Source organism: Zoogloea sp. (assembly GCF_041911615.1).
GTDB lineage: Bacteria > Pseudomonadota > Gammaproteobacteria > Burkholderiales > Rhodocyclaceae > Zoogloea.
This window is the reverse complement of the sequence record NZ_JAYROR010000024.1, coordinates 1-43,474: the sequence shown is the minus strand read 5'-3', so window position 1 is coordinate 43,474 and position 43,474 is coordinate 1. Positions and strand designations below refer to the sequence as shown.

42 protein-coding genes are annotated in these 43,474 nt (G+C 67.9%); 22 read left to right on the top strand and 20 right to left on the bottom strand.

Going from position 1 to position 43,474, the window contains the following annotated elements; genetic code table 11:
• The 5 genes from flhF to motD form a co-directional block, all read left to right on the top strand.
• A partial coding sequence (flhF, locus tag ACE3P2_RS03085) for a flagellar biosynthesis protein FlhF (RefSeq protein ID WP_374260879.1) occupies positions 1–1,074 on the top strand: 1,074 nt, incomplete at its 5' end.
• A gap of 1 nt (position 1,075) precedes the next feature.
• The gene (locus ACE3P2_RS03080) at positions 1,076–1,861 is read left to right on the top strand and encodes a MinD/ParA family protein (protein ID WP_374260877.1); all 786 of its coding nucleotides are present in this window, start codon (positions 1,076–1,078) and stop codon (positions 1,859–1,861) included.
• A 119-nt stretch (positions 1,862–1,980) separates the two neighbouring features.
• Positions 1,981–2,754 (top strand): RNA polymerase sigma factor FliA, encoded by a 774-nt coding sequence (locus tag ACE3P2_RS03075; RefSeq protein ID WP_374260875.1) that lies wholly within the window; start codon positions 1,981–1,983, stop codon positions 2,752–2,754.
• Between the two features lie 19 nt (positions 2,755–2,773).
• Positions 2,774–3,514 (top strand): flagellar motor protein, encoded by a 741-nt coding sequence (locus ACE3P2_RS03070; RefSeq protein WP_374260872.1) that lies wholly within the window; start codon positions 2,774–2,776, stop codon positions 3,512–3,514.
• A gap of 3 nt (positions 3,515–3,517) precedes the next feature.
• A complete protein-coding gene (gene motD / locus ACE3P2_RS03065) occupies positions 3,518–4,372 on the top strand; it encodes a flagellar motor protein MotD (RefSeq protein WP_374260870.1) in 855 nt (284 codons plus the stop codon).
• A 105-nt stretch (positions 4,373–4,477) separates the two neighbouring features.
• Here motD and ACE3P2_RS03060 read toward each other — a convergent pair whose 3' ends face one another.
• From ACE3P2_RS03060 to flgA, 3 genes are all read right to left on the bottom strand, one after another.
• Positions 4,478–4,957 carry a flagella synthesis protein FlgN gene (locus ACE3P2_RS03060; RefSeq protein WP_374260867.1) on the bottom strand — a complete coding sequence of 160 codons (480 nt, stop codon included), beginning with the start codon at positions 4,955–4,957 and terminating at the stop codon, positions 4,478–4,480.
• A 7-nt stretch (positions 4,958–4,964) separates the two neighbouring features.
• Positions 4,965–5,288 carry a flagellar biosynthesis anti-sigma factor FlgM gene (flgM, locus tag ACE3P2_RS03055; RefSeq protein ID WP_374260863.1) on the bottom strand — a complete coding sequence of 108 codons (324 nt, stop codon included), beginning with the start codon at positions 5,286–5,288 and terminating at the stop codon, positions 4,965–4,967.
• A 247-nt stretch (positions 5,289–5,535) separates the two neighbouring features.
• Positions 5,536–6,258 carry a flagellar basal body P-ring formation chaperone FlgA gene (gene flgA, locus ACE3P2_RS03050; protein ID WP_374260861.1) on the bottom strand — a complete coding sequence of 241 codons (723 nt, stop codon included), beginning with the start codon at positions 6,256–6,258 and terminating at the stop codon, positions 5,536–5,538.
• A gap of 323 nt (positions 6,259–6,581) precedes the next feature.
• On the opposite strand from flgA, the gene flgB reads away from it, so the two are divergent.
• From flgB to ACE3P2_RS02985, 13 genes are all read left to right on the top strand, one after another.
• Positions 6,582–6,989: a flagellar basal body rod protein FlgB gene (gene flgB, locus ACE3P2_RS03045; protein WP_374260859.1), complete on the top strand. Its 408-nt coding sequence runs from the start codon at positions 6,582–6,584 to the stop codon at positions 6,987–6,989.
• Between the two features lie 10 nt (positions 6,990–6,999).
• Positions 7,000–7,410, top strand: coding sequence for a flagellar basal body rod protein FlgC (gene flgC / locus ACE3P2_RS03040; protein ID WP_374260857.1), 411 nt, complete (start codon positions 7,000–7,002; stop codon positions 7,408–7,410).
• 24 nt (positions 7,411–7,434) lie between these two features.
• Positions 7,435–8,118 (top strand): flagellar hook assembly protein FlgD, encoded by a 684-nt coding sequence (locus tag ACE3P2_RS03035; RefSeq protein WP_374260854.1) that lies wholly within the window; start codon positions 7,435–7,437, stop codon positions 8,116–8,118.
• Between the two features lie 13 nt (positions 8,119–8,131).
• Complete coding sequence (locus ACE3P2_RS03030; RefSeq protein WP_374260852.1) at positions 8,132–10,087, top strand: flagellar hook protein FlgE; 1,956 nt, start codon at positions 8,132–8,134, stop codon at positions 10,085–10,087.
• Positions 10,088–10,220: 133 nt separating this feature from the next.
• The gene (gene flgF / locus ACE3P2_RS03025; protein ID WP_374260849.1) at positions 10,221–10,961 is read left to right on the top strand and encodes a flagellar basal-body rod protein FlgF; all 741 of its coding nucleotides are present in this window, start codon (positions 10,221–10,223) and stop codon (positions 10,959–10,961) included.
• A 299-nt stretch (positions 10,962–11,260) separates the two neighbouring features.
• A complete protein-coding gene (flgG, locus tag ACE3P2_RS03020; RefSeq protein ID WP_374260847.1) occupies positions 11,261–12,043 on the top strand; it encodes a flagellar basal-body rod protein FlgG in 783 nt (260 codons plus the stop codon).
• Positions 12,044–12,065: 22 nt separating this feature from the next.
• The gene (locus ACE3P2_RS03015) at positions 12,066–12,743 is read left to right on the top strand and encodes a flagellar basal body L-ring protein FlgH (RefSeq protein ID WP_374260845.1); all 678 of its coding nucleotides are present in this window, start codon (positions 12,066–12,068) and stop codon (positions 12,741–12,743) included.
• A gap of 10 nt (positions 12,744–12,753) precedes the next feature.
• Entirely contained in the window at positions 12,754–13,899 is a 1,146-nt protein-coding gene (locus tag ACE3P2_RS03010; protein WP_374260842.1) for a flagellar basal body P-ring protein FlgI, read from the top strand.
• Positions 13,899–14,876 carry a flagellar assembly peptidoglycan hydrolase FlgJ gene (gene flgJ / locus ACE3P2_RS03005; RefSeq protein ID WP_374260840.1) on the top strand — a complete coding sequence of 326 codons (978 nt, stop codon included), beginning with the start codon at positions 13,899–13,901 and terminating at the stop codon, positions 14,874–14,876. Before ACE3P2_RS03010 ends, flgJ begins: the two co-directional genes overlap by 1 nt.
• A 91-nt stretch (positions 14,877–14,967) precedes the next feature.
• Complete coding sequence (flgK, locus tag ACE3P2_RS03000; protein WP_374260838.1) at positions 14,968–17,310, top strand: flagellar hook-associated protein FlgK; 2,343 nt, start codon at positions 14,968–14,970, stop codon at positions 17,308–17,310.
• A gap of 17 nt (positions 17,311–17,327) precedes the next feature.
• Positions 17,328–18,509: a flagellar hook-associated protein FlgL gene (gene flgL, locus ACE3P2_RS02995; protein ID WP_374260836.1), complete on the top strand. Its 1,182-nt coding sequence runs from the start codon at positions 17,328–17,330 to the stop codon at positions 18,507–18,509.
• A gap of 5 nt (positions 18,510–18,514) precedes the next feature.
• On the top strand, positions 18,515–18,973 hold the full coding sequence (locus ACE3P2_RS02990) for a hypothetical protein (protein ID WP_374260833.1): 459 nt from the start codon (positions 18,515–18,517) through the stop codon (positions 18,971–18,973).
• 153 nt (positions 18,974–19,126) lie between these two features.
• Positions 19,127–19,432 carry a PilZ domain-containing protein gene (locus tag ACE3P2_RS02985; RefSeq protein WP_374260830.1) on the top strand — a complete coding sequence of 102 codons (306 nt, stop codon included), beginning with the start codon at positions 19,127–19,129 and terminating at the stop codon, positions 19,430–19,432.
• Between the two features lie 12 nt (positions 19,433–19,444).
• Here the strand turns inward: ACE3P2_RS02985 and ACE3P2_RS02980 are convergent, their stop codons facing one another.
• From ACE3P2_RS02980 to ACE3P2_RS02950, 7 genes are all read right to left on the bottom strand, one after another.
• Positions 19,445–21,436 carry an acyl CoA:acetate/3-ketoacid CoA transferase gene (locus ACE3P2_RS02980; protein WP_374260827.1) on the bottom strand — a complete coding sequence of 664 codons (1,992 nt, stop codon included), beginning with the start codon at positions 21,434–21,436 and terminating at the stop codon, positions 19,445–19,447.
• Between the two features lie 32 nt (positions 21,437–21,468).
• On the bottom strand, positions 21,469–22,869 hold the full coding sequence (locus tag ACE3P2_RS02975; protein WP_374260824.1) for a GntP family permease: 1,401 nt from the start codon (positions 22,867–22,869) through the stop codon (positions 21,469–21,471).
• A gap of 161 nt (positions 22,870–23,030) precedes the next feature.
• A complete protein-coding gene (locus tag ACE3P2_RS02970; RefSeq protein WP_374260822.1) occupies positions 23,031–24,446 on the bottom strand; it encodes a sigma-54 interaction domain-containing protein in 1,416 nt (471 codons plus the stop codon).
• A 74-nt stretch (positions 24,447–24,520) separates the two neighbouring features.
• Entirely contained in the window at positions 24,521–25,297 is a 777-nt protein-coding gene (locus tag ACE3P2_RS02965) for a hypothetical protein (protein ID WP_374260819.1), read from the bottom strand.
• A gap of 14 nt (positions 25,298–25,311) precedes the next feature.
• The gene (locus ACE3P2_RS02960; RefSeq protein WP_374260817.1) at positions 25,312–27,855 is read right to left on the bottom strand and encodes an EAL domain-containing protein; all 2,544 of its coding nucleotides are present in this window, start codon (positions 27,853–27,855) and stop codon (positions 25,312–25,314) included.
• Between the two features lie 209 nt (positions 27,856–28,064).
• Positions 28,065–29,600, bottom strand: coding sequence for a fumarate hydratase (locus ACE3P2_RS02955; RefSeq protein ID WP_374260814.1), 1,536 nt, complete (start codon positions 29,598–29,600; stop codon positions 28,065–28,067).
• Between the two features lie 17 nt (positions 29,601–29,617).
• Positions 29,618–30,148 carry a TIGR00645 family protein gene (locus ACE3P2_RS02950; protein ID WP_374260811.1) on the bottom strand — a complete coding sequence of 177 codons (531 nt, stop codon included), beginning with the start codon at positions 30,146–30,148 and terminating at the stop codon, positions 29,618–29,620.
• A 103-nt stretch (positions 30,149–30,251) separates the two neighbouring features.
• Here ACE3P2_RS02950 and purB point away from each other — a divergent pair, with 103 nt between their 5' ends.
• From purB to ACE3P2_RS02930, 4 genes are all read left to right on the top strand, one after another.
• Positions 30,252–31,619, top strand: coding sequence for an adenylosuccinate lyase (gene purB, locus ACE3P2_RS02945; RefSeq protein WP_374260808.1), 1,368 nt, complete (start codon positions 30,252–30,254; stop codon positions 31,617–31,619).
• Positions 31,620–31,634: 15 nt separating this feature from the next.
• Positions 31,635–31,952: a DUF2322 family protein gene (locus tag ACE3P2_RS02940; RefSeq protein WP_374260805.1), complete on the top strand. Its 318-nt coding sequence runs from the start codon at positions 31,635–31,637 to the stop codon at positions 31,950–31,952.
• Positions 31,953–32,055: 103 nt separating this feature from the next.
• Positions 32,056–32,658, top strand: coding sequence for a TetR family transcriptional regulator C-terminal domain-containing protein (locus ACE3P2_RS02935; RefSeq protein WP_374260802.1), 603 nt, complete (start codon positions 32,056–32,058; stop codon positions 32,656–32,658).
• A gap of 59 nt (positions 32,659–32,717) precedes the next feature.
• A complete protein-coding gene (locus tag ACE3P2_RS02930) occupies positions 32,718–33,329 on the top strand; it encodes a nitroreductase family protein (protein ID WP_374260799.1) in 612 nt (203 codons plus the stop codon).
• Positions 33,330–33,369: 40 nt separating this feature from the next.
• On the opposite strand, the gene ACE3P2_RS02925 is transcribed toward ACE3P2_RS02930, so the two are convergent.
• The 10 genes from ACE3P2_RS02925 to ACE3P2_RS02880 all read right to left on the bottom strand — a co-directional run.
• The gene (locus tag ACE3P2_RS02925) at positions 33,370–33,738 is read right to left on the bottom strand and encodes a hypothetical protein (protein ID WP_374260796.1); all 369 of its coding nucleotides are present in this window, start codon (positions 33,736–33,738) and stop codon (positions 33,370–33,372) included.
• Between the two features lie 54 nt (positions 33,739–33,792).
• On the bottom strand, positions 33,793–35,502 hold the full coding sequence (locus ACE3P2_RS02920; RefSeq protein ID WP_374260793.1) for a TrkA family potassium uptake protein: 1,710 nt from the start codon (positions 35,500–35,502) through the stop codon (positions 33,793–33,795).
• Positions 35,503–35,506: 4 nt separating this feature from the next.
• Positions 35,507–35,890 carry a DUF6394 family protein gene (locus ACE3P2_RS02915; RefSeq protein ID WP_374260791.1) on the bottom strand — a complete coding sequence of 128 codons (384 nt, stop codon included), beginning with the start codon at positions 35,888–35,890 and terminating at the stop codon, positions 35,507–35,509.
• Between the two features lie 117 nt (positions 35,891–36,007).
• Positions 36,008–36,442, bottom strand: coding sequence for a type IV pilin protein (locus ACE3P2_RS02910; RefSeq protein ID WP_374260790.1), 435 nt, complete (start codon positions 36,440–36,442; stop codon positions 36,008–36,010).
• 80 nt (positions 36,443–36,522) lie between these two features.
• Positions 36,523–39,957 carry a pilus assembly protein gene (locus ACE3P2_RS02905; protein WP_374260787.1) on the bottom strand — a complete coding sequence of 1,145 codons (3,435 nt, stop codon included), beginning with the start codon at positions 39,955–39,957 and terminating at the stop codon, positions 36,523–36,525.
• A 15-nt stretch (positions 39,958–39,972) separates the two neighbouring features.
• Positions 39,973–40,476 carry a PilX N-terminal domain-containing pilus assembly protein gene (locus tag ACE3P2_RS02900; RefSeq protein WP_374260784.1) on the bottom strand — a complete coding sequence of 168 codons (504 nt, stop codon included), beginning with the start codon at positions 40,474–40,476 and terminating at the stop codon, positions 39,973–39,975.
• The gene (locus ACE3P2_RS02895) at positions 40,473–41,507 is read right to left on the bottom strand and encodes a PilW family protein (protein WP_374260781.1); all 1,035 of its coding nucleotides are present in this window, start codon (positions 41,505–41,507) and stop codon (positions 40,473–40,475) included. The genes ACE3P2_RS02900 and ACE3P2_RS02895 overlap by 4 nt, the downstream gene beginning before the upstream one ends.
• Positions 41,504–41,941 carry a type IV pilus modification protein PilV gene (pilV, locus tag ACE3P2_RS02890; protein WP_374260779.1) on the bottom strand — a complete coding sequence of 146 codons (438 nt, stop codon included), beginning with the start codon at positions 41,939–41,941 and terminating at the stop codon, positions 41,504–41,506. Before pilV ends, ACE3P2_RS02895 begins: the two co-directional genes overlap by 4 nt.
• 25 nt (positions 41,942–41,966) lie before the next feature.
• Positions 41,967–42,554 (bottom strand): GspH/FimT family pseudopilin, encoded by a 588-nt coding sequence (locus ACE3P2_RS02885; RefSeq protein WP_374260776.1) that lies wholly within the window; start codon positions 42,552–42,554, stop codon positions 41,967–41,969.
• A 310-nt stretch (positions 42,555–42,864) separates the two neighbouring features.
• Positions 42,865–43,474 (bottom strand): phosphomethylpyrimidine synthase ThiC (locus ACE3P2_RS02880; protein WP_374260773.1); only part of this gene is annotated, 610 nt, incomplete at its 5' end.

The following is a 43,474-nucleotide window of genomic DNA, read 5'->3' as shown; positions in this document are numbered from 1 at the left end:
GCCGCCGCGCAGCCGCGCTCCCCGCTGCGCAGCGACGCGCCGCGCGCCGCCGAGGCGCCCGCCCGCCCGCGTCCGGCCGGCATCGAGGAAGAGGCCCGCATCCGCGCCCTCGAATCCGCCAACTCGCAGATGGCCAACGAACTCGCCGCCATCCGCGGCATGATCGAGCGCCAGCTCGCCGGCTTTGCCTGGGGCGAGATGAGTCGCAGCGCACCCGGCCGTACGCGCCTGATCGGCGACCTGCTCGAAGCCGGCTTTTCCGCCACCCTGGCCCGCGAACTGGCCGAGGCGGTCCCCGAGGACGAAGCGCCCGAAGACGCTCACCGCCTGCTCCACGCCGCCCTCGCGCAGCGCTTCCGGGCGATGGACTGCGACGCCGACATCATCGACCGCGGCGGCGTGTTCGCGCTGGTCGGCCCCACCGGCGTCGGCAAGACCACCACCACCGCCAAGCTCGCCGCCCGCTGCGTGGTGCGCCACGGCGCCGACAAGCTCGCGCTGATCACCACCGACAGCTACCGGATCGGCGCCCACGAGCAGTTGCGCATCTACGGTCGCATCCTCGGCGTGCCGGTGTATGTGGTGCGCGACGCCACCGACCTGCGCGAAACCCTCGCCAGCCTGCGCGACAAGCACATGGTGCTGATCGACACCATGGGCATGAGCCAGCGCGACAAGATGGTGGCCGAGCAGGCCGCCATGCTCACCGGCGCCGGCAAGGTGTCGCGCCTCTTGCTGCTCAACGCCACCAGCCGCGGCGATACCCTCGACGACGTGATCCACGCCTACGGCGGCGACGGTCTCGCCGGGGTCATCCTCACCAAGATGGACGAGGCCATGTCGCTGGCCCCGGTGCTCGACGTGGCGGTGCGCCACCAGGTGGACGTGTACTACGTCGCCAACGGCCAGCGGGTGCCCGAAGACCTCCATCTGCCCGACCGGGACGCGCTGCTCGACCAGGCGCTGCGCGAGCTGCCGGCCAATTCGCCCTTTCGACTCGAGCCTCTCGAAGCCGGCCTGATGATGGCCGCCGCCGGCCAGGCCGATGTCGCCCAACTGCGCAGGGGGCTCTGAGATGCTCCACGCCTCCGACCAAGCCGCTGGCCTGCGCCGCCTGTTCCGCCGCACCCCGTCCGCCGTCGTGGCCCTGTTCACCTCTGGTCGCACGCCGCGGGATCTGGCCGTCCAGACGCTCACCGCCCTCACCGACGGCGCCCGCCGGGTGGTGGCCATCGACGAACACGCGCCCGATCGCGGATCGTTGCTGGCGGCCTTCGGCTACCCCGAGGGGGGGGACCTGCTCGGCGCCCTGCAGGGCCAGTTCGACGTGACCGAAACCATGCGCGAGGTGGCCGACGGCCTGTGGGTCGTTCCGGCCGCCGCGACCGTGCTGGCGGTGCCGCTCCTCGATGAGGCCCAGCACGCGCGGCTCGAGGCCGGCATCGGCGAACTCCAGCGCCGTGCCGACCTGCTCGCCATCCACACCGCGGGCGACGTGCGCAACCTCACGCCCTTCGCCCGCGCCGCCGGCCGCCGTCTGCTGGTGGTCGAGGCCAGCGGCGTCGGCGCCCGTGGCGCCTGCCAGTGGATCAAGGGCCTGGCCGCCGCCGGCGCCGGATCGCTGGAGATCGCCGTCAGCGGCGCCCGCGACCGGGCCGACGCCACCGCGCTGTTCGCCAGCCTCAACGACTTCACCTCGCGTCACGTCGGGCTGCCGCTGGTGTGGCGCGGCGAGGTCGAGCGCGATCCGCTGGCCGACGCGATGACCACGCCGCTGGGCGCGCGCCATCCGGCGGAAGGCGCCCAGGCCTTCATCCGCCGCCTGCGCGCCTGGTCGTCCCAGGCTGGCGTGGCGAGCTGAAAAGTGCAGAAAGCAAAAATGTGAAAAGTTGTGTCGCGGGCTGCATGAAAGCCTATCGTTGCCGATGAAGAGTCTGAGCGCCGCGCGACCCCGAAACCAGACGAGAAAGCAGACAAAAGATGTACACCGCTTCCGGCACCCTCGATAAAGAGCAGCTCGTCGTCCAGTACGCGCCCCTGGTCAAGCGCATCGCTTACCACCTGATGGCCAAGTTGCCGGCCAGCGTGCAGGTGGAGGACATCATCCAGAACGGCATGCTCGGCCTGCTTGACGCCATCAACCGCTACGAGGAAGGGCTCGGCGCCCAGTTCGAGACCTACGCGGTGCAGCGCATCCGTGGTTCGATGCTCGACGGTCTGCGCGAGAACGACTGGCTGCCGCGCAGCCTGCGCCGTGACATGCGACGCATCGAGGCGGCGGTGCATCAGCTCGAACAGCAGAACGGCCGCCATCCCACCGAGGCCGAGCTGGCTGACTCCCTCGGCGTGCCGCTGGCCGAGTACCAGCACATGCTGCAGGAAGCGCGCGGCTACCAGCTCGTGTATTTCGAGGACTTCACCGGCGAGGGCGAGGACGACTACCTCGAGCGCCACATCACCCTCGAAGGCAACGACCCGCTCACCCTGCTGCTCGACAGCAACATGCGCGACGTGCTGATCAAGGCCATCGACGATCTACCCGAGCGCGAGAAGACCGTGATGGGTCTGTACTACGAGCAGGACATGAACCTGCGCGAGATCGGCGAGGTGCTCGGGGTGTCCGAGTCCCGCGTCTGCCAGCTCCACAGCCAGGCCATCGCGCGGCTGCGCTCGCGCATCTCGGGTGCGATCCAGGCGCCGCCCAAGGTCAAGGGCGAGGGCAAGGGCCGCGGCCGCCGTCCGGCGGCGGGCTGAGCGGGAGCGCCGCGTTTCCATGGACAGCATCAGCCTCGTCGGCCTCACCCTCGCGCTGGCCGCCATCCTCGTCGGGCAGGTGCTCGAGGGGGGGCACGTCAGTTCGCTGATCCAGCCCACCGCTTTCCTGATCGTCATCGGCGGCACCCTCGGTGCGGTGATGCTGCAAAGCTCGGTCAAGGTGTTCCGCATCGGCATGCAGATGGTGCGCTGGGTGTTCGTGCCGCCCCGGCTGGATCACGATGCGCTCATCGCCGAGGTGGTGCGCTGGAGCAACGTCGCCCGCAAGGAGGGCCTGCTGGCGCTGGAAAGCCAGATTCCCGCGATCGAGGACCCGTTCATCCAGAAGGGGCTCCAGCTGCTCGTCGATGGGGTCGAGCCGGAACGCCTGCGCGAAGTGCTCGAGGTGGAGATCGACACCTGGGAAGGCCACATGAAGCAGGGCGCCAGGATCTGGGAGGCCGCCGGCGGCTACGCGCCGACCATCGGCATCCTCGGCGCGGTGATGGGGCTGATCCACGTGATGGAAAACCTCTCCGATCCGTCCAAGCTCGGCTCCGGCATCGCGGTGGCCTTCGTCGCGACGATCTATGGCGTCGGCTCCGCCAACCTGATCTTCCTGCCGATGGCCAAGAAGCTGCTCGGCGTCATCGGCACCCTCACGTCGATGCGCGAGATGCTGGTCGATGGCCTCGTCGGCATCGCCAACGGCGACAACCCGCGCATCATCGAAAGCCGTCTCAAGGGCTACGCGGGGTAGGCGATGACGCGGCGCCGCAAGCACGAGGAAGAGCACGAGAACCACGAACGCTGGCTCGTCTCGTACGCCGACTTCATCACCCTGTTGTTCGCCTTCTTCGTGGTGATGTATTCCCTGTCGTCCCTCAACGAGGGCAAGTACCGGATCATGTCCGATTCGGTGGTGAGCGCGTTTCGCAGCATCGGCAACCAGGCCAGCAACCCGCGCATGATGGCCAGCCCGATCGCCTCGATCCGCCCCAGCCCGCCGCCGCCCAGCCCCGAGGCGGAGGAGGCGCGCAAGGCCAAGGCCGAGCGGGTCAAGAACATGGCCGAGGACATTCGCAAGGTGCTCGCGCCGCTGGTGGCCGACGGCCAGGTGCATGTCACCGAGGGCGCCTTCGGCATCTCCGTCGAGATCAATGCCAGCGTGCTGTTCAAGCCCGGCGAGGCGCAGCTCGGCCCCGACGCGATGCGGGCGCTACGGGCGGTGGGCGAGGTGGTCGCACCCGCCGAATTCCCGATCACCGTCGAGGGGCACACCGATGTGCTGCCGATCGCCACGTCGACCTTTCCGTCGAACTGGGAGCTGTCGGCGGTGCGCGCGTCGAGCGTGGTGCGCTTGTTCGTCGACAGCGGCGTCAAGCCGTCGCGGCTGACCGCCGCCGGCTACGGCGACCAGCGTCCGGTGGCCGACAACACCAGCGCCGAAGGTCGTGCCCGCAATCGTCGGGTAACGATCCTGATCGAGTCCAGGGTGCCCGAGCAAACTGTGACCGTGCCGCCGCGGGCGTCCGGTGTCACCGACTCGATCCTGCCCGCCGACGCGTCGCCGCCGGTGCCCGTCGAGGCCAAACCTGGCGAGCCGCCGCAGCGATAGGCGTGGTGCGTTGCCCGCGGTGCGGGAGGGCGGTGAGACCTTGCTTGAAAGGGGAGGGCGCGGATCGGGTGCGAGCCCACGCCGTGCGCCGTGGCGCGGGACCGCTTAGGCGGAACCCCAGTTGCGGCTTGCCGCGGTGGGGCGCGACTGGCCGTCGGGGCCGTAGATCTGCGGATGTTCTGCAGCGGCGAGCAGGGTGCTCAGCGCTTGCTGGTTGTTTTGCAGGCGCTCGGTGATCAGGCGGCCATTGACCTGGTTGCGCGCCTTCGCGTCGGCGGCCAGGTCGACCACCTCGCTCCATGCGGCCAGGGCCTCGGGGGCGTTGGCCAGCACGATGCGGATGTTCTCGTCGCTGACCTTGGCGCCAACCCGCGCGAACATCATCACGCGTTCGTCGGACAGCCGCTGCAGCGCCCGGTAGAGAGTGGTCTTTTCTTCGGCGAGCATTGCCAGTGCGTCGATCTGGCCGGCCACGAGCAGGGCTTCCTCCCGCTGCAGCAGGGCCACGAAACCCTCCATGCCGCGGCGCTCGTCCAGGATCAGCTGGGCGAGGCGGGCGGGAAAGCCGGCGTCGATGGTCGCCACGGTGGGGTCAGGCCCGGCTCGCCTGGCCCTGCTGGGCGGTGAGCATCTGGCGGACGCTGTCGATCAGGCCGTCGGCCACCTTGTCGGTGTCGACCTTGAAGCGGCCTTGGCTCATCGCCTGTTTGATCTCGTCCACCTTGGCGCTATCGACCACCGGCGTGTTGGCGATGGCCTCTTCCGCCTGTTGCAGCCGCGCGGACAGGGAGGACAGTTCGACCCGTTCGCTGCCACCGCTGGCGCCTTGCGCCTTGGGGGTTTCCTTGGCGGAACGCGTACGCGCCTCGCCCGACGGCAGGTTTCCGGTCGCTTTGACAGAGTTGTCGATCTTCACGGCTTGGCCCTTTCATCCATAAGTCGACTGCGTCAACGACTCATGCAAATGAAACTTTAACGCATTCGGATGGCGGGGGCAGAGGGCCGCGTATGGCCGGAGCGGCACGATTGCACGCAGGATCAGGGAATGCCCTTCGTGCTGCCGACGTTTTCGCTGCCGCCCTGGGGCAGGCGGGTGGGCGGGTGGGATCGGAGGTGGCTCACGGGATGGCTTCCTTGAAAAGGGGATCGGCGTCTGGTGTGGGTCAGGGCAGGGTGATTTCCACGAAGCCCCCGCTGCGGGCGACGCCGCGGACCACCTGGCCGTTGGCGAGGCGCACCTGGGCGCCCTGGCCGTCGCCGGCGGAGCTCAGCGCCACGCCGTCGTTGGCGACCGAGAAGCCGGGGCCGCGGGCAATCACCTTGACCGGCTGGCCCTGGACCACCGCCGGTTGCAGGCGCAAGTGGCTGGCGGCCAGCGGGCGACCGCCGGCCAGGGCCACCCGGGCGACCTGACCGACCGCCTGGGCCGGGTCGGTGAGGACGTCGGCGGGCTGGGCGGTGAGCTCGCCCGCTTCGCGGCGCACGTCGGCGGGGCCGACGAGCTGGCCGGCGGACAGCGGGACGGCCGTGACCAGATAGAGCCCCTTGACCCGCACCTCCGCCGGCACCCACGCCGACCATGTGGACGGCGCCAGGCAGCGCACCCCGACCGACACGCGGCCCCAGGCCCGCGCGGTGGGTGGCAGGAAGGCTTCGAGCTGCACGCAGGGCGGCAGCGCGTTGTCGGGCGCGAACTCGCCGACCTGGATGCGTACCTCGCCGGGCAGGCTGCGGGTCTGCAGATCGAGGAAGCGCGCCACTTCGGCCCGCACCGGAGCGGCGTCCTGGCGGGCCTGGGCGTTGCCGGCGACAACCAGGAGGACGAGCAGGGAAGGCAGCAGCAGGGTCAGCAGGCGCTGCGTCGGCGTAGGGCGAGGGGATCTCATGGCGACATTGAACCTTGACGGCACCCGTTGCGGTGGCGGGAACAGAGCCGCTTTCTCCGCGCAAATTGGCCGATCGGCGTCGTGGAGGCGGAGCCGGCAAGCCATCGGCAAGACCCGCGGCAGCCGGCGGCAAACTTTGCCGGGCGGCAGCGGCGGGCGGTGCGGGCGGCGCCTAATTGGGGGGCGAATTGCCGCCTGTTCGGCCCATCGTGCCGCCGGGGCCGCGCATAAGATGACTGGCACGGAAGCTGCAATGGAATGGCTGAATCCCAGCCACGCGAGTTTTACGGCGGGCAGCGAAACGAACTTGAGGGTGATCCGACATGACCAATCGACTGGACGACACGATGCGCTTTCACCAGGCCGCGCTCAACGCCCGCGCCTACCGCCAGCAGGTGATCGCCTCCAACATTGCCAATGCCGACACCCCCAATTTCAAGGCCCGCGACGTGGATTTCCGCGAAGCCCTGGCTGGCGCCCTCGGTGGCAAGGTCGGCAACGATCTGGCCCTCAAGACCACCTCGGCGCGCCACATCGCCGCCGGCAGCGGCAACCCGATGGACGCTGCGCTGAAGTACCGCCAGGAGGCGCAGGGCGCAGTCGATGGCAACACCGTCAACATGGATACCGAGCGTGCCGCCTTCGCCGAGAACTCCGTGCAGTACCAGGCCAGCGTCACCTTCATCAACGGGTTGCTGCGCTCCATGCAGATGGCCGTCCAGGGCCAGTAAGGGGATCGCCATGAGCATGCTCAACGTCTTCAACATCGCCGGCAGCGCGTTGCACGCCCAGTCGATGCGCCTCAATACCACCGCCAGCAACCTGGCCAACGCCGACAGCGTGGTGGGCAGCGACGGTCAGCCCTACAAGGCCAAGCAGGTGGTGTTTGCCGCCACGCCGGTGGCGGGCACCGCCGGTGCCGCCCAGGGCGTGCGCGTCACCCAGGTGGTGGACAGCGCTGCGCCGATGCGTCTGGTGTACGACCCGAAGAGCCCGGCCGCCAACGCCGACGGTTACGTGACGATGCCCAACGTGAACGTGGTCGAGGAGATGACCAACATGATCTCGGCCTCCCGCGCCTACCAGACCAACGCGGACATGATGGGCACCGCCAAGAGCCTGATGGAAAAGACCCTGACCATTGGTCAGTAACAGATCGTCGGAAACGGATAAATCATGAGCACCGTCAACAATTCCACCTCCTCGACCGCGGCCGCCGACGTCATCGCCAAGCTGCAGCAGAACACCAGCAGCGCCACCAGCAAGACGAACGAATCCCAGAGCCGTTTTCTCAAGCTGCTCACCGAGCAGCTCAAGAACCAGGACCCGATGAATCCGGTCGATAACGCCCAGATGACCTCCCAGCTGGCGCAGATCAACATGGTGGATGGCATCGACAAGCTCAACACCACGCTCGCCGCCCTCGTCGAGGGCAGCCAGTCCAGCGAGGCCATGCAGGCCGCGGCGCTGGTGGGCAAGGGCGTGATGGTCGGCGGCAGCAGCCTCACCCTCACCAGCGGCAAGGCCTACGGCGGCTACGAGCTGACCAAGCCGGCCGACAAGGTGACCGTCACGATCAAGGATTCCAACGGTCTCGAGGTGCGCAAGCTCGAGCTCGGCAGCTCCGATGCCGGCGTCTTCAACTTCGCCTGGGACGGCCAGACCTCCAGCGGCGCCCAGGCGGTCGACGGCAAGTACACGATCAGCGTCGCGGCGACCCGCGGCGACGCCGATGTCAAGCCGACCGCGCTGCAACTCACCACCGTCAATAGCGTGCTGCGCACCAGCAGCGGCACCGTGTCCCTCGATGTGGGTTCGGGCAGCCTCGTGTCCCTTTCCGACATCAAGCAGATTCTCTGAGCGGAGACAGAAAATGGCATTCCAGCAAGGTTTGAGCGGTCTCTCGATTGCCTCCAAGGCCCTCGACGCCATCAGCAACAACGTGTCCAACTCCGGCACCGTCGGCTACAAGCAGGCCGCGGCGCAGTTCGCGGACGTCTTCGCCGCCTCCCTGTCGGCCGGCAGCGCCACCCAGGTCGGTATCGGCGCGTCGGTGGACAAGGTTGCCCAGCAGTTCAGCCAGGGCAACATCTCCACCAGCAGCAACACCCTCGACCTCGCCATCAACGGCGCCGGCTTTTTCCGGATGAGCGACAACGGCGCGATCACCTACAGCCGCAACGGCCAGTTCCATGTGGACAAGAACGGCTACGTCGTCAATTCCAGCGGCCTGCGCCTCACCGGCAACACTTACGACGCCAAGGGTCTGCCCAACGGCGTTGGTGGCGACATCCAGCTCAGCTTCGGCGACGCCGACCCCAAGGCCACCACCCAGGCCGGCTACAACGTGAACCTGGATTCGCGCTCCACCACGCCCAAGGCGCTCACCAAGGCCACCCTCTACGGCAGCGCCGTGCCCGCTACCGCCGCCCTGCCGGTCACCTTCGACGGCACCAACAACGCCCTCACCATCGTCGTCGATGGCGACACGACCGCCACCGCCAAGATTGCCGCCGGCAACTACTACGATTCCAGCTCCCTGGTCTCGGCGATTCAGGCCGCCATCGACCAGACCGCGCTGAAGGGCCGCGTCACCGCCTCCAGCGACAGCAGCGGCGTGATCACCCTCAACTCCAACCGTGGCGGACGGCTCTCCAGCCTCGACGTCACCGGCAGCGCCGCCGCGATGCTCAAGCTCACCGCCAGCGCCGCCAGTACCGCCTCGGTGACCGGCAGCAACGCGGTGTATGCCAGCCTCACCGGCACCAAGACCGCCGCCTATCCGCTGACCCTCTCCACGCCCGCCAGCATGACCGTGGCGGTCAATGGCGGTACGCCGGTCGCCATCACGGTGCCCGCCGCCACCTACAACACCGCTGCCGACCTCGTCACCGCGCTGCAGACCGCCGTCGATGCCACCGGCGCCAGCTCGGCCGGCCTCAAGGGCAAGGTCCTCATCGGCAAGAACGCCAACGACGCCATCACCTTCAACTCCACGCTGGCGGGCGGCGCCTCGGCGATCACCGTGGCCGACACCAGCGGCACCCTGGCCGGCACCACCCTGGGCGTTCCCACCTTCACCGCCACCGCCAACAGCGGCGGGTTCAGCATCACCGACCCGACCAGCTACACCAGCACCACCTCCCAGACGGTCTATGACTCCCTGGGCAACCCGCACACCCAGTCGCTGTACTTCGTGAAGACCGCCCAGGCCAACAAGTGGGACGTCTACACCAGCCTCGACGGCGGCTTCCCGCCCGAGATCGACCCGACCACCGGCCTGCACAGCCCGACCACCATCAGCTTCGACGCCAACGGCGGCCTGCTCACGCCCAAGACCATCTCCACCTCCTACACGGTCACCACCGGCGCGGTCAAAACCCTCAACGTCACCGTCGATCTGAACAACTCCACCCAGTTCGGCAACAGCTTCGGCGTCGCCCAGCTGAGCCAGGACGGCTACAAGCCCGGCTCCCTGTCCGGCCTCAGCGTGCAGGCCGACGGCACCATCCTCGGCAACTTCAGCAACGGCCAGTCGCGCATCATGGGCCAGGTCCTGCTCACCAACTTCCGCAACCCCAACGGCCTCGTCTCGGTGGGCGGCAACCAATGGGAATGGACGCCCGACGCGGGCGCCGTCGATGGCGCGGGCACCCCGCCGGGCACCGGCACCCTCGGCGTCATCCAGTCGGCGGCCATCGAGGAGTCGAACGTCGACCTCACCGGCGAACTGGTCAACATGATCACCCAGCAGCGCGCCTACCAGGCCAACGCGCAGTCCATCAAGACCCAGGACCAGATCCTGCAAACCCTGGTCAACCTGCGCTGAGGCCTGAGGCCCCCACGGCCGACGCGGTCCCGGCGCAAGCCCGGCCGCGTCGGCCGCGAGCGGGCCTGCTTCTTGCTAATCGAAAGCATCGCCGCCCGCCGGCCTCGCGCCAAACCGCAACCGGACTTCCGCCATGGACCGCCTGATCTACACCGCCATGACCGGCGCCTCCGCCACGATGGGGCAGGAGGCGGCCGTCGCCCACAACCTCGCCAACGCCACCAGCACCGGCTTCAAGACCGAAATGCACAAGCTGCGCGCAGTGCAGGTCCAGAACGCGCCGATGCGCACCCGCGCCTTCGTCGCCGATGCCAGCGTCGCCGACGACTTCTCCACCGGGCCGCTGCAGCACACCAACCGCGCCCTCGACATGGCCGTGCAGGGCAAGGGCTGGTTCGCCGTGCAGATGCCCGACGGCACCGAGGGCTACACCCGCAACGGCAACTTCGAGATCAGCGCCAACGGCATCCTGCAGACCCGTGGCGGCCTGCCGGTGCTCGGCAGCGGCGGTCCGATCACCCTGCCGCCGGACGTCGAGGTGGTGGTCGGCACGGACGGCAGCATCTCCACCGTGCCGCGTACCGGCGCCCGCAACAGCACCAGCGCGGTCGATCAGCTCAAGCTCGTGAATCCGCCCGAAGCGGATCTGCGCCGTGGCCCCGACGGCTTCTTCCGCACCGTCAGCGGCGCCCCCGCCCAGGCCGACCCGGCGGTGAAGGTCGCCTCCGGCTACCTCGAGGGCAGCAACGTCAATGTCGTGGAGCAGATGGTCTCGATGATCTCCCTGGCGCGCCAGTACGAGATGCAGACCAAGATGCTCTCCACCGCCCAGGAGATGGACCGCTCCGCCGGCCAGCTCGTCGCCAAGAGCTGAGCGCCGCCCCGTGCGCGTTGCCGTCGCCGTCTGCCGCACCCCGCCCGTCGTGGCCCGGCGGGCGTTTTTTCGTCGGCCCCGCGCCGGCACTTGCCGCCCCACCGGCAAAATTCTCCGCCCCGCTGCCGCCTGCCGCCGGCAAACCGCTGGCCATCGCGCCGATGGCGCCGAATTGGCCGCGTTTTGCCTGGCTTCTCCGGGCCTGGAACGGGACTTGCTGAGGATAGGATGACCCTGCCGCCCGTGAAGCGGCCAACCTCGTCGTCCCGGTGGGCGACACCCCTGCTCAGGAGCCCGCGATGATCCGCTCCCTCTGGATTGCCAAAACCGGCCTCGACGCCCAGCAGACCCAGCTCGACGTCATTTCCAACAACCTCGCCAACGTCTCCACCAACGGCTTCAAGCGCGCGCGGGCGGTGTTCGAGGATCTGCTCTACCAGAACCTGCGCCAGCCGGGCGCCCAATCCACCCAGCAGACGACCATTCCCTCCGGGCTGCAGATCGGCACCGGCGTGCGCCCCATCGCCACCGAGCGCATCCACACCCAGGGCAACCTCACCCAGACCGGCAACGCCCTCGACGTAGCGGTGCAGGGCGAGGGCTTCTTCCAGATCCTGATGCCCGACGGCTCCACCGCCTACACCCGCGACGGCGCCTTCCAGAAGGACGCCAACGGTCAGCTCGTCACCTCCAACGGTTACCCGCTGCAGCCGGCCATCACCATCCCGTCCAACGCCTTGTCGGTCACCATCGGCAAGGACGGCGTGGTCTCGGTGACCCTGCCCAACCAGACGGCGCCATCGCAGATCGGCAACATCCAGCTCGCCAGCTTCGTGAATCCCGGCGGCCTGCAGAGCATGGGCGAGAACCTCTACCTCGAGACCGCCTCCAGCGGCACCGCCAACCCGAACACCCCGGGCACCAACGGCGTCGGGGTGCTCAACCAGACCTACGTCGAAACCTCCAACGTCAACGTGGCCGAAGAGCTGGTGCTGATGATCCAGACCCAGCGCGCCTACGAGATCAACTCGAAGGCCGTATCCACCTCCGACGCCATGCTGGCCAAGCTCACCGCGCTGTAAGCGCGGCCGACGGAGCCTCACCATGACACCCATCCGGCATCGCCTTCCGATCCTCGCCGCCGTGGCGCTCAGCGGCTGCGCCGCCCTGCAGGGCACGCCGCCCACCGCCGTGCATCAGCCGATGAGCGTGCGTCCCGAGCCGCGCACCGCGCTCGCTTCGCAGCCCGGGGCGATCTTCCAGCAGAACTTCTCGCGCCCGCTCTTCGAGGACCGTCGCGCCCGCTTCATCGGCGACGTGATCACCGTCAACCTGGTCGAATCCACCGCCGCCAGCAAGAAATCCTCGACCACGGCCGAACGCAACTCGAGCCTCGCGGCATCGATCTCGGCGCTGTCCAAGCTGCCGCTGAATGGCCTCGCCGGCCTCGACGCCACCGCGTCCGACGCCAGCAAGTTCGGCGGCAAGGGCGACGCGGCGGCCAACAACACCTTCACCGGCACCATCACCACCACCGTCATCGAGGTGATGCCCAACGGCAACCTGCTCGTCTCCGGCGAGAAGCAGATCGCCGTCAATCAGGGCAACGAGTTCATCCGCTTCTCCGGCGTCGTCAATCCGGTGTACGTGACCGGCGCCAACACCGTGCAATCCACCCAGGTCGCCGACGCCCGCGTCGAATACCGCGCCAACGGCTACCTGGACGAAGCCCAGACCATGGGCTGGATGCAGCGCTTCTTCCTCAACGTGATGCCGTTCTGAGGCCCTCGCCATGTCGCCCCGCGCTTCCCGTCGCCTTTGCGTCACCCGTCCGCTGTCGCGCTGCGTGCTCGTGGCGCTCGCCGCGGTGTGCCTGCTCGGCAGCCCGTCCGCCGACGCCGAGCGCCTGAAGGATCTGGCCTCGATCGGCGGCGTGCGCCAGAACCAGCTGGTCGGCTACGGCCTGGTGGTCGGCCTCGACGGCTCCGGCGACCAGACCACCCAGACGCCGTTCACCGTCCAGAGCATCATCAACATGCTCGGCAACCTCGGCGTGACGCTGCCGCCGGGGCAGTCGCTGCAGCTCAAGAACGTCGCCGCGGTGATGGTCACCGCCAGCCTGCCGCCCTTCGCGCGGCCCGGCCAGCAGATCGACGTCACCGTCTCGTCGATGGGCAACGCCCGCTCCCTCAAGGGCGGCACCCTGGTCATGACGCCGCTGAAGGGCGCCGACGGCCAGATCTACGCGATGGCCCAGGGCAACCTCGCCGTCAGCGGCGCCGGCGGCGCCGCGCCGTCGGGTGGCAAGGTCACCGTCAATCACCTCTCGGCCGGCCGCATCCCCAACGGCGCCACCGTCGAGCGCGCCGTCGCCAGCGCGGTGGGGCAGGGCGACTCGGTCTTTGTCGAACTCAACAGCACCGACTTCGGCACCGCCCAGAAGGTCGTCGATGCCATCAACGCCGTCGCCCCCGGCAGCGCCCAGGCCCTCGACGGCCGCCAGATCCAGGTGCGCGCGCCGGACGACCTCAACCAGCGCGTGGCCTTCCTCGGCAAGCTCGAAAACCTCGACGTGACGCCGGCGGTCCAGGCCGCCAAGGTCATCATCAACTCGCGCACCGGCTCGGTGGTCATGAACCAGCGGGTCACCCTGCAGAACTGCGCCGTCTCCCACGGCAGCCTCACCGTCACCGTCACCAACGAGCAGCAGGTCAGCCAGCCCGGCGCGTTTTCCGGCGGGCAGACCGCCGTCACCAACAAGGGCGGCGTGGACATCAAGCAGGAAGGCGGCAACATCTTCAACATCAAGGCCGGCACCAATCTCGCCGACGTGGTCAAGAGCCTCAACGCGGTGGGCGCCAACCCGCTCGAACTGATCGCCATCCTGCAGGCGATGAAAGCCAGCGGTGCGCTGCGCGCCGAACTCGAGGTGATCTGATGGCCACGACCGATTTCAGCCAGATCAACGCCCTCGACCCCAACACCCTGGGCGGCCTGCGGCGCCTCTCGAAGGAAAGCTCGCCCGAGGCCAACAAGGAGGCCGCCCGCCAGTTCGAGGCGTTGTTCGTGCAGCAGATGCTCAAGTCGATGCGCGACGCCACGCCCAAGGGCGGCATGTTCGACAGCGACGAGACGCGCATGTACCAGTCGCTGCTCGACCAGCAGATGGCGATGCAGCTGTCCACCCGCGCCGGCGGCATCGGCCTCGCCAAGGTCATCGAGCGGCAGCTCAACCCCGGCAAGACCGCCGTGACGCTGCCCGATGGGCCGGTGCCGCTCGATGCCTCGATCCGCCGCGGCTTCGACGCGGCCACCGCGGCGGCGGCAAGCGGTGCGGCAACGGCAAACAATGCGGCAAAAAATGCCGCGCCGGCAACGGCGGGCGCTTCCGCCGCCGTGCCGGCCTTGCCCAACATGCCGACCGGCGCCGGCCCGCGGGCCTTCGTCGAGAAAGTCTGGCCCCAGGCCGTCGAGGCCAGCCGCGCCACCGGCATCCCGGCCCGCTTCCTGGTCGCCCAGGCCGCGCTGGAAACCGGCTGGGGCAAGTACGAGCTGAAGAACGCCGACGGCAGCCCCAGCCATAACCTCTTCAACATCAAGGCCGGCAAGCGCTGGAGCGGCGACACCGTGAGCACCGCCACCACCGAATACGTGAATGGCGCGGCCACCCGCGAGAACGCGCGCTTTCGCGCCTACGGCTCGTATGCCGACTCGTTCCGCGACTACGCCAACCTGATCCGCAACAACCCGCGCTACGCCGGCGTCGTCGGCCAGAGCGATGCCACCGCCTTCGCCCGTGGCCTGCAGTCCGCCGGCTACGCCACCGACCCGCAGTACGCCGACAAGCTCGCTCGCATCATCAACGGCACCACCCTGCGGGTCGCCCTCGCCGCCAGCGCCACTCAGTCCGCCTGAGTCCGGCGCGCCGGCGCCAGACCGGCAACGCAAAACTGGCAAAGCTCTTGCTTAGTGTTTCGCAGACACCTCCGAATCAAGGACGCGGATCATGGGCAGCAGCATCTTCAGCATCGGACTCACCGGACTCAACGCCGCCCAGGCGGGCCTGGCCACGACCAGCCACAACATCGCCAACATCGGCACCGACGGCTACAGCCGCCAGAGCACGGTGCAGAGCACCAATCCGTCGATGTTCAGCGGCGCCGGCTTCTTTGGCGAAGGCACCCGCGTCGATACCGTCAAGCGCGCCTACAGCGCCTTCCTGAACAACCAGGTGCTGGCCGCCGAGACCAAGTATTCCGAGTACGACACCTACAACACCGAGATCGCCCAGATCGACAACATGCTGGCCGATGCCACCGTGGGCCTCACCCCGGCGCTCGAATCCTTCTTCGGTGGCGTGCAGGAAGTGGCCGCCAACCCTGCCAGCATCCCGGCCCGCCAGTCGATGATCTCCACGTCCCAGAGCCTCGTGGCGCGCTTCCACAACCTGTCCGAGCGCCTCGACGACGTGCGCTCCGGTGTGGAAAGCCAGATCGACGAGACCGTCGGCGCCATCAGCAGCTACGCCAAGGACATCGCCGAGATCAACAACAAGATCATCATCGCCCAGCAGGCCGGCTCCAACCAGCCCGCCAACGATCTGCTCGACACCCGCGACCTGCTCATCAGCGAGCTCAACAAGCTGGTCCGCGTGTCCACCAACGTCGCCGACGATGGCTCCATGTCGGTGTTCATCGGCACCGGCCAGCCGCTGGTGATCGGCACCAACGCCACCAACCTCGACGCCCGGCCCTCGCTGTCCGATCCGACCAGGCTCGACGTGAACATCATCGCGTCCAACGGCAGCGCCATCCCGATCCCCGAGAGCCTGCTCGGCGGCGGCAAGCTCGGCGGCCTGCTGTCGATGCGCACCTCGTCCCTCGACGCGGCCCAGAACCAGCTCGGTCTGATCGCCGTGGGCATCGGCGCCACCTTCAACGCCCAGCACGCGCTGGGGCAGGATCTCAACGGCCAACTCGGCACCGACTTCTTCAACCAGCCGCAGATCGCCGTCACCCGCAGCGCCAACGCCGCCACCAGCTTCGGCCAGGCCAACGTGCACTACGACGACATCGCCAAGCTCTCCGGCGACGACTACACGCTGACCTTCACCGACACCCTCGGCAACTACCGTCTGACCCGCGTTTCCGACGGCGCCACGATCCCCAGCGCCGCCGACGTCGGGCTGCGCATCGACAAGCCCACCAGCTCCCAGGTCGGCGACAGCTTCCTGATCCAGCCGACGCGCTACGTCGCCGGCAACTTCAACGTCGAGATCACCGACACCCGGATGATCGCCGCCGCCGCGCCGCTCTCCACCGCCGCCGGTCAGAACAGCCTGCTCACCACCCGCAGCAGCAACGCCGCCGCCACCATCAGCGCGCCGACGGTCGCCAACGCCGACAAGTACGCCAGCCTGGTCGCCGCCAAGACGGCCTTCGCCTACAACACCGTCTCCGGCAAGCTCGACGTCAGCGGTCTGCCCGCCGGCATGAAGATCGGCTACACCACCGCCAGCGGCACCACCGTCGCGCCCGCCTCGACGAGCAGCATCCCGTACAGCAGCAACATGACGATCAGCCTGTGGCACACCGATGCCACCGGCGCCGACGTGCAGGACGTGAGCTTCACCGTTGGCGGCACCCTCGGCGCCGGCGACAGCTTCCTGCTCGGCGGTGGCGCCTCCAACGCGGGCTCGGCCAGCATCACCGCGCCGGTGGTCAAGGACACCACCAACCTCGCCGCGCTGCAGGCGGCCAACCTCACTTTCGGCTACGACAGCGCCAGCAAGAGCCTGTCCTTCGTGGGCCTGCCCGCCGGCATGGTGCTCAACTACACCCCGCTCAACGGCTCGGCCACGCCGCCCGTCGGCAGCACTATTGCCTACTCCAGTGGCATGCAGATCAGCGTCGGGCACAACGACGCCGCCGGCAACTTCGTGGCCGAGGCGCAGTTCTCCATCGCCGGCGCGCCCTCGAACGGCGACACCTTCAGTCTGGGCAACAACAAGAGCGGCGTCGCCGACAGCCGCAACGCCGTGCTGCTGGGCAACCTGCAGACCACCAAGACCCTGCTCTCCGCCGCCGGCCAGCCGTCCGCCACCTACCAGTCGGTGTATTCCCAGCTGGTCAGCTCGGTCGGCAACAAGGCGCGCGAACTCGGGGCCAATCGTGACGCGCAGCAAAGCCTGGTGGAGCAGGCCTCCACCGCGCAGCAATCCCTCGCCGGCGTCAATCTCGATGAAGAAGCGGCCAACCTGATCCGTTATCAACAGGCATACCAGGCCGCCAGCAAGGTCATGAGCATCGCCTCCAAGCTGTTCGACCAAGTGCTGGCCCTCGGCCAATAACCTGAAGGAAGCTCATCATGCGTGTCACCACCGGCATGATCTACGACAACGGCGTCTCGCAGATCCAGAAGCAGAACGCCCGCCTGCTCGACACCCAGCAGCAGGTCGCCACCGGCCGGCGCATCCTGCGCCCGTCCGACGACCCGGTCGCTTCCGCGCGGGCGCTGGAAGTGTCCCAGTCGCAAAGCGTGAACAAGCTCTACGCCGCCAACCAAGGCTATGCCAGCGACGCCCTCAAGCTGGTGGACAGCAAGCTCGATGCCGCCACCGACATCCTCACCTACGTGCGCACCCGCGCCGTCGAGTCGGGCAACGGCGCCTACTCCGCGAAGGAGCAGTCGGCCATCGGCGAGGACCTCGCCCAGCAGTTCGACGCCCTGCTCAGCATCGGCAACAGCAAGGATTCGACCGGCGACTACGTCTTTGGCGGCTACCGCAGCAACGCCGAGCCGTTTTCCGGCAGCCTGGCCGCCGGCATCCAGTACCAGGGCGACCAGGGTGCCCGCACGCTGCAGATTTCCGCCTCGCGCAATCTGCCGATCACCAGCTCCGGCGACGAGATCTTCAACACCATCCACGCGCCGGCGGGGTCCGCCTTCGCCCTGTCGAGCGCGGCCAACAGCGGCACCGGCCTGGTGTCGGGCGTGGCGCTGGCGAGCAGCTACAACGGCCACGCCTACGCGGTCAATGTGGGCAGCGGCCCGGCCTATTCGGTGGTGGATGCCACCACCGGCGCCGTGGTGCCGGCCGCCGCGTCCGTCAGCGGCACCACCACCACCCTCAGCTTCGGCGGCGTCACCCTCAAGCTGTCGGGCACGCCGACGGCGGGCGACAGCTACAACGTCTCGACCGTCGCCAGCACCTTCGACGTACTCGGCAACTTCGTCGGCGCCCTCAAGTCGGGCAACGCCGACGCCACCCGCTTCGCCGGCCTGCAGACCATCGCCGGCATGGACGCCACCCAGGAGAGCGTCTCCCGGGTGCGCTCGGGTGTCGGCTCGCGGATGGTCGAGGTCGAGACCCAGCAGAACATCAACAGCAACCTCGACCTGCAGTACACCCAGACCCTTTCGCGCCTGCAGGACGCCGACTACGCCCAGGTGGTGAGCGACCTGACCCAGCAGCAGACTTACCTCCAGGCCGCCCAGCAGAGCTTCCTGAAGGTCAGCAACCTGTCGCTGTTCAACTACCTCAACTGATCGCCATGCGCCGCGCCCTGGCCGCTTTCCTCGCCGCCCTCGGCCTTGCCGCCTGCGCCGACCTGCAGCCGAAGGAGGTCGCGTTGCCGGTGGCCGGCGCGTTGCTGGTCAAGGACGCCGGTTTCCTCAAGGTGCCGATGATCGCCGCGGCGGTGGCCGCCTACGTGGTCATCGATCCGCTGGCGCCCAACTGGACCATCGAGGAATCCCGCCAGTCGGACGAGCGCTACATCCTGGCGCTGCGCCACAAGGCGATCCACAACGGCGGCGACGGCGAGGCGCGGCAGGTGTTCTCGCGCCGGGCCGCCCAGCTCGCCGGTCAGGCGGGTTTCGGCGCCTACGAGGTGGTGTCGTGGCAGACCGGCATCGACAGCAGCCGCCCGTTCGCCCAGCGCGTGGCGTACGGCGAGCTGAGGCTGGTGCGCCTGACGCCGCCGAAGGGCGTCGCCAACTCCGAACCCTGAGCGTCCGGGCGCGTCCCGTCCATCTGTATCGATTGTTTTTGCAATCCGGAGGTCTGTGCCGATTCCGCCGCCTGCAAGCGTCTCTGAACCTTGCGGGGGGGATCGGAGTTCCGTAAGGTGCGCGCATCTCAAGCACGCTGGACGAAGGCTCACATGGACCGCATGACCGAACGCCGCCGGGATCGCCGCATTCCCCTCGGCTGCAAGGTGGGGATCAAACTCGAAGACGCCGCCGCCCCGGTCGTGGGCACCTGCGTCGAGCTGAGCGTCGGCGGGCTGACCATTCATTCCACCCACGTCCCGCGCATGGACGAGGTGTTCGAGATCGCGGTGCTGCCACCCGAGCCGGGCGGCAGCTTCCTGCCGTTGCACGCGCGGGTGCGGGTGCGCCGCTGCCACGCGCTGGGGCAGGCCGGCCTCTACGCGATGGGCGTCGAGATCATCGAAGTCATCAAGTAGAGGCCGGATCGATCAGCCCTGGCCGAGCCCGGCCTGGGCCTCGCCGGCGCTGGCGTAGAGCTGGGCCGGCATCGCGCTGCGCTGGAAGGCGGCGCCCAGCTGCAGGCGCAGGAAGGTGCTGGAGGTGTAGCGCGTCACCTGGGTGTAGTGGCGCTCGACCAGCGCCTTCACCATCGCGGCGTAGGCATCGATCAGTTCCGGCGCGATGTTGAAGCGGTCGTAGTTGATGATCGCCGCCACCTTGTGCCCGACGCCCGCCAGCCGCGCCTCCACCGCCGCACGGATGCGCTCGATGTCGGTGTGGTGGCGGATGTGCAGCCCCTCGAAATTCACGAAGAACAGCCGGCCCGCCGGGTCGTAGGCGAGGCGCGCGTCCATCGGCATGTCGAGCAGGTCGGGACGCAGGTGCATCGGCCCCGGCGCGAAGATGCGCGGGTCCATCAGCGCCGGCTCGGTCGGGATCAGCGGTCGGAAGGCCATCTTGGCGAGGATGTCGCGTTCGATGTCGATGCCTGGCGCCACCTCGGTCAGTTCGAGCCCGTCCGGCCCCAGGCGGAACACGCAGCGCTCGGTGATGTAGAGCACCGGCGTGCCGCGCCGGTTGGCCTGAGGGCCGCTGAAGGTGCGGTGTTCGACCTGCTCGACGAACTTCGACGAGGCGCCGTCGCTGACGATGGCGAGCTTGCCGGCGTCGATCGCCACCTCCAGGTTGCCGGCGGTGAAGGTGCCGACGAACACCACCTTCTTGGCGTTCTGGCTGATGTTGATGAAGCCGCCGGCGCCCGCCAGCCGCGGCCCGAAGCGCGACACGTTGAGGTTGCCCTCGCGGTCGGCCTGGGCCAGGCCGAGGAAGGCCATGTCGAGGCCGCCGCCGTCGTAGAAGTCGAACTGGCTGGGCTGGTCGATGATGGCCTGGGTGTTGATCGCCGCGCCGAAGTTGAGCCCGCCGGCGGGAATGCCGCCGATCACGCCGGGCTCGGCGGTCATCGTGATGAGGTCGATGACCTTCTCCTCGGCCGCCACCGCGGCGATGCCCTCGGGCATGCCGATGCCCAGGTTCACCACCGCGTTGGCACGCAGCTCCAGCGCGGCGCGGCGGGCGATGATCTTGCGCTCGCTCATCGCCATCGGCGCCACCGCCGACATGGGCACCCGCAGTTCGCCGGCGAAGGCCGGGCTGTAGGTTTCGATGAAGGTCTGCATGTGGTATTCGGGCTTCTCGGCCACCACCACGCAATTGACGAACACCCCCGGGATCTTGACCTGCCGCGGGTTGAGCGTGCCGCGCTCGGCGATGCGTTCGACCTGGGCGATGACGATGCCGCCGGAGTTGTGGGCGGCCATCGCAATGGCCTGGGCCTCCAGTGTCAGCGCCTCTTTCTCCATCGTGATGTTGCCGTCGGCGTCGGCGGTGGTGCCGCGGATGATGCCGACGTTGATCGGGAAGGCCTTGTAGAACAGGAACTCGTCGCCGTCGATCTCCATCAGCCGGACGATGTCGGCGCTGGTGCGGGCGTTGAGCTTGCCGCCGCCGAAGCGCGGATCGACGAAGGTGCCCAGGCCCACGCGGGTGAGGGTGCCCGGCTTGCCCGCGGCGATGTCGCGGAACAGGTGGCTGATGACGCCCTGGGGCAGGTTGTAGGCTTCGATGCGGTTGGCCACCGCCAGCTGCTGCAGGCGCGGCACGAGGCCCCAGTGGCCGCCGATGACGCGGGCGACCAGGCCGTCGTGGCCCAGGTGGTTGAGGCCGCGCTCCTTGCCGTCGCCCTGGCCGCCGGCGTAGACCAGGGTGAGGTTGCGCGGCGCGCCGAGGCCGCGCATGTCGGCGCCCTCGGTTTCGAGGAAGTAATTTTCGAGGGCGACGGCGATGTTCTCGGGAAAGCCGATGCCGACGAAGCCGCCGGTGGCCACCGTGTCGCCGTCGCGGATCAGGCGCACCGCCTCGCGGGCGGAGACGATCTTGCCGGTTTCGGCGGAGGGCAGGGCGGTATCGAGGGTGCTCATGATGGGCTCCTTGGGTGTCGATCCGCGCCGTCTCAGACGAGGCCGGTGAGGTAGTAGGTGGCGATGATCGCGAAGACCGCGCTGGTCTTGATCATCGTGATCGCGAAGATGTCCTTGTAGGCCACCTTGTGGGTCAGGCCGGTGACGGCCAGCAGGGTGATCACGGCGCCGTTGTGGGGCAGGGTGTCCATGCCGCCGGAGGCCATCGAGGCCACCCGGTGCAGCACTTCGAGCGGAATGCCGGCGGCGTTGGCGGCGTTGATGAAGGTCTCGGACATGGCTGCCAGCGCGATGCCCATGCCGCCCGAGGCCGAACCGGTGATGCCGGCCAGGGTGGTGACGGTGATGGCTTCGTTGATCAGCGGGTTAGGGATCACCTTGAGGGCGTCGGCCACCACCAGGAAGCCCGGCAGCGCGGCGATCACGGCGCCGAAGCCGTATTCGGAAGCGGTGTTCATCGAGGCCAGCAGGGCGCCGGCGACAGCCGCCTTGGTGCCTTCGGCAAAGCGCGCGGCGACGGTCTTCCAGGCAAACACCAGCACGGTGAGGATGCCCACCAGCAGCGCCCCTTCCACCGCCCAGATCGCGGCGATCTTGGAGACGTCCTGCACCACCGGCGCAGCCTTGCCGATCACCGCCGGGACGAAGCTGTGGCTCTTGCCGTAGATCGTCGGGATGAGGTCGGTGAAGAGCTTGTTGGTGATGCCCACCAGCACCAGCGGGAGAATGGCGAGGATCGGGTTGGCGAGCTTTTCCTTGTCGTCGAAGGGCTCGGGTTCGTTCACCAGGTTGGTGCCGTAGCCTTCACCGGCGGCAGCGGCGGAGCGACGGCGCCATTCGAGATAGGCCATGCCGAGCACGAAGATGAAGATCGAGCCGATCACGCCCAGCACCGGGGCGGCGTAGATGTTGGTCTTGAAGAAGGTGGTCGGGATGACGTTCTGGATCTGCGGCGTGCCGGGCAGGGAATCCATCGTGAACGAGAACGCACCCAGTGCGATGGTGCCGGGGATCAGGCGCTTCGGGATGCCGCCCTGGCGGAACATCTCGGCCGCGAAGGGGTACACCGCGAACACCACCACGAACAGCGACACGCCGCCGTAGGTGAGTAGCGCGCACACCAGCACGATGGAGAGCATCGCCCGCTCGGCGCCGACCAGCTTGATGACCGAGGAGACGATGGCCTTGGAGAAGCCCGACAGCTCGATGACCTTGCCGAAGATGGCGCCGAGCAGGAAGACCGGGAAGTAGTTTTTGACGAAGCCGACCATCTTGTCCATGAAGAGGCCGGTGAACATCGGGGCGACGAGGGTGGGGTCGGTGAACAGCACCGCGCCGAGGGCGGCGACGGGCGCGAACAGGATGACGCTGTAGCCCCGGTACGCGATGTACATCAGGAAGCACAGCGAGGCGAGCACGATCAGGAATGACATGGTTGGAATCTCCTCCATTGTTGGTCTGCGCAGGGCGTATCGCAGAAACCATGCCAGAAAATTTCTTATTGATTCATAAGGTTTTTGTATTTTTGCTGCGCTGCGTCGTGTCCGGGGCCGCAGGCAAGGGTGTCCGGTTGGCCGGACAGGTGGCGGGCGGCTCAGGCGATGCCGAGGGCGGCGATCTTCTCGTACAACGAGGCGCGTGAGATGCCGAGGCTGCGGGCGGCCTGGGCCTTGTTGCCGCCGGCGGCGGCGATCGCGTCGGCAATGGCCTGGCGCTCGGCGTCCTGCTGGATCTGGTCGAGGGTGCGGCCGTTGCCGGCAGCGCGCGGCGGTGTGGCCGCGGCGGCGAGACCGGGCAGGAAGGGCTCGAAATCGCGGCGTTCGAGGCGCTCGGCGTCGGACATCAGGAGCGCCCGTTCGAGCATGTTGGACAGCTCGCGCACGTTGCCCGGCCAGGTGTGGCGGGCGAGGTAGGCGAGGGCGTCGGCGCCGATGCTGCGCGGCGGCTCGTCGAGCTGGCGGGCCAGGATGTCGGCGAGGGATTCGGCGATCAGCGGCAGGTCTTCGATGCGCTCGCGCAGCGGCGGCACGTCGAGAGTCATGACGTTGAGGCGGTAGAACAGATCGGCGCGGAAGCGTCCTTCGTTCACCTCGCGCTGCAGGTTGCGGCTGGTGGCGGCGATGATGCGCACATCCACGGCGATCAGGCGGTTGGAGCCGACGGGCTCGATCTCCTTCTCCTGCAGGGCGCGCAGCAGCTTGGCCTGCAGCGCCGGCGACATGTCGCCGATCTCGTCGAGGAACAGGGTGCCGCCCTGGGCCAGCTCGAACTTGCCGCTGCGCCCCTTGCGTTCGGCGCCGGTATAGGCGCCGGGGGCGACGCCGAAGAACTCTGCCTCGAGCAGGGTTTCGGGGATCGCCGCGATGTTCACCGCCACGAAGGGGCCGGCGGCGCGGGGGCTGGCGGCGTGGATGGCCTGGGCGAGGAGTTCCTTGCCGGTGCCGGTTTCGCCGAGGATCAATACCGGCGAGCCGGCGCGGGCTGCGCGGCGGGCCTTGTCCTTGACCGCCATGCAGCCCGGGCTGGCGCCGACGAAGCTGGCGAAGGTGTACTTGGTGCGGCGGGCCTCGTCGAGCTTGCGCCGGGTGTCGGCCAGTTCGAGGCGCAGGCTCTGGAAGCGCGACACCACGGGCACCAGCTGCTGGGGGTCGTCGAAGATCACCACGCCGACGCCGCCGATCACCTCGCCGTCGCTGTCGCGCACCGGCAGGCGCATCACGACGAAGGATTCGCTGCCGAACTCCATGATGTCGAGCATGATCGGCTTGCCGCGGGTGACCACCTGGCGCATCAGGCTGTTGGGGATGACCTGTTCGACCGGCAGGCCGATCACCGAGCCGGGGTCGGCGATGCCCAGATGGCGCGGGTAGTGCTCGTTCATCCAGACGATGCGGGCTTGTCGGTCGACGATCAGGAGGCCTTCCGACAATTCGGAAAAGGCGGCCATCAGGGTTTCGTTGATGCGCCGGCGGATGCGCTCGGCCTCGGCGGCGAAGTTTTCGGACGACATGGTCTCCTGCCTGGTTTTTCTAGCGATGTCGTCGTCCAGCATAGCGCACCTTGGGTGGCTTTCGCCCGCGGGCGTCAGCGCGGGGCCGGGGCGAGTCCGATCTCGGCGGCGGTGGCGGGGCCGATGCGCGTGTCGGCGAGGCGGTCGGGGATGTCGGCGCTGTGGTCGCTGCGGGGGATGCGTCCAGCCATGATCTCGGCGAGGTGCTGGGGGTGGCGCGGCTGGCGCTCGGGCTCGGCGTAGCCCTCGGGAAAGCGCGGCTGCTGGGTGTGCGGGTCGTACTTGTCGCTGGCACCGAGGGTGTGGAGCAGTTCGTGGGCGATGACGACTGCGTTGCGCTGACGCTCGTCGCGGCTGGCGAAGACCTTGACGACGCCGATCAGGCCCTTTTCGAGGCCGAGGGAGTGGTCGAGGGCCGGCGTCGTGGCCGGGTCGTGGTAGAGCAGGAACAGGCGGATGTCCGGGCGGGGGCCGGGGGCGGCGTCGTGGCGCCAGGCCCAGTAGCGCAGTTGCAGACTCCACAGGGCGACGGAGAGCGGGCTGCCGCCGGCGGGAAAGGGCGGTGGCAGCGATTCGACCGGCGGGGCGAGGTTGAGCGCCACCGGCCGCAGCAGGTTGCGACCGTAGCGGCGCACCTCGTCCTGCAGCCAGTCGCCGACCGGGGCGAAGTCGTCGGGTTGCAGGCGCCCGACGATCTGCCGGCTGACCGGTGAGTCGTCGGCGGCGATCGGATAGAGGGTGACATGCACCGAGTGCTTCCAGGCGGTGGCGCGGGCGCTGCCCTGCCAGGCGCCGACGGCGACGGTGGCGAGGATCAGCAGCAGGACGCCGATGCGCAGGGTGCGGAACATGGCGGGCGGGGCGCTCAGTGCACGGTGGCGAGGGGGGGCGCGGCAAACAGCGGCAGCGCATCGAACTCATGGGCGGGCAGCGGGCGGCCGAAGTGGTAGCCCTGCAGGACGTCCACTTCGAGGTCGCGCAGCAGATCGGCGGTGGCGGCGTTCTCGACGCCTTCGGCGACGGTGCGCAGGCCGAGGGCGCGGGCGAGCTGGACGATCGCCTGCAGGATGCGCTGGCCATCGGCGGTGTGGGCGCGCTGGACGAAGGAGATGTCGATCTTCAGCTCGCTCACCGGCAGTTCGTGGAGCTGGGAGAGCGAGGCGTAGCCGGTGCCGAAGTCGTCGATGGAGAGGGTGAAGCCGGCGGCGACGAGCTGGCGCAGGCGCTCCTCGGCGAATTCGACTTCCATCAGCGCGACCGATTCGGTGACTTCGAGGATCACTGCAGCGGGTGGAATGCCGTGGCGCGCCACGTCCTCGATCAGGGTGGAGACGAAATCGGCGGCGAAGAGCTGGCGCTTGGAAACGTTGAGCGACAGGTGCAGGTCGGGCCGGCGCGCTCGCCAGTCCTGGAAGCGGTCCAGCGCCCGCGAGCGCACGAGCTGGCCGAGGTCGGCGATCAGGCCCTGGCTTTCGGCCATCGGGATGAAGGTGGCGGGCGAGATCCAGCCCAGGTCGGGGTCGTGCCAGCGGGCCAGGGCTTCGATGCCGACCAGCCGGTGCCGGCCGTCCGGGTCGGCGAGGGTGCGCACCTGGGGCTGAAACCAGGCGTCGATGACGCCGTCGCGGATCGCCTGGGCGAGGCGCGACTGGATGTAGAGCTCTTTCTTGCCGAGGCCCTTGGCGGACATCTCGTTGAACAGCTGAAAGTTGTTCCGCCCCTGGGACTTGGCGTAGAACATGGCCCGGTCGGCGTGGGCGAGGAGGGTGTCCACGCTGTCGCCGTCGTCCGGGAACAGGGCGATGCCCATGCTGAAGGTGGCGTTGATCGGCTGGCCGCCCAGGTCGTAGCGCTGCTGCATGACCTTCTGCAGTTTGCGGGCGACCTGCCGGGTGTCCTCCAGGCTGGCCAGGCCCGGCAGCAGCGCGACGAATTCGTCGCCGCCCCAGCGGGCCACGGTGTCGCCGTCGCGCAGGCAGGCTTCGAGGGCCTTGGCCATGCTCAGCAGCAGGCTGTCGCCGGCCTTGTGACCGTAGGCGTCGTTGATGTTCTTGAAGTGGTCGAGGTCGATGAAGCACACCGCGACGCGGTCCTGGGTGCGGCGGGCGAGCTGGATCGCCTTGCAGATGCGATCCTCGAGGAGCACCCGGTTGGGCAGGCCGGTGAGGGCGTCGTGCAGGGCCATGTGGGCGATGTGGCGTTCCTGCAGGTAGGTCTTGGTGATGTCGCGCAGTACGCCGCGCATGCCGACGACCCGTCGCCGTTCGTCCTGCTCGGCGACGAAGCGGCATTCCATCCAGCGCTCGTGGGTGGCGCCGGCGATGAAGCGGAAGCGGCCGTGAAACTCGTCCTTGTGGCCGTTCCGGAGGTTGTCGAGGCAACGCTGGAAGGCGTCCTGGTCTTCGGGGTGAACCGAGTCGGCCAGCGGATAATTCCCCGGCGCGGTGGCGGCGAGCAGCCACCAGCCGCTGTTGGCGTTGAGGATGCGGCCGTCGGGCTGGAGCTCGACGACGGCTTCCTCGAGCATGTCGAGGGTGCGCACGAGGGAGTGCTGCTCGGCGGCCCAGCGCTTTTCCTTGGCCAGCGAGTGCTGCAGCGCATTGAAGGGCTGGCGCACGCTGTCCACGAACACGGCGCGGTAGATGTAGCCGTAGGAGATGATCTTGTAGAGGTGGCCGACGAAGTTGTAGATGTCGCTGACCGAGGCGTAGCGGGTGAAGCACAGCTCGGAGAGCATTGCGATCAGCGCGGCGGAAACCAGGTCGGCGGCGTTGAAGCGGGCGCCGCGCCAGGTCTGGCGGGCGAAGCCCAGGGCGGCGAGGCCGTAGATCGCGGCGAGGCTGTATTCGGTGGCGATCTTGAGTTCGGTCAGGCCCGAGCCGGGGATGAAGAAGGCCGGCAACTGCGCGGGCATCAGCAGTTCGAGCCCGTAGCAGGCGGCGACGTAGGCGAGCACGAGGCTGACCAGCCCGTAGCGGGCGCGCGGACGCAGCATCGGCTGCCACGGGCGCAGCGCCGCCGCGAGCAGACCCACGGCCACCAGCAGGCGCGCCGCGAGCCAGAACGAGATGGCTTTCTGGGGGCTGGCGGGGGTGATGAAGTCGGGCATCCCGCGGTAGCCCAGCATGTGGCCGAAATCGAGCATGGCGGTGCCCAGCAGCACCACGCCGAGCAGCACCACGTTGCCGGGGCGGGCGTCGGAGTAGGCGTTCCAGGCGATGCCGAAAACCAGCATGGCGACGACGATGGCGCCGGTCTCCATCGCCGAGTGCAGCGGCAGGTAGCGGGACAGGCCGATGTCCACCCGGGCGATGACGCCGACGAGGACGTACAGCATGGCCAGGATGCCCGGCCACAGCAGGGCGCGCCACAAGGCGCGGCGGTTTTCCGGCGAGGGGGCGAGTGTCACATCAGCGGCCATCGGCAAGGTGGAGCGGCATGGCAGACGAAAATCCGGCACGGGCAGCTTGCGCCGTGGCCCGCGCGCCGCGCGGCCACGTCCGGAGGGTGGGCACTTGCGAAGTTTAACGGCGCGGCCCGGTCGGGATTGAAGCTTGATCGGCGGGATGCCAAAAAAAACCCGACACGGATGTCGGGTTTTTCGGGGTGAGGCGACGATCAGGCGACGGTGACCGGGATCTTGCCGATCTTGGCCTGCCATTCCTTCGGGCCGGTGTTGTGCACGCTGGTGCCGGAGGAGTCGACCGCCACGGTGACGGGCATGTCCTGCACGTCGAACTCGTAGATGGCTTCCATGCCCAGGTCGGCAAAGCCGACGACCTTGGCCGACTTGATGGCCTTGGCCACCAGGTAGGCGGCGCCGCCGACGGCCATCAGGTAGGCGGACTGGTTGTCCTTGATCGCCTCGATGGCCACGGGGCCGCGCTCGGACTTGCCGATCATCGAGATCAGGCCGGTCTTTTCGAGCATGGTGCGGGTGAACTTGTCCATCCGGGTGGCGGTGGTGGGGCCGGCGGGGCCGACGACCTCGTCGCGCACCGGGTCCACCGGGCCGACGTAGTAGATCACGCGGTTGGTGAAATCGACCGGCAGCTTCTCGCCCTTGGCCAGCATGTCGGCGATGCGCTTGTGGGCGGCGTCGCGGCCGGTGAGCATCTTGCCGTTGAGGAGCAGCTTCTGACCCGGCTTCCAGGCGGCGACCTGTTCCTTGGTGAGGGTGTTCAGGTCGACGCGGGTGGCCGATTTGAGGTCCGGCGTCCAGGTGACGGCGGGCCAGTCCTCGAGCTTGGGCGGCTCGATCTTCGCGGGGCCGGAGCCGTCCAGGTGGAAGTGGCAGTGGCGGGTGGCGGCGCAGTTGGGCACCAGCGCGACCGGCAGGTTGGCGGCGTGACAGGGGTAGTCGAGCACCTTCACGTCGAGCACGGTGGTGAGGCCGCCCAGGCCCTGGGCGCCGACGCCCAGCGCGTTGATCTTTTCCATCAGCTCGAGGCGCAGTTCTTCGGCGCGGGTGAGCTTGGCGCCGGCGGCGGCCTTGGCCTTCAGTTCGTGGATGTCCACCGGGGCCATGATCGATTCCTTGGCCAGCAGCATGGCCTTTTCGGGCGTGCCGCCGATGCCGATGCCGATGATGCCCGGCGGACACCAGCCAGCGCCCATTTCGGGGATCTTGTGCAGAACCCAGTCCACCAGGTCGTCGGAGGGGTTGAGCATCGCGAACTTGGACTTGGCTTCGGAGCCGCCACCCTTGGCCGCGCAGATGACTTCGACGTGGTCGCCCGGGACGATCTCGAAGTGGACCACCGCCGGGGTGTTGTCCTTGGTGTTCTTGCGGGCGCCGGCCGGGTCGGCCAGCACCGAGGCGCGCAGGGGGTTGTCCGGGTTGGCGTAGGCGCGACGGACGCCCTCGTCGATCATCTGCTGGACGCTCATGGTGGCGTCGGGCCAGGTGACGTTCATGCCGACCTTGATGAAGACCATGCCGATACCGGTGTCCTGACAGATCGGGCGGTGGCCTTCGGCAGCCATGCGCGAGTTGGTCAGGATCTGGGCGATGGCGTCCTTGGCGGCGGGGGATTCCTCGCGCTCGTAGGCTTCGCCCAGCGCCTTGATGTAATCGAGCGGGTGGTAGTAGCTGATGTACTGGAAGGCGTCCGCGACGGACTGGATCAGGTCTTCCTGCTTGATGGCGGTCATGGGTGAGGCTCCCTCTTTTAGTGTTTGGACAGCAGAACGGTCTGGTTCATGATCTTGTCGACCATCGCCATGGCAAGGGCCGAGACCAGGAACACGAGATGGATGATGACCTGCCACATGATCGTGTGCTCGGGCAGGTTGCCGGCGTTGATGAAGGTCTTGAGCAGGTGGATCGACGAGATGCCGATGATCGCGGTGGACAGCTTGATCTTCAGCACGCCGGCGTTCACGTGGGACAGCCACTCGGGCTGGTCCGGGTGGTCTTCGAGGTCGAGCCGCGACACGAAGGTCTCGTAGCCGCCGATGATGACCATGATCAGCAGGTTGGCGATCATCACCACGTCGATCAGGCCGAGGACGACCAGCATGGTTTCGGTTTCGCTGATGTGGCCGCCGGATTCGAACACCGAGGTGACCAGATGGCCCAGTTCGGCCATGAACAGCCAGACGTAGATGCCTTGGGCGACGATCAGGCCGAGGTACAGCGGAGCCTGGAGCCAGCGGCTCCAGAAGATGAAGTTCTCGAGGGCTTGAGGACCTTTTCTCATGGTTTGGCGCAGCAGTTGGGGAGCCCGGATTTTATCATCGGCGAACGGCCCTCCAAGGCGTTAAAATGGAGAACTCTGCTTTTTCGCCTCAAGGGCCTTTCGCATGAACCTGCAACCCATCACCGCGCTGTCGCCGCTGGACGGCCGCTACGAATCCAAGGTTTCCGCGCTGCGCGAGCACTTTTCCGAGTTCGGCCTGATCCGCAACCGCGTCAAGGTCGAGATCGAGTGGCTCAAGGCGCTGGCCGCCGCCCCTGAACTGGCCGAGATCGCGCCGTTCTCCGCCGCCACCGTCGCCGAACTCGACGGCGTGATCGCCAACTTCTCGGTCGCCGACGGCGAAGCCGTGAAGGCCATCGAGGCGACCACCAACCACGACGTGAAGGCGATGGAGTACTGGCTCAAGCAGCGCTTGGGCCACAACCCCGAAGTCACCCGCGTCACCGAGTTCATCCACTTCGGCTGCACCTCCGAAGACATCAACAACGTCTCCCACGCGCTGATGCTGCGCGACGGCCGCGACGGCGTGCTGCTGCCGTCCCTGGACAAGATCATCGCCCGTCTCGTCGAGCTGGCCCACCAGCACGCCGAGCTGCCGATGCTCTCCCGCACGCACGGCCAGCCCGCCAGCCCGACCACCCTCGGCAAGGAAATGGCCAACGTGGTGTATCGCCTGCGCCGCACCCGCAAGGCGATCGCCGGTGTCGAGCTGACCGCCAAGTTCAACGGCGCCGTGGGCAACTACAACGCCCACCTGTCGGCCTACCCCGAGTTCGACTGGGAAGCCTTCAACGGCCGCTTCATCGAATCCCTGGGCCTCGCGTTCAACCCCTACACCATCCAGATCGAGCCCCACGACGCGATGGCCGAGCTCTACGACGCCACCGCCCGCGCCAACACCATCGTGCTGGACGTGTGCCGCGACATCTGGATGTACATCTCCCTGGGCTACTTCAAGCAGAAGCTGAAGGCCGGCGAGATCGGCTCGTCCACCATGCCGCACAAGGTCAACCCGATCGACTTCGAGAACGCCGAAGGCAACCTCGGCCTCGCCAACAGCGTGCTGCGCCACCTGGCCGACAAGCTGCCGGTGTCCCGTATGCAGCGCGACCTGACCGACTCCACCGTGCTGCGCAACATGGGCGTCGCCTTCGGCTACGCCGTGCTGGCCTACGATTCCTGCCTGCGCGGCCTGGGCAAGCTGGAAGCCGATCCGGCCCGTCTGGCCGCCGACCTCGACGCCTGCTGGGAAGTGCTCGCCGAGCCGATCCAGACCGTCATGCGCCGCTACGCCGTGCCCAACCCCTACGAGCAGCTCAAGGAGCTGACCCGCGGCAAGGGCATCACCAAGGAGGCGCTGCAGCAGTTCATCGGCACCCTGGCGATCCCCGAAGCCGAGAAGGCCCGCCTGCTCGAGATGACCCCGGGCAGCTACATCGGCAAGGCCGCCGAGCTCGCCAAGCGCATCTGAGACGAGGAGAACCGAATGGCTTTTGCCGACAAGCTCAAGACCCTGCCGGGTGTTTCGCACCTGGCGTCGATCCAGCTCATCAACACCACCGGCGACGTGGTGGCCACCATCGAGAACAAACCCGGCCAGGCCGGCTCGCTGGCGGTGTACAACCACCTCGCGCAGATCCACGGCGCGATCACCCCCGAGGCCGCCACCCAGGGCATCGAGATTTACGCCGAACACAGCGAGGACGCGCGCCTCAACCCGGGCAAGCACCCCAACATCGACCGCCTGATCGGGCTGGTCGAACGGGGCGAGACGCTGCGGGTGAAGCACGTGTTCGCGGCCTGAGCGGTCGTCGCGCGACATGACGAAGGCTGCCTGCGGGCAGCCTTTTTCTTTGGGCGCGCCCCCGTTGACACGTACCGACCGCACGGTATGTAATTCGGCCACCATGAGCCGCCAGCCCGATCTCACCCGCGCCCGCATCCTCGACGCCGCCTTCGCCGAAATCCACCGCGAGGGTTTCCGGGCGGCGGGCGTCGCCAACATCCTGGCGGTGACGGGGCTCACCAAGGGCGCCTTTTACCATCACTTTCCCAGCAAGAAGACGCTCGGCCTGGCGGTCATCGACGAGCGCATTGCGCCGCTGCTCGACGACTGGGTGGTGCGCCCACTCGACGACGGGCCGCAGCCGTCGGTGTCGGCCTTGCTCGATCTGCTCGAACGCAACCGCTCGGCCGACGTGCCGGCGATTCGTCTCGGCTGCCCGCTGAACAACCTGATGCAGGAGATGAGCGCCCTCGACGAAGATTTCCGGGCCCACCTCGCCGCCATCCTCGAGCGCTGGCAGCGCAAGGTGGCGGCGCTGCTGCGGCGGGCACAGGCCGCCGGGGAAATTCGCGCCGACGTGGATTGCGAGGCCTGCGCGCTGTTCATCGTGGCAGCCTGGGAAGGCGCGGCCAGCGTGTCGAAGAACCTGCAGTCGGCGGCGGCCTTCCGCGCGACGATGGCGCAATTGCGCGCCTACGTCGCCAGCCTGCGCCCCGCGCACTGATTTTTTATCGCACTACATACCAACCGGTTTGTATGTATCAACCCACCAGGAGAATCACGATGAAAGTATCCGAAGCCATTCGCCAGCGCCGCGCCGTCAAGGCCTTCGACCCGACGCACCGCATTCGCGAGGACGAAATCGAGTCGCTGCTGCAGCTCGTCAAGCTGTCGCCGACGGCCTTCAACATCCAGAACTGGCGTTTCGTCCTCGCCCAGGACCCGGCCCTGCGCCAGCAACTGCGCGAGGCGGCCTGGGGCCAGGCGCAGGTGACCGACGCGTCCCTGCTGGTCGTCGTCACCGCCGACCTGAAGGCCTGGGAGAAAGCGCCGCAGCGCTATTGGCGCGACGCGGCGGCGCCGGTGCAGGAGGCCATCCTGCCGATGCTCGACGGCTATTACCGCGGTCGCGACGGGGTCCAGCGCGACGAGGCGATGCGCTCCTGCGGGATCGCCGCGCAGACCTTGATGCTGGCGGCGCAGGAGCTCGGCTACGACAGCTGCCCGATGGACGGCTTCGACTTCGACGCCGTCGCCCGCCTGATCCAGCTGCCGGACGACCACGTGATCGCGATGTTCGTTGCCATCGGCAAGGCGGTTCAGCCGGCGCACCCGCGCAGCGGTCCGCTGGCGCTGGACGAGATCGTCGTGCGCGACCGATTCGCCGCCGCCTGATCGGCGGCTCGCCCGGACGTCGCCGGCGTCGGGCGCGGGCTTACGCCGGGCGCGTCGTCGTGGCGCGCAGGACCCAGCCGCCGATGACGATCCCGGCCGCGTCGGCCACCACGTCCCATGGGTCGCCGACGCGGTTGGTGGTGAGGGTGTGCTGGCACAGTTCGATCAGTACGCCGTAGGCCAGCAGGCCCGCGGCGATGCGCCCGCTGCGGGTGGGCCAGCCGGTCCAGCCCATCAGCATGAGCGCGGCGAAGGCGAGGGCATGTTCGATCTTGTCCTGGAACGAGACCACCATCGGTACCGCCGAGAGCGGGATCATCGCGAGGATGAACACGACGACGAGGGCGGCCACGAAGCCACCGCGGGCGAGGGGCGAGGCGAGCAGGGGCGTGAGGAGGCGGAGCGACATGCGGGCGGCCGGGAAGCGGGATGCGCATTGTAAGACCGGGAGGCGCCCCGTGGGTCAGCCGCGGGCGCGGAGCTTTTCCCAGATCAGGCCGCTGGGCGCATCGCGACCGGTGAGCACGAAGTCGAGGGTGTGGCCGTTGAAGAGGGTCAGGCCCAGATCCTTGCGGGCGCGCTCCTTGCCGACGAACAGGAGCTGGTCGCCCAGCCGCAGGGGCAGATCGTCGCCCGGCAGCAGCAGTGGCGCGGCCTCGCCACGTCGCAGGAGCAGCGGCGTGCATTGCAGCGGGGGGCGGTCGGTGACCGGGGCGCGCAACAGCTCGCCCAGGCGGATGGCGCCGCTGCGCATCAGCAGCCGATAGACCGAGGGCGCCTGGGCGATGTTGAGGGTGACGCTCCAGACCGTCGGTACGTCCCAGCCGTAGCGGAGGGTGAGTTCGTCGAGGCGGGCGCGGGCCCAGGCGTCGTCGGCGTGGCGGACCGCGTCGAGGAAGGGCGAGAGCAGCGGGGTGGTGAGGATCGCCAGGCATTCGTGGGCGACGATCTCGCTGGGAACCATCGAGAAATCCGATTCGAAGGCGTCGAACAGTGCGCGGTTGGAGACCTGGTTCTGGCGCAGCACGGTGAACAGCCGTGGGTTGAGCTCGCGGGCGGTGACCACCGTGGACAGGTTGTTCACGTCGCTGGCGGTGGCGGCGACGATGCCGACCGCCTCGCCGATGCCGGCGGCTTCGAGCGCGGCGACGCCGGTGCCGTCGCCCTGCACCCAGGTGTGGGTGGGGTCGATGGGCGGGGCGCGGTCGATGATCGTCACCGGCAGGCCGGCGCCTTCGAGGGCCTGGGTCATCTCGCGGCCGAAGGTGCCGTAGCCGCACAGCACCCATTTGCCGGCGGGCGGTTCGCGGTGGCGGGCGACGGTGGTGCCGGGCAGGCCGGTGAGCCACCGCAGCAGGTGGTAGGCGGCCGGCGAGTGGAGCGCCAGGGCCATGTATTCGCCGAACTTTTCGAAGGGGTTGATGATGTGGCGGGTGCCGAAAGAGGCCATGTTGGCCACCGTGTCGGCGTGTTCGGCGCGGCACAGGGCGGGCAGCGAGGGGGCGAGCAGGCGCGCCGCGATGGCCACCGCGAGGTTGGTGCCGTCGTCGTTGGTGAGGGCGATGACGCCGCGGCAGTAGGGGCTGGTGAGGCCGGCGAAGGTGAGGGTGTCGGGTTTGCCGGCGTCGGCGCACAGGGCCGGCATGTCGGCGGAGTAGCTCTGCAGTTCGAGATCGCCGACCTTGTTCTCGTCCTGCTCCATGACCACCGCGCGAAAGCCCAGCTCGTCGAGCGCCTGGCAGATCAGGCGGCCGGTCTCGCCGTAGCCGCAGACCAGGAAGAAGGGTTCGCGCAGGCGCCGCACCTGGCGGGCGAAGCGCTGCACCGCGACGGCGTTGAGGAAATTCTTGTCCTGCAGCATCGCGAACACCGTGCCGAGGGTGTAGGCCCAGCCGATCACCGACAGGTAGATGCACACCACGACCCACAGCCGTTGCTGCTCGGAGAAGGCATAGGGGATTTCGCCGAAGCCGATGGTGGTGGCGGTGTAGCTGATGAAGTAGACCGCGTGGAAGAAGCTGAGCCGGACCGTCTGACCGGTGGTCGGGTCGGGTGGGCCGGGCATCAGGGTGAGGCCGAGCACCGACACCGCGAAGATCACGATGAGCACGATCAGCGGCGTGCGCAGCCGCCGCAGGACCAGGAAGATCGTGCTGGTGGGGGTGTTGTTCACGGCGTCAGCGCCGCTGCATGATGGTCTCGGCGATGAGGATCACCACCGACACCACGTTGGCGAACAGGGCGCCGCCCGACAGGGAGACGATGCTCGACATGGTGGCGGCGGTGAGGCCGGTGCCGGCGACGTGGGCGGCGTAGCCCCACACCATGGCGGCGGCAAGGAGCTGGAGGTCGGCGACGAGGCTGGTGGCGAGGTGGATGGCGCCGATCTGGGTGCGGTCGCCGAACTTGAGCACGGTGGCGATCAGGTTGACCACCACCGCGGCGAACAGCTCGTAGATGTCATGGTGGACCGGGTTGTCGATGTCGCCGATGAAGAACCCGAAGTTGAGGGTGGCGGCGAAGACGATGAAGAATCCGAAGATGACTTTCTCGAGGTTCATGGCGGCGGCGCAGAGTGGGCGGAACAGGCAGATGCTAGCACTTGTGGATAAGGCTGGCGTCGCCCGCCGATGCTGCGCTGCACGCTCGCCGGGGCGGCCGCGCGCCCCGGGCCCGGCTTACCAGCAGGCCGCCACGCTGCCGCTGCCGGAGATGGTGCGGGCGCCGTTCTGGGCCAGGGTGAGGGTGCCGCAGGCGGTGTCGGCGCTGGCCTGGTTGCCCTTGGGCGTCACCTTCAGCACGTAGGCGTTGGCCGAGACGCTGTTGATGGCAAGGGTGTAATTGGCGCTCATGTCCTGCACGCAGCCGGTGCTGGGCAGGGCGACGGCGGTGCCGGCGGTGGTCTGGTCGTAGCGCAGGTTGGTGGTGTAGAAGCGCTCCATGTACTGGGAGGCTTCCTGCAGGCAGGCGGTGGCCTGGGAACGCTTGGTCTTGACCATGTAGCTGGCGTAGTTGGGGTAGGCGATCGTCGTGAGGATGCCGACGATGACGACGGCGACCATCAGTTCGATGAGGGTGAGGCCGGCCTGGGTCCTGATTTTTTGAAGATGCATGAAAAGATCCACTTCAGATGGGATGGGCGTCGGGGCGGCCGGCCGGCGTCCGGGCGAGCCCGGCGCCGGCCGGCGCAGCCTCATTCGGTGCGGATCTCGCGCCAGGAGATGCGGCCGCGCAGGTTGCCCAGGTTGACGTTCGGCTGGCTCTTGCAGGCGCCGGTCGAGTCGCAGCTCTGGATGGTGTAGCGGGTGTCGCCGGTGCGCTTGATGGTGATCTCGCCGATCATGCCGCCGGTCTTGACGGAGCCGGCGGGCAGCAGCTTGCCGCCGACGAGCTTCTTGTCGTTGTTGTCGAAGAGGCCGTCGTTGTTGATGTCGAAGAACGGGATCGTCAGGCTGGCGCCGCTGAAGGCGTCGATGGCGTTGAGGTAGCCGCTGCCGCCCGAGGCGCACACGTCTGAGCTGGGGGTGAGGCTGCTGGCGTACAGGATGCCGGCGGAGTACTGGCTGCGCGACACCATGCGCTCGCCGCTGGCGACGCCGGCGGTGAGCAGGTCGGCGTACCAGCCCTGCTTGCCGACCATGTCGTTGGCGGAGGCCGCCGAGAAGGTGCGGGTGATGTAGCTGCCCTGGGGCGTGGCGTCGCTGATGGTGCGCTGGGCCAGCGCCGAGCGGCCGACGATGCTGCGCCCGTCGTCGATGATGCCGTACCAGCTCTGCACGGCAGTGTTGGAGACGTCGGCGTTGGTGAGGTAGCGCCCGGTGCCACCGAAGATCCAGCGCTTGTTGGTCTTCGGGTCGATGGCGATCGACATCGCGCCGGTGATCGGCTGGGTGTTGCCGCTGCCGTCCTTGGCGACGAACAACGACGTGCCGCTCCAGGCGGTGGTGAGGTTGGAGGAGATGTCGAACTTCCAGAAATTGCCCAGGAGGTCGCCGACGTAGACGTAGTCGACCTTGCCGTCGCCGTTCTGGTCGAAGCCGATCGGGGTGGTGAGGCCGTTGGTGGCGGTCGACGAGCCGACGCCGGTGTCGATCTTCTTGATCAGCGCGCCGGTGTTGAGGTTGATGACGAACAGCACGGCCCGCTCGTTGCCGCTGTTGTAGCCGTTGCCGATGATGACGGCCCAGTCGCCGGTGTTGAGCTTGACGATCATCGCCTTGCCGGGGGTCTGGCCGAGGTCGGTGTCGGTGAATTCCCACAGCACGTTGCTGGTGGAGAAGCTGGCCGGGGTGGTCACGTCGAGGGCGTAGAGCGCCTTGCCGCCACGGCCGAGGTTGCCCACCAGGATGTTCTTGCCGGTGGCGGCCAGGTCGGAGACGACCAGCTCGCCGTCGTTGAGGTACTTGTGGGTGTAGGTCGGGCTGCTGAGGGCCTTGAGGTCGTTGAAGTTGACGCTGCCTGGGATGTAGGCGAACTGCTCGACCCCGGTGGCGGCGTCGAAGGCGTGCAGCATGCCGTCGTTGGCGGCGGCGAAAACGGTGTTGGACGACTTGATGTACAGCGGGCCGGGGTTGGCGATGTCGCCGATCAGCGAGCTGCGGTTGCGGTAGGTGCCGCCCTTGGCCACTTCGTTGGAGGTGACGCCGCGCAGGTAATCCACCACGGTGGCGCTGCCGAGGGCGCTTTTCTTGGCGGAGCTGAGGTTGCTGTAGTCGAAGACGATGCCGCCGCCGCCGCCGTTGTCCTTCCAGGTGAAGATCTTGCGCGAGGCGGGGGCGGGCAGGTTGAGGGAGGCTTTCCAGAGCGGCTGCGGGGTGCCGTCGGAGCCGACGTTCATCTGCCCGGCGCTGTTGTAGCCGACGGCCCACAGGTCGCCGCCCCAGGTGCCGTCGTAGCGGGTGACGAAGGATTTGCCGTCGACCTCGAGGGTGTAGGCGGTGACGGCGATGTTCCAGGCGCCGCCGGCTTCACCGATGGTGTTGAGGGCGGAAACCAGGCCGTTCGAGAATTCCGTCGGATTCTTGGCGGCGACGAAGCTGCCGCGGCCATTCACCGAGGCGTGCCAGAGGTCGTCGATCTTCTGGGCGTCGCCGCTGAGCGGGTCGGGCCAGCTGATGAGCCCGCTGGTCAGGCGGGTGAGGTCGGAGGTGGGCGACAGCGTGCCCTGCGGCCCGAGCGACAGGGTGAAGGTGCTCATGTTCTGCCAGAACGACGGGTTGGTCGTGGTGGCGCGCAGGTTGTTGGAAAGATCGCTGCGCAGGTCGCGCTTCCAGTAGTACATGGCGACGTCGGCCAGGGTGTTGCTGTAGTTGTCCTGGTAGGGCGCGGCGGGGGCGAACTGGTAGGTCTGGGAGTTGGGGCCGGTGATGGTGCTGCCGGCGGTGGCGTCCTCGTTGCCGACGGCGGCAATGGTGGCGGCGTTGTAGTAGCCGTCGGTGGTGAGGATCGTGAAGTTGCGGCGGCACGATAGCTGCGGCGACGGGCCGTAGGGGCCGGCGTTGTCGGTGCGCGAGAAGTACTGGCCGGCGCGGTCGAGGGCTTCCTTGAGCGGCGTGCCGGAGGTGGGCACGGGGCTACCCAGCATGGTGTTGAACCAGGTCTGGCGGTTGGTGTTCTCGAACACCCCGGAGGTGGAGATCGGGTCGCCGATGCTGGCGGTGTTGATGGTGGTGAAGCCGACCCGGTAGTTGGTGCCGAGCTTGGAGAAGGCGATGCTGGCGCCGGCCTTGGCGGCGAGCACGCGCGAACGGTAGTAGGTGAACCAGTTGGCGAAGTTCTGGGTTTCCTCGGCCACGGTGCGGGTGACCGTACCCCAGTTGAAGGAGGTGGGGTTGGTCGTGGTGGTGGTGGCGAGATCCTGCTGGTAGGCAGTGGTGCCGCGGATCTGGTACTTGACGTAGTTGCTGGCCTGGGTCTTGTCGCCGCTGCCCTTGTACACGTAGAAGGTGATCGGGTAGTAGCTGGTGGCGCAGGTGGGGCCGCCCCCGCCGCCGCAGGTGCTGTAGTTGTCGAGGGCGGTCTGGGTGGTGCTGGCGGTGGCCGGCGAGGTGGGGGCGTTGCCGGTGACCCAGGTCATGGTGCTGGGCGTCTGCTGGGCGGTGAGGTTGATCGTCGCCAGCGTCGGATTGACCGGGCTGAAGGGCGCCGCGGTGGGGCTGGCGTTGCCGTAGGAGCTGCCGTCGTACTTGACCCACGGGATGTAAGTGATCGTCGGGTCGTAGAAGACGCTGTTGTTGGCGGACGAGCGCTTGTAGTAGTTGTGGAAGTTGTTGTCGTCGAAGGACGGCACCAGGATCAGCGAGGCGTAGCCGCGGCCGTACATCAAGTTTGAGCCGTAGACGTTGGTGGTGGCGGGCGGCGGGAACAGATACACGCCCAGCGGCGTGTTGGAGTACGCCGGCACCGGGAAGATCGTCAGGTCGTCCGGCATCATCTCGAACTGCATGCTGCCCGAGTCGTCGAGCACGAACAGGATGTTCGAGGGCACGGCGGCGGCGGACTGGAGCGGTGCGGTGGGAATGTCGAGGGTCGCAAACGCCGGTTGCCACAGGGCGGCGAGGGCCACCACGCAGGGCGCGAGCGCGAAGTTGAATTTCGGGTTGGGTTTGCGACTGGCTTGGCTTCTCATGGCCGACTCCCCGGTTTATTGGCGGATATTGGATTGAAGGGTGACGGACGTGCCGCGGCCGTTGGCGCCCTGGGCGCGGGCGGTGACGCGGTACATCGGAACGAGGCAGGTGGGCTCGATCGGGCTTTGCAGGTGGCAGGTGCCGTCGACCGGCTGCATGCCCATGTCTTCGATGATGAACTGGGCGGTGACGATGGCGGCGTTGGGGTTGGTGGCCGTGCGCCAGCCGGTGAAGCTGCTGTCGGTCCAGCGGTCCTTGGCGCCGGCGACCGGGGTCGGGCACAGGCCGTTGTTGCAGACGGTGGTGAAGGTGAGCGGCGTGGCGGCGAGGGCCTCGGCCTCGCGCAGGGCCGCTTCGGCGGCTTCGAAGGTGTAGTTCTTGTCGAACTGGTTGCCGCTCATGCGTTCCTCGAGCCCCGCGCTGCGCATCGACGAGAGGCCCAGCAGCGTGATGATGAGCAGGATCAGCAGCGAGACGACGAGGACCATGCCTTGCTGGTCCTGGCGGTGGGCGGTCATGGGGTCCGGTTCCTGAGCATGATGGTGTCGGTCGCCACCGTGGTCAGGCGCCGGTCGCCGGTGGTGGCCGTCGAGACGTTGGCGCTCTGACTTTCGAAGGTCAGGGTGATGCGCACGGAGATGACCTGGGTCCAGTCGCTGATATCGACGGCGTCGGCGTAGATCGGGTTGCCGATCTGCAGGTAGGTGATCTGCATGTCGCTGACGCCCGGGGCGATTTCCTCGGGGGTGCCGTTCAGGAAGACGCGGTACAGCGAGGGCCGGCCGTTGGTGCCAGTACCGACGTACCAGGTGCTGGCCTTGAAGCGCGACAGGCGCGACACCAGGGAGTCGTACTTGTAGCTGATCGTCGAACAGGTGTTGGTGGTGTCGTAGCCGAGGGCGGTGCCGCAGTTGTCGTTGGTGGCGGCGCCGGCGCTGTAGCTCACCTTGTTGGTGGCGAGGCCGGTGGAGCGGAAGATCGTCGATTGCTTGTAGTCGCAGGCGATCAGCACGTCGTTGGCGGCGATGCCCGGGGTGCTGGTGTTGAGGGTGAACTGGTTGCCGATGTTGTCGTGAGCGTCGATGCCGTAGCTCGCGCCGTAGGCGCCGGCGAGCTGGATCGCGTCGGTGGTGCTGGTGCGCGCGGCCAAACCCGTGCCGATGCTCACCGCCGGTGCGGCGACGTTGGCGTCGTAGCCCTGCACGCCGTTGCCCATCACGCTCCACCAGGCCGGGCTGGCGGACTGGGCGGCGTTGAGGATGCTCTCGTTGCGCTTGGCGATGGCGTTGTCGGCGCGGCTGCCGTTGCCGCAACCGGTGCTGGAGGCTTCGCGCACTTCCTGGGCCATCAGCGAAAAGGCGATGCGCGCCGAGTCCTGCATCTTGGACAGGTTGTCCGACGTGGAGAACGACTGCTGGCTGCCCAGGAACACCACCAGCACGCCGCCGATCAGGATCATCCCCAGCACGAGGGCGATCATCAACTCGACGAGCGTGAGACCCCTGGCCCGGGAGGGCCGCGCCGTCGGACGGGAGCGTTGGATGTTCACAGCTGGACCCGGGTGGTCATCGAGTAGGAGGTGACGCCGCTGGTGGCGCGGGAGTCGTCCCACTGGACGGTGATGTCGCACAGGCCGGCGGTGCAGGCGATGCCGCCACAGGCGGTCTGGCCGATGGCGCTCTTGAGCGATCGGGCCCAGGCGTTCACGTCGCTGGCGGCCAGGGCGTCGCTGGTGTTGGTGGCGCAGGGGCTGACGTTGTAGGCGCCGTTCTTGGCGGCGGTGATGTTGGCGCGCATCGATTCGCTGATCGAGGCGCTCATGATCGTCGCCATCGAGCGGGACTGGGCGCTCTGGTTGTTGCGCAGTGCCGAAGCCTGGAGCGCGGCCATGCCGAGCAGGCAGAACGAGAGGAGGACGAGGGAAACGAGCACTTCGATGAGGCCCACGCCTTGTTGCTGCTTCGAAGATTGATGACGTCTCATGTCGGATAGCGCTTGGTTGGGTTGATCAGGAATTGCCGGGGGTCGGGCAGGCGCCCGAGTTGTTGACGGGGAAGACCATCGGCCGCCCGCCGGCGACGATGCGGATCTCGCGGGTGTTGTTCGGCGGCGTGGTGGTGGCGATGCACACCGACAGCTTGGCGAGCAGCAGAGCCGACGAGGAGCTGGCGGAGGTGCGGGCGAAGCCGTCGGAGCCGATCCGGATGCGGTTGTTCTGGCCGGCGATGGCCTGGCTGCTCTGCACCGTGGTGACGCCGCCGGTGAGGCTGCCGATCCGCAGGGTTTCGCTGGCGTCCGGGGTGTCGTTGCCGTTGGCGTCCACGAAGATCAGCCAGCCCGCCCAGTTACCGCTGGCGGTGGAGCAGGTCGCGCCGTCGTCGCTGCGGCAGAACACCACGCGCTGGTTGAGGCGGATCGCCTCGCTGCGGGCGAGCATCAGCGCGCCGACCAGATCGTTGGCCTGACTGGCGAGGCGGTTGGTGTTGATCAGCGAGCTGAACGACGGCGTCGCCATGCTGGCGAGAATCGCCACGACGCTGAGCGTCACCAGCAATTCGATCAGCGTGAAGCCGTGTTGGGAGTGCCTGCCGTCCATGATCTTTTCGCGTTTTGTCGGTTTTGCGGACCGTGCCGGACGCTTGTCGGCCGGTCGCGGTTTGAGTCAGGTAACGACAAAAACGCGAAAAACTGAAAACAAAAAAGTGCGCTTCCGAGGGGGCTCCCGACGAATGGCAGGCGAGGCAAAAACGAGGGAAAAACAGCCTTCAGGGCGGCTGGCCGGCGGAAGTCAGGCGTGGCGCGGCAAGCGCCGGAGGGCGAGTAAAGGGTGCGCCCGCAATGGGGTGAGATGGAAAAAAAGAACGGGCCTCGCGGCCCGTTCGTCGGATGAAAGCGGGTGTGACGGATTACACCTTCCGGTAGATCTCCGCGCCGGCCTTCACGAACTCGACGGCCTTGGTTTCCATGCCTTTTTCCAGCGCCTCGGCCTCGGCGATGCCCTGGGCGGCGGCGAAGTCGCGCACGTCCTGGGTGATCTTCATGGAGCAGAAGTGCGGGCCGCACATGGAGCAGAAGTGGGCGACCTTGGCCGATTCCTTGGGCAGGGTCTCGTCGTGGAAGCTCTTGGCCTTGTCCGGGTCGAGGCCGAGGTTGAACTGGTCGTCCCAGCGGAACTCGTAGCGGGCTTTGCTGAGCGCGTTGTCGCGGATCTGCGCGCCCGGGTGGCCCTTGGCGAGGTCGGCCGCGTGGGCGGCCAGCTTGTAGGTGATGATGCCTTCCTTTACATCATTCTTGTCCGGCAGGCCGAGGTGCTCCTTCGGTGTCACGTAGCAGAGCATCGCGGTGCCGTACCAGCCGATCATCGCGGCGCCGATGCCGCTGGTGATGTGGTCGTAGCCAGGGGCGATGTCGGTGGTCAGCGGGCCAAGGGTGTAGAACGGGGCTTCCTTGCAGTGCTTGAGCTGCAGGTCCATGTTCTCCTTGATCTTGTGCATCGGCACATGGCCCGGGCCTTCG

Coding starts and splice junctions, on each gene's coding strand:
- ACE3P2_RS03080 (WP_374260877.1), top strand. CDS start 1,076: ATGCTCCACGCCTCCGACCAAGCCGCTGGCCTGCGCCGCCTGTTCCGC.
- ACE3P2_RS03075 (WP_374260875.1), top strand. CDS start 1,981: ATGTACACCGCTTCCGGCACCCTCGATAAAGAGCAGCTCGTCGTCCAG.
- ACE3P2_RS03070 (WP_374260872.1), top strand. CDS start 2,774: ATGGACAGCATCAGCCTCGTCGGCCTCACCCTCGCGCTGGCCGCCATC.
- motD (WP_374260870.1), top strand. CDS start 3,518: ATGACGCGGCGCCGCAAGCACGAGGAAGAGCACGAGAACCACGAACGC.
- flgA (WP_374260861.1), bottom strand. CDS start 6,258: ATGAGATCCCCTCGCCCTACGCCGACGCAGCGCCTGCTGACCCTGCTG.
- flgB (WP_374260859.1), top strand. CDS start 6,582: ATGACCAATCGACTGGACGACACGATGCGCTTTCACCAGGCCGCGCTC.
- flgC (WP_374260857.1), top strand. CDS start 7,000: ATGAGCATGCTCAACGTCTTCAACATCGCCGGCAGCGCGTTGCACGCC.
- ACE3P2_RS03035 (WP_374260854.1), top strand. CDS start 7,435: ATGAGCACCGTCAACAATTCCACCTCCTCGACCGCGGCCGCCGACGTC.
- ACE3P2_RS03030 (WP_374260852.1), top strand. CDS start 8,132: ATGGCATTCCAGCAAGGTTTGAGCGGTCTCTCGATTGCCTCCAAGGCC.
- flgF (WP_374260849.1), top strand. CDS start 10,221: ATGGACCGCCTGATCTACACCGCCATGACCGGCGCCTCCGCCACGATG.
- flgG (WP_374260847.1), top strand. CDS start 11,261: ATGATCCGCTCCCTCTGGATTGCCAAAACCGGCCTCGACGCCCAGCAG.
- ACE3P2_RS03015 (WP_374260845.1), top strand. CDS start 12,066: ATGACACCCATCCGGCATCGCCTTCCGATCCTCGCCGCCGTGGCGCTC.
- ACE3P2_RS03010 (WP_374260842.1), top strand. CDS start 12,754: ATGTCGCCCCGCGCTTCCCGTCGCCTTTGCGTCACCCGTCCGCTGTCG.
- flgJ (WP_374260840.1), top strand. CDS start 13,899: ATGGCCACGACCGATTTCAGCCAGATCAACGCCCTCGACCCCAACACC.
- flgK (WP_374260838.1), top strand. CDS start 14,968: ATGGGCAGCAGCATCTTCAGCATCGGACTCACCGGACTCAACGCCGCC.
- flgL (WP_374260836.1), top strand. CDS start 17,328: ATGCGTGTCACCACCGGCATGATCTACGACAACGGCGTCTCGCAGATC.
- ACE3P2_RS02990 (WP_374260833.1), top strand. CDS start 18,515: ATGCGCCGCGCCCTGGCCGCTTTCCTCGCCGCCCTCGGCCTTGCCGCC.
- ACE3P2_RS02985 (WP_374260830.1), top strand. CDS start 19,127: ATGGACCGCATGACCGAACGCCGCCGGGATCGCCGCATTCCCCTCGGC.
- ACE3P2_RS02980 (WP_374260827.1), bottom strand. CDS start 21,436: ATGAGCACCCTCGATACCGCCCTGCCCTCCGCCGAAACCGGCAAGATC.
- ACE3P2_RS02975 (WP_374260824.1), bottom strand. CDS start 22,869: ATGTCATTCCTGATCGTGCTCGCCTCGCTGTGCTTCCTGATGTACATC.
- ACE3P2_RS02970 (WP_374260822.1), bottom strand. CDS start 24,446: ATGTCGTCCGAAAACTTCGCCGCCGAGGCCGAGCGCATCCGCCGGCGC.
- ACE3P2_RS02965 (WP_374260819.1), bottom strand. CDS start 25,297: ATGTTCCGCACCCTGCGCATCGGCGTCCTGCTGCTGATCCTCGCCACC.
- ACE3P2_RS02955 (WP_374260814.1), bottom strand. CDS start 29,600: ATGACCGCCATCAAGCAGGAAGACCTGATCCAGTCCGTCGCGGACGCC.
- ACE3P2_RS02950 (WP_374260811.1), bottom strand. CDS start 30,148: ATGAGAAAAGGTCCTCAAGCCCTCGAGAACTTCATCTTCTGGAGCCGC.
- purB (WP_374260808.1), top strand. CDS start 30,252: ATGAACCTGCAACCCATCACCGCGCTGTCGCCGCTGGACGGCCGCTAC.
- ACE3P2_RS02940 (WP_374260805.1), top strand. CDS start 31,635: ATGGCTTTTGCCGACAAGCTCAAGACCCTGCCGGGTGTTTCGCACCTG.
- ACE3P2_RS02935 (WP_374260802.1), top strand. CDS start 32,056: ATGAGCCGCCAGCCCGATCTCACCCGCGCCCGCATCCTCGACGCCGCC.
- ACE3P2_RS02930 (WP_374260799.1), top strand. CDS start 32,718: ATGAAAGTATCCGAAGCCATTCGCCAGCGCCGCGCCGTCAAGGCCTTC.
- ACE3P2_RS02925 (WP_374260796.1), bottom strand. CDS start 33,738: ATGTCGCTCCGCCTCCTCACGCCCCTGCTCGCCTCGCCCCTCGCCCGC.
- ACE3P2_RS02915 (WP_374260791.1), bottom strand. CDS start 35,890: ATGAACCTCGAGAAAGTCATCTTCGGATTCTTCATCGTCTTCGCCGCC.
- ACE3P2_RS02910 (WP_374260790.1), bottom strand. CDS start 36,442: ATGCATCTTCAAAAAATCAGGACCCAGGCCGGCCTCACCCTCATCGAA.
- ACE3P2_RS02905 (WP_374260787.1), bottom strand. CDS start 39,957: ATGAGAAGCCAAGCCAGTCGCAAACCCAACCCGAAATTCAACTTCGCG.
- ACE3P2_RS02900 (WP_374260784.1), bottom strand. CDS start 40,476: ATGACCGCCCACCGCCAGGACCAGCAAGGCATGGTCCTCGTCGTCTCG.
- pilV (WP_374260779.1), bottom strand. CDS start 41,941: ATGAGACGTCATCAATCTTCGAAGCAGCAACAAGGCGTGGGCCTCATC.
- ACE3P2_RS02885 (WP_374260776.1), bottom strand. CDS start 42,554: ATGGACGGCAGGCACTCCCAACACGGCTTCACGCTGATCGAATTGCTG.